65 protein-coding genes (2 of these 65 cut by a window edge) are annotated in these 56,322 nt (G+C 69.9%); 52 read left to right on the top strand and 13 right to left on the bottom strand.

What is annotated here, in order from left to right:
- A protein-coding gene (locus tag LOK44_RS12450; RefSeq protein ID WP_237570268.1) for a DUF2505 domain-containing protein crosses the window boundary here: on the bottom strand, window positions 1-9 show its 5' end (the start). The gene continues 498 nt to the left of window position 1, outside the view; the window shows 9 of its 507 coding nt (coding positions 1-9); its start codon is at window positions 7-9; its stop codon lies off the left edge, out of view.
- A gap of 26 nt (window positions 10-35) precedes the next feature.
- Between LOK44_RS12450 and LOK44_RS12445 the strand changes: the two genes are divergently transcribed.
- Window positions 36-1,085: a UDP-N-acetylmuramate dehydrogenase gene (locus tag LOK44_RS12445; RefSeq protein ID WP_237570267.1), complete on the top strand. Its 1,050-nt coding sequence runs from the start codon at window positions 36-38 to the stop codon at window positions 1,083-1,085.
- 15 nt (window positions 1,086-1,100) lie between these two features.
- Window positions 1,101-2,390 (top strand): L,D-transpeptidase, encoded by a 1,290-nt coding sequence (locus LOK44_RS12440; RefSeq protein ID WP_372481227.1) that lies wholly within the window; start codon window positions 1,101-1,103, stop codon window positions 2,388-2,390.
- Between the two features lie 6 nt (window positions 2,391-2,396).
- Here the strand turns inward: LOK44_RS12440 and LOK44_RS12435 are convergent, their stop codons facing one another.
- Window positions 2,397-3,146: an SDR family NAD(P)-dependent oxidoreductase gene (locus LOK44_RS12435; RefSeq protein ID WP_237570266.1), complete on the bottom strand. Its 750-nt coding sequence runs from the start codon at window positions 3,144-3,146 to the stop codon at window positions 2,397-2,399.
- A gap of 192 nt (window positions 3,147-3,338) precedes the next feature.
- Between LOK44_RS12435 and LOK44_RS12430 the strand changes: the two genes are divergently transcribed.
- From LOK44_RS12430 to LOK44_RS12385, 10 genes are all read left to right on the top strand, one after another.
- Window positions 3,339-4,664, top strand: coding sequence for an ROK family transcriptional regulator (locus tag LOK44_RS12430; RefSeq protein ID WP_372481226.1), 1,326 nt, complete (start codon window positions 3,339-3,341; stop codon window positions 4,662-4,664).
- A gap of 49 nt (window positions 4,665-4,713) precedes the next feature.
- Window positions 4,714-6,021 (top strand): D-inositol-3-phosphate glycosyltransferase, encoded by a 1,308-nt coding sequence (mshA, locus tag LOK44_RS12425; protein ID WP_237570265.1) that lies wholly within the window; start codon window positions 4,714-4,716, stop codon window positions 6,019-6,021.
- Complete coding sequence (locus tag LOK44_RS12420; protein ID WP_237570264.1) at window positions 6,018-6,536, top strand: type III secretion system chaperone family protein; 519 nt, start codon at window positions 6,018-6,020, stop codon at window positions 6,534-6,536. Before mshA ends, LOK44_RS12420 begins: the two co-directional genes overlap by 4 nt.
- A gap of 34 nt (window positions 6,537-6,570) precedes the next feature.
- Window positions 6,571-7,320, top strand: coding sequence for a phosphoglyceromutase (locus LOK44_RS12415; protein WP_237570263.1), 750 nt, complete (start codon window positions 6,571-6,573; stop codon window positions 7,318-7,320).
- Window positions 7,321-7,464: 144 nt separating this feature from the next.
- Window positions 7,465-8,661 carry a sensor histidine kinase gene (locus LOK44_RS12410; protein WP_237570262.1) on the top strand — a complete coding sequence of 399 codons (1,197 nt, stop codon included), beginning with the start codon at window positions 7,465-7,467 and terminating at the stop codon, window positions 8,659-8,661.
- A complete protein-coding gene (regX, locus tag LOK44_RS12405) occupies window positions 8,658-9,344 on the top strand; it encodes a two-component sensory transduction protein RegX (protein ID WP_237570261.1) in 687 nt (228 codons plus the stop codon). The genes LOK44_RS12410 and regX overlap by 4 nt, the downstream gene beginning before the upstream one ends.
- Window positions 9,345-9,541: 197 nt before the next feature.
- Window positions 9,542-10,786 carry a class I SAM-dependent methyltransferase gene (locus LOK44_RS12400; RefSeq protein WP_237570260.1) on the top strand — a complete coding sequence of 415 codons (1,245 nt, stop codon included), beginning with the start codon at window positions 9,542-9,544 and terminating at the stop codon, window positions 10,784-10,786.
- Window positions 10,783-11,589, top strand: coding sequence for a glycosyltransferase family protein (locus LOK44_RS12395; RefSeq protein WP_237570259.1), 807 nt, complete (start codon window positions 10,783-10,785; stop codon window positions 11,587-11,589). Before LOK44_RS12400 ends, LOK44_RS12395 begins: the two co-directional genes overlap by 4 nt.
- Window positions 11,586-12,239, top strand: a complete 654-nt coding sequence (locus LOK44_RS12390; protein ID WP_237570258.1) for a PIG-L deacetylase family protein — start codon at window positions 11,586-11,588, stop codon at window positions 12,237-12,239. The genes LOK44_RS12395 and LOK44_RS12390 overlap by 4 nt, the downstream gene beginning before the upstream one ends.
- Entirely contained in the window at window positions 12,236-13,270 is a 1,035-nt protein-coding gene (locus LOK44_RS12385) for an NAD-dependent epimerase/dehydratase family protein (RefSeq protein ID WP_237570257.1), read from the top strand. Before LOK44_RS12390 ends, LOK44_RS12385 begins: the two co-directional genes overlap by 4 nt.
- Here LOK44_RS12385 and rfbC read toward each other — a convergent pair.
- Complete coding sequence (gene rfbC, locus LOK44_RS12380) at window positions 13,254-13,808, bottom strand: dTDP-4-dehydrorhamnose 3,5-epimerase (protein WP_237570256.1); 555 nt, start codon at window positions 13,806-13,808, stop codon at window positions 13,254-13,256. The genes LOK44_RS12385 and rfbC overlap by 17 nt on opposite strands.
- Before the next feature lie 14 nt (window positions 13,809-13,822).
- Here rfbC and LOK44_RS12375 point away from each other — a divergent pair, with 14 nt between their 5' ends.
- On the top strand, window positions 13,823-14,938 hold the full coding sequence (locus LOK44_RS12375; protein WP_237570255.1) for a methyltransferase domain-containing protein: 1,116 nt from the start codon (window positions 13,823-13,825) through the stop codon (window positions 14,936-14,938).
- On the top strand, window positions 14,935-16,290 hold the full coding sequence (locus LOK44_RS12370; RefSeq protein ID WP_237570254.1) for a glutamate-1-semialdehyde 2,1-aminomutase: 1,356 nt from the start codon (window positions 14,935-14,937) through the stop codon (window positions 16,288-16,290). The genes LOK44_RS12375 and LOK44_RS12370 overlap by 4 nt, the downstream gene beginning before the upstream one ends.
- Before the next feature lie 27 nt (window positions 16,291-16,317).
- On the opposite strand, the gene LOK44_RS12365 is transcribed toward LOK44_RS12370, so the two are convergent.
- Window positions 16,318-17,094, bottom strand: a complete 777-nt coding sequence (locus LOK44_RS12365) for a DUF3109 family protein (RefSeq protein WP_237570253.1) — start codon at window positions 17,092-17,094, stop codon at window positions 16,318-16,320.
- A 34-nt stretch (window positions 17,095-17,128) separates the two neighbouring features.
- On the opposite strand from LOK44_RS12365, the gene LOK44_RS12360 reads away from it, so the two are divergent.
- The 9 genes from LOK44_RS12360 (at window position 17,129) to LOK44_RS12320 (ending at window position 24,832) form a co-directional block, all read left to right on the top strand.
- Complete coding sequence (locus LOK44_RS12360) at window positions 17,129-18,142, top strand: Ppx/GppA family phosphatase (protein ID WP_237570252.1); 1,014 nt, start codon at window positions 17,129-17,131, stop codon at window positions 18,140-18,142.
- Window positions 18,139-19,275 carry an Rv0497 family membrane protein gene (locus tag LOK44_RS12355; RefSeq protein ID WP_237570251.1) on the top strand — a complete coding sequence of 379 codons (1,137 nt, stop codon included), beginning with the start codon at window positions 18,139-18,141 and terminating at the stop codon, window positions 19,273-19,275. Before LOK44_RS12360 ends, LOK44_RS12355 begins: the two co-directional genes overlap by 4 nt.
- Window positions 19,276-19,303: 28 nt before the next feature.
- A complete protein-coding gene (locus tag LOK44_RS12350) occupies window positions 19,304-20,161 on the top strand; it encodes a sugar phosphate isomerase/epimerase family protein (RefSeq protein WP_237570250.1) in 858 nt (285 codons plus the stop codon).
- A 42-nt stretch (window positions 20,162-20,203) separates the two neighbouring features.
- A complete protein-coding gene (locus tag LOK44_RS12345; protein WP_237570604.1) occupies window positions 20,204-21,031 on the top strand; it encodes a thioesterase family protein in 828 nt (275 codons plus the stop codon).
- 27 nt (window positions 21,032-21,058) lie between these two features.
- Entirely contained in the window at window positions 21,059-21,919 is an 861-nt protein-coding gene (proC, locus tag LOK44_RS12340; protein ID WP_237570249.1) for a pyrroline-5-carboxylate reductase, read from the top strand.
- Window positions 21,920-22,057: 138 nt separating this feature from the next.
- Entirely contained in the window at window positions 22,058-22,333 is a 276-nt protein-coding gene (locus LOK44_RS12335) for a helix-turn-helix domain-containing protein (protein ID WP_237570248.1), read from the top strand.
- 140 nt (window positions 22,334-22,473) lie between these two features.
- Window positions 22,474-22,575, top strand: coding sequence for a 30S ribosomal protein bS22 (locus LOK44_RS12330; protein ID WP_003402602.1), 102 nt, complete (start codon window positions 22,474-22,476; stop codon window positions 22,573-22,575).
- Between the two features lie 29 nt (window positions 22,576-22,604).
- Entirely contained in the window at window positions 22,605-23,726 is a 1,122-nt protein-coding gene (locus LOK44_RS12325; protein WP_237570247.1) for an SDR family oxidoreductase, read from the top strand.
- Window positions 23,727-23,764: 38 nt separating this feature from the next.
- Window positions 23,765-24,832, top strand: coding sequence for a lysophospholipid acyltransferase family protein (locus LOK44_RS12320; protein ID WP_237570246.1), 1,068 nt, complete (start codon window positions 23,765-23,767; stop codon window positions 24,830-24,832).
- Between the two features lie 6 nt (window positions 24,833-24,838).
- On the opposite strand, the gene LOK44_RS12315 is transcribed toward LOK44_RS12320, so the two are convergent.
- Both LOK44_RS12315 and LOK44_RS12310 read right to left on the bottom strand, forming a co-directional pair.
- Window positions 24,839-25,390 carry an FAS1-like dehydratase domain-containing protein gene (locus tag LOK44_RS12315; protein WP_237570245.1) on the bottom strand — a complete coding sequence of 184 codons (552 nt, stop codon included), beginning with the start codon at window positions 25,388-25,390 and terminating at the stop codon, window positions 24,839-24,841.
- A gap of 79 nt (window positions 25,391-25,469) precedes the next feature.
- A complete protein-coding gene (locus LOK44_RS12310) occupies window positions 25,470-26,297 on the bottom strand; it encodes an HAD family hydrolase (protein ID WP_237570603.1) in 828 nt (275 codons plus the stop codon).
- A gap of 84 nt (window positions 26,298-26,381) precedes the next feature.
- On the opposite strand from LOK44_RS12310, the gene LOK44_RS12305 reads away from it, so the two are divergent.
- The 21 genes from LOK44_RS12305 to LOK44_RS12205 all read left to right on the top strand — a co-directional run bounded on the left by LOK44_RS12305 (window position 26,382) and on the right by LOK44_RS12205 (window position 44,035).
- Window positions 26,382-26,636 carry a glutaredoxin family protein gene (locus tag LOK44_RS12305; RefSeq protein ID WP_237570244.1) on the top strand — a complete coding sequence of 85 codons (255 nt, stop codon included), beginning with the start codon at window positions 26,382-26,384 and terminating at the stop codon, window positions 26,634-26,636.
- A gap of 105 nt (window positions 26,637-26,741) precedes the next feature.
- The gene (locus tag LOK44_RS12300; RefSeq protein WP_237570243.1) at window positions 26,742-28,118 is read left to right on the top strand and encodes a glutamyl-tRNA reductase; all 1,377 of its coding nucleotides are present in this window, start codon (window positions 26,742-26,744) and stop codon (window positions 28,116-28,118) included.
- Window positions 28,119-28,151: 33 nt separating this feature from the next.
- Window positions 28,152-29,096: a hydroxymethylbilane synthase gene (gene hemC / locus LOK44_RS12295; RefSeq protein ID WP_237570602.1), complete on the top strand. Its 945-nt coding sequence runs from the start codon at window positions 28,152-28,154 to the stop codon at window positions 29,094-29,096.
- Window positions 29,093-30,739 carry a bifunctional uroporphyrinogen-III C-methyltransferase/uroporphyrinogen-III synthase gene (locus tag LOK44_RS12290; RefSeq protein WP_237570242.1) on the top strand — a complete coding sequence of 549 codons (1,647 nt, stop codon included), beginning with the start codon at window positions 29,093-29,095 and terminating at the stop codon, window positions 30,737-30,739. Before hemC ends, LOK44_RS12290 begins: the two co-directional genes overlap by 4 nt.
- A 32-nt stretch (window positions 30,740-30,771) precedes the next feature.
- Entirely contained in the window at window positions 30,772-31,752 is a 981-nt protein-coding gene (hemB, locus tag LOK44_RS12285) for a porphobilinogen synthase (RefSeq protein WP_237570241.1), read from the top strand.
- Entirely contained in the window at window positions 31,740-32,177 is a 438-nt protein-coding gene (locus LOK44_RS12280) for a hypothetical protein (RefSeq protein WP_249783464.1), read from the top strand. The genes hemB and LOK44_RS12280 overlap by 13 nt, the downstream gene beginning before the upstream one ends.
- 12 nt (window positions 32,178-32,189) lie before the next feature.
- Window positions 32,190-32,576: a hypothetical protein gene (locus tag LOK44_RS12275; protein ID WP_237570239.1), complete on the top strand. Its 387-nt coding sequence runs from the start codon at window positions 32,190-32,192 to the stop codon at window positions 32,574-32,576.
- Window positions 32,573-33,037 (top strand): transport-regulating membrane protein Mce1N, encoded by a 465-nt coding sequence (mce1N, locus tag LOK44_RS12270; protein WP_504928325.1) that lies wholly within the window; start codon window positions 32,573-32,575, stop codon window positions 33,035-33,037. The genes LOK44_RS12275 and mce1N overlap by 4 nt, the downstream gene beginning before the upstream one ends.
- Window positions 33,034-33,264, top strand: coding sequence for a hypothetical protein (locus LOK44_RS12265; RefSeq protein WP_237570238.1), 231 nt, complete (start codon window positions 33,034-33,036; stop codon window positions 33,262-33,264). The genes mce1N and LOK44_RS12265 overlap by 4 nt, the downstream gene beginning before the upstream one ends.
- 52 nt (window positions 33,265-33,316) lie before the next feature.
- On the top strand, window positions 33,317-34,195 hold the full coding sequence (locus LOK44_RS12260; protein ID WP_237570237.1) for an oxygenase MpaB family protein: 879 nt from the start codon (window positions 33,317-33,319) through the stop codon (window positions 34,193-34,195).
- The gene (locus LOK44_RS12255; protein WP_237570236.1) at window positions 34,182-34,772 is read left to right on the top strand and encodes a TetR/AcrR family transcriptional regulator; all 591 of its coding nucleotides are present in this window, start codon (window positions 34,182-34,184) and stop codon (window positions 34,770-34,772) included. The genes LOK44_RS12260 and LOK44_RS12255 overlap by 14 nt, the downstream gene beginning before the upstream one ends.
- Window positions 34,773-34,817: 45 nt before the next feature.
- A complete protein-coding gene (locus tag LOK44_RS12250) occupies window positions 34,818-35,126 on the top strand; it encodes a hypothetical protein (protein ID WP_237570235.1) in 309 nt (102 codons plus the stop codon).
- An 18-nt stretch (window positions 35,127-35,144) separates the two neighbouring features.
- A complete protein-coding gene (locus tag LOK44_RS12245) occupies window positions 35,145-35,639 on the top strand; it encodes a pyridoxamine 5'-phosphate oxidase family protein (protein WP_237570234.1) in 495 nt (164 codons plus the stop codon).
- A complete protein-coding gene (locus tag LOK44_RS12240) occupies window positions 35,636-37,003 on the top strand; it encodes a cytochrome P450 (protein WP_237570233.1) in 1,368 nt (455 codons plus the stop codon). Before LOK44_RS12245 ends, LOK44_RS12240 begins: the two co-directional genes overlap by 4 nt.
- Before the next feature lie 65 nt (window positions 37,004-37,068).
- Window positions 37,069-38,397: a glutamate-1-semialdehyde 2,1-aminomutase gene (gene hemL, locus LOK44_RS12235; protein WP_237570232.1), complete on the top strand. Its 1,329-nt coding sequence runs from the start codon at window positions 37,069-37,071 to the stop codon at window positions 38,395-38,397.
- Window positions 38,394-39,008 (top strand): histidine phosphatase family protein, encoded by a 615-nt coding sequence (locus LOK44_RS12230; RefSeq protein WP_237570231.1) that lies wholly within the window; start codon window positions 38,394-38,396, stop codon window positions 39,006-39,008. The genes hemL and LOK44_RS12230 overlap by 4 nt, the downstream gene beginning before the upstream one ends.
- Window positions 39,008-39,595 (top strand): TlpA disulfide reductase family protein, encoded by a 588-nt coding sequence (locus LOK44_RS12225; RefSeq protein ID WP_237570230.1) that lies wholly within the window; start codon window positions 39,008-39,010, stop codon window positions 39,593-39,595. The genes LOK44_RS12230 and LOK44_RS12225 overlap by 1 nt, the downstream gene beginning before the upstream one ends.
- 55 nt (window positions 39,596-39,650) lie before the next feature.
- Window positions 39,651-40,403 (top strand): cytochrome c biogenesis CcdA family protein, encoded by a 753-nt coding sequence (locus LOK44_RS12220; protein WP_237570600.1) that lies wholly within the window; start codon window positions 39,651-39,653, stop codon window positions 40,401-40,403.
- A 47-nt stretch (window positions 40,404-40,450) separates the two neighbouring features.
- Complete coding sequence (locus LOK44_RS12215) at window positions 40,451-41,965, top strand: cytochrome c biogenesis protein ResB (RefSeq protein WP_237570599.1); 1,515 nt, start codon at window positions 40,451-40,453, stop codon at window positions 41,963-41,965.
- The gene (gene ccsB / locus LOK44_RS12210) at window positions 41,962-42,945 is read left to right on the top strand and encodes a c-type cytochrome biogenesis protein CcsB (RefSeq protein WP_237570229.1); all 984 of its coding nucleotides are present in this window, start codon (window positions 41,962-41,964) and stop codon (window positions 42,943-42,945) included. Before LOK44_RS12215 ends, ccsB begins: the two co-directional genes overlap by 4 nt.
- Window position 42,946: 1 nt before the next feature.
- Window positions 42,947-44,035: a MinD/ParA family ATP-binding protein gene (locus tag LOK44_RS12205; RefSeq protein ID WP_237570228.1), complete on the top strand. Its 1,089-nt coding sequence runs from the start codon at window positions 42,947-42,949 to the stop codon at window positions 44,033-44,035.
- A 6-nt stretch (window positions 44,036-44,041) separates the two neighbouring features.
- On the opposite strand, the gene LOK44_RS12200 is transcribed toward LOK44_RS12205, so the two are convergent.
- Window positions 44,042-44,206, bottom strand: a complete 165-nt coding sequence (locus tag LOK44_RS12200; protein WP_237570227.1) for a hypothetical protein — start codon at window positions 44,204-44,206, stop codon at window positions 44,042-44,044.
- A 75-nt stretch (window positions 44,207-44,281) separates the two neighbouring features.
- Here LOK44_RS12200 and LOK44_RS12195 point away from each other — a divergent pair, with 75 nt between their 5' ends.
- Window positions 44,282-44,560, top strand: a complete 279-nt coding sequence (locus LOK44_RS12195; protein ID WP_237570598.1) for a DUF4229 domain-containing protein — start codon at window positions 44,282-44,284, stop codon at window positions 44,558-44,560.
- Between the two features lie 7 nt (window positions 44,561-44,567).
- Window positions 44,568-45,644, top strand: coding sequence for an aminotransferase class V-fold PLP-dependent enzyme (locus tag LOK44_RS12190; protein ID WP_237570226.1), 1,077 nt, complete (start codon window positions 44,568-44,570; stop codon window positions 45,642-45,644).
- 41 nt (window positions 45,645-45,685) lie between these two features.
- Here the strand turns inward: LOK44_RS12190 and LOK44_RS12185 are convergent, their stop codons facing one another.
- Window positions 45,686-46,480: a class II aldolase/adducin family protein gene (locus LOK44_RS12185; RefSeq protein WP_237570225.1), complete on the bottom strand. Its 795-nt coding sequence runs from the start codon at window positions 46,478-46,480 to the stop codon at window positions 45,686-45,688.
- A gap of 100 nt (window positions 46,481-46,580) precedes the next feature.
- Window positions 46,581-47,450, bottom strand: a complete 870-nt coding sequence (locus LOK44_RS12180) for a 1,4-dihydroxy-2-naphthoate polyprenyltransferase (protein ID WP_237570224.1) — start codon at window positions 47,448-47,450, stop codon at window positions 46,581-46,583.
- A gap of 128 nt (window positions 47,451-47,578) precedes the next feature.
- Here LOK44_RS12180 and LOK44_RS12175 point away from each other — a divergent pair, with 128 nt between their 5' ends.
- Genes LOK44_RS12175 through LOK44_RS12165 form a run of 3 tightly spaced genes read left to right on the top strand, consistent with a single transcriptional unit; the run spans window position 47,579 to window position 50,538 of the window.
- Window positions 47,579-48,355, top strand: coding sequence for an S-methyl-5'-thioadenosine phosphorylase (locus LOK44_RS12175; protein WP_237570223.1), 777 nt, complete (start codon window positions 47,579-47,581; stop codon window positions 48,353-48,355).
- The gene (locus LOK44_RS12170) at window positions 48,352-49,383 is read left to right on the top strand and encodes an NAD-dependent epimerase/dehydratase family protein (RefSeq protein ID WP_237570222.1); all 1,032 of its coding nucleotides are present in this window, start codon (window positions 48,352-48,354) and stop codon (window positions 49,381-49,383) included. The genes LOK44_RS12175 and LOK44_RS12170 overlap by 4 nt, the downstream gene beginning before the upstream one ends.
- Before the next feature lie 27 nt (window positions 49,384-49,410).
- On the top strand, window positions 49,411-50,538 hold the full coding sequence (locus tag LOK44_RS12165) for an NAD(P)H-dependent flavin oxidoreductase (protein WP_237570221.1): 1,128 nt from the start codon (window positions 49,411-49,413) through the stop codon (window positions 50,536-50,538).
- A 13-nt stretch (window positions 50,539-50,551) separates the two neighbouring features.
- Here LOK44_RS12165 and LOK44_RS12160 read toward each other — a convergent pair whose 3' ends face one another.
- On the bottom strand, window positions 50,552-51,580 hold the full coding sequence (locus LOK44_RS12160; protein WP_237570220.1) for a sensor histidine kinase: 1,029 nt from the start codon (window positions 51,578-51,580) through the stop codon (window positions 50,552-50,554).
- Window positions 51,567-52,256, bottom strand: a complete 690-nt coding sequence (locus tag LOK44_RS12155) for a response regulator transcription factor (protein ID WP_163919228.1) — start codon at window positions 52,254-52,256, stop codon at window positions 51,567-51,569. Before LOK44_RS12155 ends, LOK44_RS12160 begins: the two co-directional genes overlap by 14 nt.
- A gap of 103 nt (window positions 52,257-52,359) precedes the next feature.
- Between LOK44_RS12155 and LOK44_RS12150 the strand changes: the two genes are divergently transcribed.
- The 3 genes from LOK44_RS12150 to LOK44_RS12140 are packed head-to-tail and all read left to right on the top strand — an operon-like array spanning window position 52,360 to window position 54,312.
- On the top strand, window positions 52,360-53,016 hold the full coding sequence (locus LOK44_RS12150; RefSeq protein WP_237570219.1) for a glycosyltransferase: 657 nt from the start codon (window positions 52,360-52,362) through the stop codon (window positions 53,014-53,016).
- On the top strand, window positions 53,013-53,681 hold the full coding sequence (locus tag LOK44_RS12145; RefSeq protein WP_237570218.1) for a TIGR04282 family arsenosugar biosynthesis glycosyltransferase: 669 nt from the start codon (window positions 53,013-53,015) through the stop codon (window positions 53,679-53,681). Before LOK44_RS12150 ends, LOK44_RS12145 begins: the two co-directional genes overlap by 4 nt.
- Before the next feature lies 1 nt (window position 53,682).
- Window positions 53,683-54,312, top strand: coding sequence for a methyltransferase domain-containing protein (locus LOK44_RS12140; protein WP_237570217.1), 630 nt, complete (start codon window positions 53,683-53,685; stop codon window positions 54,310-54,312).
- 9 nt (window positions 54,313-54,321) lie between these two features.
- Here LOK44_RS12140 and LOK44_RS12135 read toward each other — a convergent pair whose 3' ends face one another.
- The gene (locus tag LOK44_RS12135) at window positions 54,322-55,701 is read right to left on the bottom strand and encodes a hypothetical protein (protein WP_237570216.1); all 1,380 of its coding nucleotides are present in this window, start codon (window positions 55,699-55,701) and stop codon (window positions 54,322-54,324) included.
- 55 nt (window positions 55,702-55,756) lie between these two features.
- On the bottom strand, window positions 55,757-56,322 hold the 3' portion of the coding sequence (locus LOK44_RS12130; protein ID WP_237570215.1) for a nucleotidyltransferase family protein. The gene runs 19 nt beyond the window's last position; the window shows 566 of its 585 coding nt (coding positions 20-585); the start codon falls outside the window, past its right edge; the stop codon is at window positions 55,757-55,759.

The following is a 56,322-nucleotide window of genomic DNA, read 5'->3' as shown; positions in this document are numbered from 1 at the left end:
CCGCGACATAGCCGCCCACGCTACCGTTGGCTCCCGTGGTCACTTCGCACATCGGAGGCGTGGCGGTCGAGGAGGCCGTTCCCCTCGCGCCACTGACCACCCTGCGCATCGGTCCGGTCGCCCGACGGTTGCTGACGTGCACCACGACCGACCAGCTGATCGCGGTGCTGCGCGAACTCGCCGATGCCGAACGGGTGCTGGTGCTCGCCGGCGGCTCCAACGTCGTGCTGGCCGACGACCTCGACGACCTCACCGTCGTGCGCATCGCCAACACCGCAGTGACGGTCGATGGCAACGTGTTGCGCGCCGAGGCGGGCGCGGGGTGGGACGACGTGGTCGCGGCCTCCCTGCGGCACGGGCTCGGCGGCCTGGAGTGCCTGTCCGGGATTCCCGGTTCAACCGGCGCCACCCCCGTGCAGAACGTCGGCGCGTACGGCGCCGAAGTCGCCGACACGATCAGCCGGGTGCGGTTGCTCGACCGCCGATCCGGCCGCGACGAGTGGGTGACACCGGACACGCTGGAGTTCGGGTACCGGCACAGCGTGCTGAAGAACTCCGACCACGCCGTGGTGCTCGAGGTGGAGTTCACCCTGGACGCCGAGGGGCGCAGCGCGCCGGTGCGCTACGGCGAGTTGGCCAGGACGCTCGGCGTCGAACCGGGCACCCGCACCGACCCCGCCCGCGTGCGCGCCGCAGTCCTCGAACTGCGCGGCAGCAAGGGCATGGTGCTCGACGACGACGACCGCGACACCTGGAGCGTCGGCTCCTTCTTCACCAATCCCGTCGTCGGCCAAGCGGACTTCGAGCGGCTGCGCGCCGACGGTCCGCTGCCCAACTACCCGGCGCCCGACGGGGTGAAGCTGGCCGCCGGATGGCTCGTCGAACACGCGGGCTTCGACAAGGGCTTCCCCGGGAACGGGGCCGCCGCCACCCTGTCGACCAAGCACGCGCTCGCGCTGACCAACCGCGGAACGGCCACCACGGCCGACGTCCTCGTGCTGGCCAGAACCGTCCGCGACGGGGTCAGGGAGCGATTCGGGATCGATCTCACACCCGAGCCGCGCCTGATTGGCTGCTCCCTCTAGGTACTCTTGGTCCACGTGACCATCAACCGCCGCCAGGCACTCACTGCGCTCGCGGTCGGTACGTCCGGATTCCTCGCCGCATGCTCGGGCAGATCGATCACCGGATCGGGTGGAACGCCCGAATCCGAGGCGCCCGCAGCCGCCAAGGTGACGTTCTCCCCGGCCGCAGCCAGTACCGACGTCGTCCCCACGAAGCCGGTCGCCGCCGAGGTCGAGAACGGGTGGTTCCAGCGCGTCACGCTCACCAACCCCGAGGGCAGGGTCGTCGCGGGCGTGGTCAACCGCGATCGCACGTCCTTCACGGTCACCGAGCCGCTCGGCTACGGCGTCGAGTACACCTGGGGAGGCTCGGCGGTCGGCAACGACGGCAAGGCGATTCCGGTGCAGGGCAGCTTCACGACCGTCAACCCGCAGGTGCAGGTCAGCGGCCAGTTCCAGCTCGCCGACGGGCAGACGGTAGGCGTGGCGGCGCCCATCATCATCCAATTCGACGCCGACATCGCCGACGAGGACAGGGCGACCGTCGAGAAGGCGCTCAACGTCACCACCGAACCCCCGGTCGAGGGCAGCTGGGCATGGCTGCCGAACGAGGCCGGTGGCTCCCGCGCGCACTGGCGCACCCGCGAGTACTTCCCGTCCGGCACGCAGGTGCACGTGAAGGCCAACCTGTACGGCCTGCCGTTCGGCAACGGCGCGTACGGCGCCCAGGACGTCACATTGGACTTCGGCATCGGTAGACGCCAGCTGGTCAGGGCCGAGGCGTCGAGCCACCGCATCCAGGTGCTCGACGAGCAGGGCGCGGTGATCATGGACTTCCCGTGCAGCTACGGCGAGGGCGACCTCGATCGCAACGTCACGCGCAGCGGCGTCCACGTGGTCACCGAGAAGTACGAGGACTTCTACATGACCAACCCGGCCGCCGGCTACGCCAACGTGCGCGAGCGGTTCGCGGTGCGGATCTCCAACAACGGTGAGTTCATCCACGCCAACCCGGCCAGCCTTGGCGCCCAAGGCAGCAGCAACGTCACCAACGGGTGCATCAACTTGTCGGAATCCGACGCGCAGCAGTACTTCAACACCGCCATCTACGGCGACCCGGTCGAGGTCACCGGCACCCGGATCGACCTGTCGTACGCCGACGGCGACATCTGGGACTGGGCCGTGCCGTGGGAGGAGTGGAAGTCGATGTCGGCGTTATCCGATCAGGCTCCGCCGTCGAACATCCCGGTCAACGCCCCGATCACGCCGAGCGGTGCGCCGACGCCGTCGGGCACCAGCACGCCGGTGCCCGCTCCCGGCGGCTAGCGACACTCAGTTCGTCCGGTTGAACCTGCCGTTGGGCGCCTGATCCCGCGGCCGGATGACGATCTGGTCGAGGTTGACGTGCGACGGCCGCGACGCCACGAACCCGATGACCTCGGCGACGTCCTCGGCCACCAGCGGCGTGATGCCGCGGTACACGTTGTCGGCCCGGTCCTGGTCGCCGTCGAAGCGCACCAGCGAGAACTCCGTCTCGACGGCGCCGGGCGCTAGTTCGGTGAGCCGCACCGGCTTTCCGAGCAGCTCGCCGCGCAGCGTGCGGTGCAGAGCGCCCTGCGCGTGCTTGGCCGCGGTGTAGCCCGAGCCGCCGTCGTAGGTCTCGAACGCGGCGATCGAGGTGATCGTGACGACCAGACCGTCACCCGAGTCGATCAACTTGGGCAGCAGCGCCCGCGTCACGCGGAGCGTGCCCAGCACGTTGGTCTCCCACATCCAGCGCCAGTTCTCCTCGTCCGCGTCGAGCACCGGCTCGAGACCCTTGGCGCCGCCGGCGTTGTTGACGAGCACGTCGACGCGGTCCAGACCAGCCGCCAGCGCGTCGATCGCAGCCTGGTCGGTGACGTCCGCCACAGCCGCCGTGCCGCCCACCTCGTCGGCGACCGCCTGCACGCGGTCCTTGCGCCTACCGACGCAGACCACGTGGAAGCCAAGCGCGGCAAGGTTTTTGGCAGTAGCAGCACCAATGCCGGAACTGGCGCCGGTGACCACTGCGACACGTTGTCGAGTTTCAGAAGCCGTCATTCCCACGACTCTAGCCAGCGTGCTAAATTCTGGTCGTGTCCCTTAGTCAGGCTTCGCGTATCGCCTTCCGGCGTGCGTGTTGTTGTCGTCGCACAACACGCTGCGCCTGACTGAACCCGGACTCCTTCGTCCTGCTGAGTCGCCAGGTGTGGCCCGAAAACCCACCAGCCGACTTCCCTCAAGGACGACAACGTGTCTACTCCCACCTCGCTTTCCACCACCGCCCTCCTCACTACATCGGCCGGTAGCCGCCAGACCGCGGCATCGCACGCCAAGCGCGCACTGCTGGCCCGCCACCACATCGTGGCTCCCTCGCTGCGGGTCGCCGACGCCGCCGCGGCCGCCGTCTTCGGCGCCGCCCGGGCGCGCGGACCGATCGCCCGCGACGTCATCGCCAAGGTCACGGGCCTGAGCATCGCGACCGTGAACCGCCAGGTCACAGCCCTGCTCGACGCGGGAATCCTGCGTGAGCGCGCCGACCTCGCCGTCTCCGGAGCGATCGGCAGGCCGCGGGTGCCCGTCGAGGTCAACCACGAGCCGTTCCTGACGCTCGCCGTCCACATCGGCGCCAAGACCACCAGCATCGCCGCGACCGATCTGCTCGGGCGGACGCTCGACGTCGTCGAGACGCCGACGCCGGTCGGCAACCAGAGCGCGGCGCTCGCATCGCTGGCCGGTAGCGCGAGCCGCTACCTCAGCCGTTGGCACCGGCGCAGGCCGCTCTGGGTCGGCGTCACCGCAGGCGGCGCCGTCGACAGCGTCACCGGACTGGTCGACCACCCGCGGCTCGGCTGGACGGGGGCGCCCGTCGGCGCCGTGCTCGCCGAGACACTCGCGCTGCCGGTCTCCCTCGCGTCGCACGTGGATGCGATGGCCGGGGCGGAACTGCTGCTCGGCGCACGCAGGCGCGACGGTCGCGCTGCGGACGGCTCGGCGCGCGACACGGGCACCAGCCTCTACGTCTACGCCCGTGAGACGGTCGGCTACGCGCTGTCGATCGGTGGCCGCGTGCACTCGCCGGCCAGCGGGCCCGGCACGATCGCCGCGCTGCCCGCACACTCCGAATTGCTCAGCGGCAGCGGACAATTGGAGTCCACGGTCAGCGACGAGGCAGTGCTCTCGGCAGCGCGACGGCTCCGCATCGTGCCCGCGAGCGGGCCGGCGTCGACCATCGCCGCCGTGTTCCGTGCCGCCCGCCAGGGCGACGAACGCGCAGCTGGACTGCTCGCCGAACGCGCCCGGGTTCTGGGCGAGGCCGTCGCGCTGCTGCGCGACATGCTCAACCCCGACGACCTCGTGGTCGGCGGTCAGGCGTTCACCGAGTACCCCGAGGGCTTCCCGCTCGTCGAGTCCGCGTTCGCGCAGCGGTCGGTGCTCGGTGCCCGCGACATCCGCCTGACGTCGTTCGGCAACCGCATCCAGGAGGCAGGGGCGGGCGTCGTCTCGCTCGGCGGGCTGTACGCCGATCCGATCGGTGCCATGCGGCGCGCTAGGGGCCGGAGGCCCGAGTCGGCCTGAGACGCGACCGGGCGACGAGGCCGGATCCGCACCGGTGTAAGGATGAGGTGTGCGCGTCGCCGTCCTGTCGGTCCATACCTCGCCCCTGGCGCAGCCGGGAACCGGTGATGCAGGCGGCATGAACGTCTACGTGCTGCAGAGCGCGTTGGAACTCGCCCGCCGCGGCGTCGACGTCGAGATCTTCACCAGGGCCACCGCCTCGACCGACCCGCCGATCGTGCGGGTCGCACCCGGCGTGCTGGTGCGCAACGTCGTCGCCGGACCGTTCGAGGGGCTCGACAAGAACGACCTGCCCACCCAGCTGTGTGCGTTCACGGCGGGGGTGCTGCGCGCCGAGGCGACCCACGAACCCGGGTACTACGACGTCGTCCACTCCCACTACTGGCTCTCCGGTCAGGTGGGCTGGCTGGCCCGCGACCGCTGGGCCGTGCCGCTGGTCCACACCGCGCACACCCTGGCCGCGGTGAAGAACGCGTCGCTTGCCGAGGGGGACAGGCCCGAGCCGCCGCTGCGGTCGGTCGGTGAGCAGCAGGTGGTCGACGAGGCCGACCGCCTGATCGTGAACACCGAATACGAAGCGCGAGAACTGGTTTCATTGCATCGCGCCGATCCCGGGCGCATCGACGTGGTGCACCCGGGCGTCGACCTCGCGATGTTCACCCCCGGCGACGAGCGCGCGGCCCGTGCGGGTCTCGGCATCCCCGGCGAGGAGCCGATCGTCGCGTTCGTGGGCCGCATCCAGCCGCTCAAGGCGCCCGACGTCCTGCTGCGTGCCGCCGCCAAGGTCCCGGGAGTGCGCGTCGTGATCGCAGGCGGTGCGTCCGGATCGGGTGTCGTCACGCGCGCCGACACCGGTAGCGCCGCCAATCCCGAGGGATTGGTTCGGCTTGCCGAAGAGCTGGGTATCACCGACCGGGTGACCTTCCTCCCCCCGCAGAGCCGTGACCGCCTGGTCGACGTCTATCGCGCCGCCGACGTGGTGGCCATCCCCAGCCATGCCGAATCCTTCGGGCTGGTGGCCGTCGAGGCGCAGGCGTGCGGCACCCCCGTGGTCGCCGCTGCCGTCGGCGGCCTGCCCGTCGCGGTGCGCGACGGCGTCACGGGCACGTTGGTCGCCACCCACGACGCCGACGACTGGGCCGCCGCGATCGACGGCGTGCTCGCCGGCGACCGCCAGGCGATGTCGTCGGCCGCCCAGGCGCACGCCGCGACCTTCTCCTGGGGCCACACCGTCGACGGGCTGCTGGCCAGCTACGGCCGCGCCATCACCGACTACCGGGCGCGGCATCAGCGCGTCGAACCGCCGCCGCGGCGAGACCGGCGCCGGCTCTCGATCCGACGCGGGGTGCGCGCGTGAGCGTCACCGAGGACGTCCGCCAGACCATCGAGAACACGCTCTCCGAGCACGATCTCGAGTACACGTTCCACGAGAGCGCAAGCAACGGACAACCCGGCGTCGTGGTGGCGCTGCCCGGGGAGCGCAAGCTCAAGACGAACACCCTGTTGCGCATCGGCGAGCACTCGGTGCGGGTCGAGGCGTTCGTCTGCCGCAGGCCCGACGAGAACAACGAGGGCGTCTACGGCTTCATGCTGCGCCGCAATCGCAAGCTGTACGGCGTGGCCTACACGCTCGACAAGGTCGGCGACATCTACCTGGTGGGGCACATGGCGCTGCACGCCGTAACGCCCGACGAGGTGGACCGGGTCCTCGGCCAGGTGCTCGAGGCCGTCGACTCCGACTTCAACACCCTGCTGGAACTGGGCTTTCGCACCTCGATCCAGAAGGAATGGGAGTGGCGCGTCGCCCGCGGCGAGTCGCTCAAGAACCTCAAGGCGTTCGAGCACCTCATCGAGGACCACGACGACGACTGACATCGCGGGGACCGAGCGCTGACTCCGTGACAGGATGGTCGCCATGGCCACGCTGGTGCTGCTCCGCCATGGCGAGAGCGAATGGAACGCGCTGAACCTGTTCACCGGTTGGGTGGACGTCGACCTCACGGACAAGGGCAGGGCCGAGGCCGCGCGCGGCGGCACGCTGCTCGCCGCCGAGGGCGTTCTGCCCGACGTGCTGTACACCTCGCTGCTGCGCAGGGCCATCACCACCGCCAACCTCGCGCTGGACAAGGCCGACCGGCACTGGATCCCGGTGCACCGCAACTGGCGGCTCAACGAGCGGCACTACGGCGCGCTGCAGGGCCTCGACAAGGCGGCGACCAAGGAGAAGTACGGGGAAGAGCAGTTCATGGCGTGGCGACGCAGCTATGACACGCCGCCACCGCCGATCGAGAAGGGCAGTGAGTTCAGCCAGGACGCCGAGGCGCGGTACGCCGACATCGATGGCGGCCCGCTCACCGAGTGCCTCGCCGACGTGGTGGCTCGCTTCGTGCCGTACTACGAGCAGACGATCGTGCCGGATCTGCGTGCCGACCGGACCGTGATGATCGCCGCGCACGGCAACTCGCTGCGCGCACTGGTCAAGTACCTCGACGGGATGTCCGACGCCGACGTCGTCGGGCTCAACATCCCGACCGGCATCCCGCTGGTCTACGAACTCGACGCGGATCTCAAGCCCACCGTGCCCGGTGGCCGGTACCTCGATCCGGACGCCGCCGCGGCGGGTGCGGCCGCGGTGGCCGCCCAGGGCGCCAAGTAACCCGGCGCCAACGGACACCTCCGTGGCGAACAGCGGGTGAACTCGGGTGAACGGCGACCGAACTCCTGTGTTTGGGTTTGTGACTTGTCCCGAATTGGCCGCACGCTGCTGGGATGACGTTCACCCGGTGCGTACGATTTGCCCGTGAGTGTGGCGTCCGCACTGCTGTTGACGGCAGTCGTGGCACTGCTCGCGCTGGCGCTCGGCGCAGCGATCGGAGCGGTGCTGGTACCGCGTATTCGCGACCGCCGGCAGCGCCGCACCGCCGATCAGGCGGGCATCACGATCTCGGAGATGCTGCAGCACGTCGTGGCGCTCTCCCCGGTGGGAATCGTGGTGGTCGACGTCTACCGTGACGTGGTCTTCATCAACGACCAGGCCAAGGAACTCGGTCTGGTCCGTGACCGGCTGCTCGACGACCGTGCCTGGGCCGCCGCGCAGCGCACGCTCGCCACCGGCGAAGACGTCGAGGTCGACCTCTCGCCCGCGCGCAGGCAGAACCCCGGCAGGTCGGGGCTGCACGTGCGCGGTCACGTCCGGCTGCTGACCGAGGACGATCGCCGCTTCGCGGTGGTCTACGTCGACGATCAGTCGGAGCATGCGCGGATGGAGGCCACCCGCAGGGACTTCGTCGCCAACGTCAGCCACGAACTGAAGACGCCGGTGGGTGCGATGGGGCTGCTGGCCGAGGCGCTGCAGGCGTCGGCCGACGACCCGGAGACCGTGACCCGGTTCGCCGACCGGATGGTCATCGAGTCCAACCGACTGGCGAACATGGTCGGCGAACTCATCGAGCTGTCCCGCCTGCAGGGCGCCGAGCCGTTGCCCGAACTCGACGCGGTCGACGTCGACACGGTGGTCAACGAGGCACTGTCGCGCTACAAAGTGGCCGCGGACAACGCCGACATCGAGATCACCACGGACGCTCCCACCGGCTATCGGGTCTACGGCGACCAGGCGCTGCTGGTCACCGCGCTGGCGAACCTGGTCTCCAACGCGATCAACTACTCGCCGAAGGGATCTCCGGTGTCGATCTCGCGCAGGCGCAGAGGCGACGACGTCGAGATCGCCGTGACCGACCGCGGCATCGGCATCGCCCGCGCCGACCAGGAGCGGGTGTTCGAGCGGTTCTTCCGCGCCGACAAGGCGCGGTCCCGGGCCACCGGCGGCACGGGGTTGGGGCTCGCGATCGTGAAGCACGTCGCGGCCAACCACAACGGATCCATCCGGCTGTGGAGTCAGCCGGGCACCGGGTCGACGTTCACGCTGTCGATACCGGCCTATCCCTACCACCACGACCCAGACGAGCATGACGAACGAGAGGGCCTAGAGCTCAAATGACCAGTGTGTTGATCGTGGAAGACGAAGAGTCGCTGGCGGACCCGCTGGCGTTCCTGCTGCGCAAGGAGGGCTTCGAGGCGACGGTCGTCACCGACGGCCCGTCCGCGCTTGCCGAGTTCGAGCGGTCCGGTGCCGACATCGTGCTGCTCGACCTGATGCTGCCCGGTATGAGCGGAACGGACGTCTGCAAACAACTGCGTTCGCGCTCCAGCGTGCCTGTGATCATGGTCACCGCGCGCGACAGCGAGATCGACAAGGTGGTGGGCCTCGAGCTCGGCGCCGACGACTACGTCACCAAGCCGTACTCGGCACGCGAACTGATCGCCCGCATCCGCGCGGTGCTGCGCAGGGGGGCGGACCCCGACGAATCCGGCATCGCCGATGGCGTGCTCGAGGCCGGCCCCGTCCGGATGGACGTCGAGCGGCACATCGTGTCGGTCGACGGTGACCCGATCACGTTGCCGCTCAAGGAATTCGACCTCCTCGAATACCTCATGCGCAACAGCGGACGGGTACTCACCCGCGGCCAGTTGATCGACCGGGTGTGGGGTGCCGACTACGTCGGCGACACGAAGACCCTCGACGTCCACGTCAAGCGCCTGCGCAGCAAGATCGAGTCCGACCCCGCCAACCCCGTCCACCTCGTCACCGTGCGGGGCCTCGGCTACAAGCTCGAGGGTTGACCCCCGACATCCGTTCTCTGAAAAAGTCGCGAGCGTGCATTTCTAGCAACGTTCGCCAACTTAGCTAGACCTTGCTACTCTCACTCTCGTAGCCACGCGCTGCGGGGGGCTCTTCGGCCATCGCGGACGCACGGCACCGCGCGGACCCGACCGGGGACACGCGCCCTGGACGTCGAGTCGGAAGCAAAGGTCCGCCCGTGCCGTGCCGAGTGTGTGAATCAGACCAACTGCTCAGTGTGCTCGACCTCGGTGCGACGCCGCCGTGCGAGAAGCTGCTCGACGATCAGGCGCTTGAACAGGCCGAAGTCACCTACCCACTGCACCTGAGGGTCTGCGCCGATTGCCTGCTGCTGCAGATCCCCGCGCTCATCACCCCTGAGGACACCTTCACCGAGTACGCCTACTTCTCGTCGTTCTCCGACAGCTGGGTGGAGCACGCGCGCGGGTTCGTCACCGACGCCGTCGACCGCTTGAATCTCAACGGTGAATCATTTGTCGTCGAGGTCGCCAGCAACGACGGCTACCTCCTGCGCCACGTGCTGGACGCCGGAATACGGTGCCTCGGCATCGAGCCGTCGGTCAACGTGGGCGCCGCTGCCGTCGAACGCGGCGTCCCGACGGTCACGGCGTTCCTCGACGAGGCAGCCGGTCAGCGGGTGCGCGACGAGCACGGCCCTGCCGATCTGGTGGTGGCCAACAACGTCTACGCGCACATCCCGGACGTGCTCGGGTTCACCCGCGGCCTGCGGGCCCTGGTCGCCGACGACGGCTGGGTCTCGATCGAGGTGCACCACGCGCTCGCCCTGATCACGCAGGCCCAGTACGACACGATCTACCACGAACACTTCCAGTACTACACCGTGGCGTCGGCGACCAATGCGCTCGCCACCGCGGGCCTGACCGTGGTCGACGTCGAACTCATCGAGACCCACGGCGGCTCTATCCGGTTGTGGGCGCGGCCATACGCGGCCGCGGGTTCGCCCAGCGCGCGGGTCGCCGACGCACTGGCGATCGAGGCCGACGCAGGCCTGCACGACGTCGCGGGCTACGTCGGTCTGCAGCAGCGGGTGGAGCGCCAGCGTCAGCAGCTGCTGGGCTTCCTGCTCGACTGCCGCGCGGCGGGCAAGCGAGTGGTGGGTTACGGCGCACCCGGCAAGGGCAACACGCTGCTGAACTACTGCGGCATCCGGTCCGACCTCGTCGAGTACCTCGTCGACCGAAATCCATACAAGCACGGCAAGTTCACCCCCGGCGCGCGCATCCCGGTCCACCCGGTCGAGGTGCTCGACAAGGACCGGCCCGACGTCATCGTCGTGCTGCCGTGGAACCTCGAGGCGGAGATCACCGCCCAGTTGGCCTACACCGCGGAGTGGGGCGCTCAGCTCGTCTACCCGCTACCAAACCTCCACGTCGTGGAGCCAAACAAGGGGGCACACTCGTGAAGGTCGTTCTGTTCTGCGGCGGTTACGGAATGCGGATGCGCAACGGGGATGACGACACGATCCCCAAGCCCATGCAGATGATCGGGCCGCGGCCATTGATCTGGCACGTCATGCGCTACTACGCGCACTTCGGACACAAGGACTTCATCCTGTGCCTCGGCTACGGCGCCGCGCACATCAAGAACTACTTCCTCTCGTACCAGGAGTCGGTGTCCAACGACTTCGTCATCCGCGGCGGCCAGGTGGAACTGCTGCAGTCCGACATCAGCGACTGGTCGATCACGTTCGTCGACACCGGCCCGGAGTCGCCGATCGGCGAGCGGCTGCGCCGCGTCAAGCCGTTCGTGGAGGACGAGGAGTACTTCCTGGCGAACTACTCCGACGTGCTGACCGACGCCCCAATGAACGAGATCATCGACGAGGTGCGCGAATCCGGCGCCGCGGCCTCCATGCTCGTCGTTCCGCCGCAGTCGTCGTTCCACTGCGTCGACATCGAGAGTTCCGGCGCGGTCACCGGGATCACGCCGGTGTCGCGGCTGCCCATCTGGGAGAACGGCGGCTTCTTCGTCCTGTCGAACGAGGTCCTGAACATGCTCACCGAGGACTGCGACCTCGTGGAGGACGTCTGCGGCGCGCTGGCCGCCCAGGGCAGGCTGCACGGGTACAAGCACCTCGGCTTCTGGAAGCCGGCCGACACCTTCAAGGAGCGGGCCGAACTCGACGCGGGATACGCGCGCGGCGACCGGCCGTGGATGCTCTGGGAGCACGCCAAGGATGCCGTCCCGGAGTTCGCGGTCACGTGATCTCCCTGCAGGCAGGCGATCTCACCGAGATCGCGGTGCTCGGTGCGCACTGCGACGACATCGCCATCGGGATGGGCGGCACGCTGCTGACCCTGGCGCGGTCGCGTCCCGGCCTGCGGGTGCACGCGCTGGTGCTCAGCGGCGGTGGCACCGAACGCGAGGCCGAGGAACGCGCGGCGCTCGAGGCGTTCTGCCCCGGCGCCACGGTCGCGCTGACCGTGCTCGACCTGCCCGACGGCCGCGCCCCGCACCACTGGGATCGGATCAAGCAGGCGCTGGCGGACTTTCGGCGCACCTGCGAACCCGACGTGGTGTTCGCCACCCAGCGCAATGACGCCCACCAGGACCACCGGCTGCTCGCCGAACTGGTGCCGACGGAGTTCCGCGATCACCTGACGCTGGGCTACGAGATCCTCAAGTGGGAGACGGACACCCCGACCCCCAACGTGTTTCATCCACTCGGCACGCAGATCGCCGAGGAGAAGGTGAAGCTGCTGCACGAGCACTACCCGTCCCAGGTGGGCCGGGACTGGTTCGACGACCTGTCGTTCCTCGGCCTGTCCCGGTTGCGCGGCGTGCAGTGCCGCAGCCCGCACGCCGAGGCGTTCGTGGTGGACAAGACGATCATGACCCTTGGAGCGAACACATGAGCCAGCGCGTCCTCGTCACCGGCCACCAGGGCTACCTGGGCACCGTCATGGTGCCCGCCCTGCGGGACGCCGGCCACGACGTCACGGGCCTCGACAACGGCTACTTCGCCGACTGCGTGCTTGGCCCCGATCCCGTCGACCCGCCCAACCTGCCGGTCGACCTGCGCGACGTCACCGCCGAGCACCTTCGGGGCTTCGACGCCGTGATCCACCTCGCGGCGCTGTCCAACGACCCACTGGGCGCGCTCGCCCCGGAGATCACCTTCGACATCAACCACCACGCGTCAGTGCGACTGGCCCACGCGGCCAAGGAAGCCGGCGTCTCGCGGTTCCTCTACGCCTCGACGTGCTCGGTGTACGGGGCGGCCGGTCGTGACCTCGTCGGCGAGGACGCCGAACTGAACCCCATCACGCCATACGCGATCAGCAAGGTCCGGGTCGAAGACGACGTCGCCGCGCTCGTCGACGCACGCTTCACCCCGGTGTTCCTGCGCAACGCAACGGCGTTCGGGTTCTCACCCCGGTTGCGTGCCGACATCGTGCTGAACAACCTGATGGGTCACGCCGTACTGTCCGGTGTCGTGCGGGTGCTCTCCGACGGCACCCCGTGGCGCCCACTGGTTCACGCCGCCGACATCGCACGGGCGTTCGCGGTGTGCCTCGACGCCCCTGCCGACGTGGTGTCGTGCCGCGCCTACAACGTTGGCACCGAGGTCAACAACGTCACGGTCGCCCAGATCGCGGACGCGGTGTGCTACACCGTGCCTGCCGCGATGCTGTCGATCACCGGGGAGAGCGGCGCCGATCCGCGCTCCTACCGGGTCGACTTCAGCAGGGCGCGAACCGAACTCGGCTTCGAGGCCCGGTGGTCGATCGCCGACGGTGCGCGCGAGCTGTACGAGGCGTACACCGCGTACGGGTTGACCACCGACGACTTCCAACGGAACTTCACCCGGCTGGCACGACTGCAGTCGCTGCAGGCGAGTGGTTCGATCGACGGGGCGATGCGCGGTGTCAGCGCAGCAGTGTGAGCAGGTCTCCCCAGCTACCCGCCGCGGCGTCGCGCGCGGACACGACGCTCACCGGCAGGGGCCAGTCCAGCGCGAGGTCGGGGTCGTCGTGAGCGACGGCGACGTCCTCACTCGGGTCGTGCGGCGTGTCGATGCGATAGCAGACGTCTGCCGTCTCGGTCAGCGCCTGAAACCCGTGCAGCATCCCCGGCGGCACGTACAGATGACGAAACTCCTTGTCATCCAACGTGAACGCCTCATGGCGGCCGAACGTGGGGGAGTCGGGTCTGGCATCGACCAGCACGTCGTGCACCGCGCCGTTGGCGCACCGCACCAACTTCGCCTCACCCCGCCCGCGTCTGCCGTGCATTCCCCGGATCACGCCGCGCCGCGACCGCGACTGCGAGTCCTGTACGAACCGCGCCGCGGTGCCGGGCGCACCCGCCCAGTCGTCGAACACGTCGGCGTCGAACGTGCGGGTGAACAGTCCCCGGTCGTCGTGGAACGGCTGCGGGACCAGGACGACGACGCCCGCCAGGGACGTCCGATCGATGCGCACCGGGCCATGGTCGCATGAGCGCCTGCCGGGCCTGCGCTGCGCCGCAGCCGAATCGCGTGCTCGACCTCGGTGCGGTGCCCGCCGCCGACCACTTCCCGGCGGCCGGTCTGCCCGTGCAGCCCGGCGAGACCGACCATCCGCTGGCGATGGACCTGTGCACCGCGTGCGGGCTCGCGCAGTTGGCCGACGACGACACCGTCACCGCCGAACCGCGCGGCGTCGAACCGCAGGCGCTCGTGGACCAGGCTGCCGACGCGGTACGCCGGGTGAGCGCGCACGGCTGGCTGACCGGAGCCACGGTGCGCGAGTTCGGCAGCCCGCACGGCGGCAGCTGGCTGCCACTGCTGGCCGAGCGCGGCATGGCGCCCACCGACGGCCGGGCCGACGTCGTCCTCGACTGCTTCGGCATCATGCACGAACCCGACCAGCGGGCGGCGTTCGCCGAGCGAGCTGCCGCCACCGCACCGGACGGCGTCCTGCTGCTGCAGTACCACGAACTCTCGGCCATCGTGGGCGGTGGGCAGTGGAACGCGTTGCGGCACGGCCACTTTGCCTACTACTCGATGGTGGCGTTGCGGAACCTGCTCGCCGGCGCCGGGCTGCGTCCCATGGCGGTTTGGCGGTTCCCGCTCTACGGCGGCACCGTCCTCGTGGGTGCGGTGCACCGCGGTTCATCGCGCGACGGGACGCCGGACCCGGAGATCGGCAGGCTCGCCGCTGCAGATGCCGCGCTGGCGCGACCCGATGGCCTCACCCCGCTGCAGGCCGCCGCCGACCGGCACGCCAACGCGCTGCGGTCCTATCTGCAGTGGCAACGCGACAAGGGTCGGCGGGTGTTCGCCTACGGCGCGGCCTCACGTGCCGTGGCGCTGTTCGCATCGGCCGGGCTCGACTCCGGTCTCCTGCGCGCGGTCGCCGACGCGTCACCCGCCAAGCAGGGCCGCCGCATGCCCGGGACCGACATCCCGATCATCTCGCCCGACGCGCTCGTCGCCGCCGCGCCCGACGTGGTGCTGCTGACCGTGGCCGACCTGCTGCCCGAGGTGTCTGCGCGCCTCCCGGAACTCGCCGGGCGCTGGGTGACCGACGAATCGGTCGCCATGGCTTCGACAGGAGGAGGCCGGCCATGACCGACCCAGGAATCCCGCCGCGCACGTTCGCGCGGTCGCGCGCGATGCAGGACCGGTTGCACGACCTCGTTCCCGGCGGCGCGCACACCTACGCCCGCGGCTCCGACCAGTTCCCCGAGTTCATGGCGCCGGTGCTGGTGCGCGGGCAGGGCTGCCGGGTGTGGGACGTCGACGGCAACTCCTACGTCGAGTACGGCATGGGCCTGCGCTCGGTGACGCTCGGGCACGGCTACCAACCCGTCGTCGACGCCGTCACCCGAACGATCGCGCACGGCGTGAACTTCAGCAGGCCGACGGAGCTGGAACTCGCTGCCGCCGAGGACTTCCTGAGCCTGGTTCCCGCCGCGGACATGGTGAAGTTCGCCAAGAACGGTTCCGACACCACGACCGCGGCCGTGCGACTGGCACGCGCGGTCACCGGGCGGACCAAGGTCGCCGTCTGCAGGCAGCCGTTCTTCTCCACCGACGACTGGTTCATCGGCACCACCGCGATGAACGGCGGCATTCCCGCCGCCGCGGTGGAGACGACCGTCCGGTTCGACTACAACGACCTGACCTCGGTCGCCGCGGCGCTGGCGGGTGACGACGTGGCCTGCGTGATACTCGAGGCGGCCACCGCGCTGGCCGAACCGCACCCCGGGTTCCTCGAAGGACTTCGCGCGCAATGCGACTCGCACGGCACCCTGCTGGTGTTCGACGAGATGATCACCGGCTTCCGGTGGTCGGCCGGCGGCGCCCAGGCCGTCTACGGCGTCGCACCGGACCTGTCGTGCTGGGGCAAGGCGATGGCCAACGGCTTCCCGCTGTCCGCCTTGGCTGGCAAGCGGGAGTACATGGAACTCGGTGGGCTGCGGACCGAGGAGGACCGCGTGTTCCTGCTGTCCACTACCCACGGCGCCGAGACGTCGGCGCTCGCGGCGTTCCGCGCGGTCGTGCACGCCTACCGCACGCAGAACCCGATCGGCCTCATGGAGGCCGCGGGCAGGCAGCTGTCCACCGAGATCACCGCGGCCGTGCGTGACGCCGGGCTGGACTACTACGTCGAGGTCCTTGGCAGGCCGTCGTGCCTGCTGTTCGCCACCCGCGGTCCGGACGGGCAGCCGTCGCAGGCCTACCGCACCCTGTTCCTGCAGGAGCTGCTGCGCCGGGGCGTGCTCGGCCAGTCGTTCGTCACCTCCGCCGCGCACGCGGCAGCCGACGTCGACCAGACGGTGGCCGCAGTCACCGAGGCGCTGGTGGTCTACCGCCGCGCGATCGAGCAGAAGACCGTCGAGGGGCTGCTGGAGGGCCGCCCGGTGGCACCGGCGATCCGGCGCACCGCCGAGCCTCGGCACATCACGCGGCCCGCGTAGCGATACATCGCCCGGCAGGCGTGACCGTCAGTGCGCTGCGCGCGTAGCGGGGTGCACGGCGATCAGGCCGAGGCCGCCGCGCCGCCTGCACAGCGCCGCGAGTTCCGCGTACGCCTTCGCACCGAGCAAGACGGTCAGCTCGGGGGCGTAGGACTCCCACACCGGGCGTGAGCCGACGTGTGCGGCGGGGTCACCCGTGCAATACCAGTGCAGGTCCGCACCACCCTCGCCCCACCCGCGGCGGTCGTACTCGGTGATCGTGGTCTTGAGCACCTGTGAGCCGTCGGGCCGCTCGACCCACTCCTCGGTCCGGCGGATCGGCAACTGCCAGCAGACCTCGGGCTTCATCGTGAGCGGCTCCACGCCCAGCTTCAGCGCCTTGGAGTGCAGTGCGCACCCGATGCCGCCGGGGAAGCCGGGACGGTTGAGGAAGATGCACGCGCCCTTGTACTTCCGCGTCCGCAGATTGGGGGTGCCGTCGATCTCGTCCATCTCGAGGTACCCCTTGCGGCCCAGACCCTTGTCCCGGAACTGCCAGTCCTCGTCGGTCAGTTGCGCTGCCGCGTCGTCCAGGCTCGCCCGATCGTCGTCGTCGGACAGGAAGGCGCCGTGCGAGCAGCAACCGTCGTCGGGCCTGCCCTCGACCGTGCCCTGGCAGGCGGGTGTGCCGAACACGCACGTCCACCGCGACAGCAGCCACGTCATGTCTGCTGAGATCAGACGTTCCGGGTCGTCGGGATCGAAGAACTCCACCCATTCGCGCGCGAAGTCGAGTTCGACCTCTCCCGCGTGCACACCGCTCACGGAAAGCCACGGTAGACCCGATAACGTGGGCTCCGTGCGATTGGGCGTGCTCGACGTGGGCAGCAACACAGTTCATCTGCTCGTCGTCGATGCGCGACGGGGCGGTCACCCGACGCCGATGAGTTCCACCAAGGCGTCGCTGCGGTTGGCCGAGTCCATCGACGGCTCCGGCAAGCTGGTGCGCAAGGGCGCCGACAAGTTGGTCGATACCATCGACGAGTTCGCGAAGATCGCCGCGAGTTCGGGGTGCTCGGAGCTGATGGCCTTCGCCACCTCCGCCGTGCGGGACGCGACGAACTCCGACGACGTGCTGGCCCGCGTGCGCAACGAGGCGGGCGTGAACCTCAAGGTGCTCAGTGGCGTCGACGAATCACGGCTGACCTTCCTGGCCGTGCGGCGTTGGTACGGCTGGAGCGCCGGTCGCATCATCAACATCGACATCGGCGGCGGATCGCTGGAACTCTCCAGCGGCGTCGACGAGGAGCCCGACGTCGCGCTGTCGCTGCCGCTGGGCGCGGGCAGGCTCACCCGCGAGTGGCTGCCCGACGATCCGCCGGGCCGCCGCCGCGTCGCGATGCTGCAGGACTGGCTCGCCAACGAGCTGGCCGAGGCGGGCGCGAAGGTGCTCGACGCCGGTACCCCCGACCTGACCGTGGCGACGTCGAAGACGTTCCGGTCGCTGGCGCGACTCACCGGTGCCGCGCCTTCCGGCGCGGGACCCAGGGTGAAGAGGACACTGACAGCAGCGGGCCTGCGGCAGCTCATCGCCTTCATCTCTAGGATGACCGCCGCAGACCGAGCGGAACTGGAAGGGGTGAGCGCTGAGCGCGCGCCGCAGATCGTGGCAGGCGCACTGGTAGCCGAGGCGAGTATGCGGGCACTGTCGATCGACACGGTCGACATCTGTCCCTGGGCGTTGCGAGAGGGGTTGATTTTGCGGAAACTCGACAGTGAAGCCGACGGGGCCGCTTTCGCCGACGGGGTGGGCATCTCAGCCGTGGTGAAGACATCCGCCGACTCAGCCAAGGCCAGAGGCGACAAACGATGACAGATCCAGACGACAGCGCCACCCGGCCGATCTCCGTTGCCGAGCTGCTGGCGCGCAACGGCACCATCGGCGCGCCGCCTGCAGGTGGTCGACGCCGTCGTAGGCGGGGCAACTCCGACTCGGTGACCGTCGCCGAACTCACCGGCGAGATTCCGATCGTGAGCGCCGCACCCGAGCAGCTCGTCGAGGAACGTCGTGAGCCGGCTCCCGAGCCGGTCGTCGAGGAGCCCGCCGCAGAGGCAGAGGCCGAGCCCGAGGCCGGCGTCGAAGCAGAAGCAGAGCCACAGGTCGAGCCCGAGCCCGAGCCCGAGGTCGTCGCCGAGTCCGAGGAGTTCGGCGTGCTGGCGCCCGCCGAGGTGGACGCCGACGAGGCCCAGGCAGACGAAGCAGCCGACGAGGCGCTGGCCGACGAAGCACTGGCCGACGAGGCGCAGGCCGAGGACGACCTCGAAGCCCAGTACGCCAGCCACCTCCAAGAGCGCGACGCCGATCCGCTGCCGCTGGAGTTCACCCCGCTGCCCCGCCGGTCGCGGACCGCCACTGCCTACGACGCCACCTCGGGTGCCGAGCAGATGAGCCCCGACCCGGTCGCCGATGACGATGACGATGCAGCCGACGACCTCGAGCTGGACTTCGCCGGGATCGCCAGCAGCGCTTCCGAGACGATGGACGACACCGACGAGACGAAGGACACCAAGCCGTCCTATCTGCGCTCGGGTGCAGACACCCTGTTCGGGGGCGGTCAGTCCGTCGCCGACGACATCGCGCGCCGTGGCAGGCAGCCGGGACCCGAGGAGATCGACCTCGGCGACGAGGCGCGCGACGACGGCACCGTCGACGTCACCCCGGACGAGAAGGTCGAGGCACGCGGGTCGACGTTCCTGAGCGGCCTGTGGATCGTCGCGCAGTGCGTCCTGGCCGTCGCGTTCGGCGCCGGTCTGTTCGTCGCGTTCGATCAGCTGTGGAAGTGGAACAACATCGTCGCGCTGGTGCTGTCGGTGCTCGTGATCCTCGGGCTCGTGGTCGGGGTCCGCGTCGTGCGCAAGACCGAGGACATCGGAAGCACCCTGATCGCGGTGGCGGTGGGGGCACTGGTCACGCTGGGCCCGCTGGCGCTCCTGCAGTCCCACTGACGCGACGAGACGAACCGGTCCGGATTCAGTGCGCCCCGCCATCAAGGTTGGTCTCTCGACCGCCTCGGTCTATCCCCTGCGGACCGAGGCGGCGTTCGAGTACGCGGCGCGACTCGGGTACGACGGCGTCGAACTCATGGTGTGGGCCGAGACGGCCAGCCAGGACGTCGACGCGATCGCCAAGATGTCGGCGCAGTACGACGTGCCCGTGCTGTCCGTGCATGCGCCATGCCTGTTGATCTCGCAGCGGGTGTGGGGCGCCAACCCGATCCCGAAACTCGACCGCAGCGTGCGCGCCGCCGAGGAACTCGGCGCTCAGACCGTGGTCGTGCACCCGCCGTTCCGGTGGCAGCGCCGCTACGCCGAGGGCTTCGCCGACCAGGTTGCCGAACTCGAGTCGTCGAGTCACGTGATGGTGGCGGTGGAGAACATGTTCCCGTTCCGCACCGACCGCTTCTTCGGCGCGGGGCAGTCGTCCATCGAGCGGATGCGCAAACGCGGCGGCACGCCGGGGGTCGCCGTCTCCGCGTTCGCGCCGTCGTACGACCCGCTCGACGGCGACTACGCGCACTACACGCTGGACCTCTCGCACGCCGCCACGGCAGGTAGCGACGCCATCGAGATGGCAGGCCGCATGGGCGTCGACGGACCGGACGGGCTGGTGCACCTGCACCTGTGCGACGGCAGCGGCGCCGCCACCGACGAGCACCTGGTGCCCGGCTACGGTTCCCAGCCCGCCGCCGAGATCTGCCAGATGCTCGCGGCGAGTTCGTTCGCCGGGCACGTCATCCTCGAGGTCACCACGTCGCGGGCGCGCACCGGCGCCGAACGCGAGCAGTTGCTGACCGAGTCACTCGAGTTCGCGCGAGAACACCTGCTGCGCTGACGGATTGGAATGCCCTTGACCACCGATTCGAGTTCCACCGGCGTGTCCGCGTCGACGTCGTTCACCGATGCCATGCGGCTGACGCCCGTGTCCAGCGACGGGACCGTCAGCCGCTTCGACGGTGAGCTGAACGAGAATTGGACCATCGGGCCCAAGGTGCACGGCGGCGTGATGCTCGCCCTGTGCGCGAATGCGGCGCGCCAGGCGCTCGGCACGAATGGCGTCGAGCCCATCGCGGTCTCGGGCAGCTTCCTGTGGGCGCCGGATCCCGGGCCGCAGCGGGTGACCGCGACCATCCGCAAGCGCGGCAGGCGGGTCAACCTCGTCGACGTCGAGCTGAGCCAGGGCGACCGGGTGGCCGTGCACGCGGTGATCACGCTCGCCGCACTCGAGACCGACGACGCACCGCTGCTGTCGGACAATCCCGTCATCCCGCTGATGACGCCGGACCCGCCGCCGGGGCTCGATCCGATCGGTCCGGGGCACCCGATGGCCGACATCGTGCACCTGGCGCGTGGGTGCGACATCCGCCCGTCGCTGACCACGATGCAGCCGCGTTCCGACGGTGGACCGCCCGTCATCGAGTACTGGGTCCGCCCGCGGGACTGCGCGCCCGACGTGCTGTTCGCGCTGGTGTGCGGCGACGTGTCGGCACCGGTCACCTTCGGGGTGAACAGGTTCGGCTGGGCGCCCACGGTGCAGCTGACGGCCTACCTGCGCGCCGTGCCCGCCGACGGCTGGTTGCGCGTGCTGTGCACGACGATGCAGATCGGCCACGAGTGGTTCGACGAGGACCACGTCGTGGTGGACGCCAAGGGCCACGTCATCGTGCAGTCACGCCAGCTGGCGATGGTGCCTGCCGAGGCGTGAGCCCGCGGGCGTGGGATGCTTCACCCCGTGTCGAGAATCGCGATTATTGGCGGCGGAAGCATCGGTGAAGCGTTGCTGGCCGGGTTGATCCGGGCCGGGCGGCAGGCGAAGGACCTCGCCGTCGCCGAGAAGAGCCCCGAACGCGCCAAGCACCTGTCCGAGACGTATTCGGTGCTGCTGACGTCGGTGGCCGACGCGGCGGAGAACGCCACCTACGTCATCCTGGCCGTGAAGCCCGCCGACGTCACGGGCGTCGTCAGCGAGATCGCCGACGCCGTGGCCCGTGCGGAGGACGACAGCGCCGAGCAGGTGATCGTGTCGGTGGCCGCAGGCGTGGGCACGGCGTACTTCGAGTCGAAGCTCCCCGCCGGGTCGCCGGTGATCCGCGTGATGCCCAATGCGCCCATGGTGGTCGGCGGGGGCGTGAGCGCGCTGGCACGCGGCCGCTACGCCACCGACGAGCAGCTCAAGGACGTCGCAGCGATCTTCGACGCCGTCGGCGGGGTGGTCGTGGTGCCGGAGTCCCAGATGGATGCCGTGACGGCGGTGTCGGGCTCGGGGCCGGCGTACTTCTTCCTGATGGCCGAGGCGCTCGTCGACGCCGCCGTGGACGCCGGGCTGCCGCGTCAGGTGGCCACCGATCTGGTGGCGCAGACGATGGCGGGTTCGGCCGCGATGCTCCTCGAGCGGCTCGACACCCAGCCGTCCGAGGGGGGCGCAGCAATGGACACCAGCCCGGCCCAGCTGCGGGCCACCGTGACGTCTCCGGGGGGTACCACTGCCGCTGGGCTGCGGGAACTCGAACGGGGTGGTTTGCGCGCTGCGGTCGGCAACGCCGTATCGGCGGCAAAAACCCGCTCTGAGCAGCTAAGAATTACATCTGAGTAGTTCATGAATTTCGGACGGATTACCCCACACCCGTCGCAATAACATCACCCGCCACGCTATTCTCCTCGTTGTATGCACGTACCTGCGCCAGCGGTGGGGAAGCCGCTGGCAAGGACGTGCCTGATTGATTGGGTTGCGATGACGTCTATGAACGGACCATCGGCGCGCGATTCTGCTGGCGGCAAGGCTGCGCGTGACGCTGCCGCCGGCAGCGGCGACGGCGGCCAACCGGCACGTGCTCAGCAGTTCCTCACCGTCGCCGAGGTGGCCAGCCTGATGCGGGTCAGCAAGATGACGGTCTACCGACTGGTCCACAACGGCGAACTTCCCGCCGTCCGGGTCGGCCGGTCCTTCCGTGTGCACGCCAAGGCGGTGCACGACCTCCTGGAGACGTCGTACTTCGACGCGGGCTAGCCAGGTCGCACCGAGGTGGCCACCGACGGGCGTTTTCGCTCCGCCGGTGCCTGCCGGGTAAGGTGATCAGGTCAGTTCACGGGGCGTATTCGAGATCGTCGGCCCCGGTTGTCTTCGGTTTTGCATAGGTAGCGGAGTAAATGGGTTCAGTCATCAAGAAGCGGCGCAAGCGCATGTCGAAGAAGAAGCACCGCAAGCTGCTTCGTCGCACCCGGGTGCAGCGCAGAAAACTCGGTAAGTAGTCCTTATTCGCGGCCGTTAGGCTGACGCGATGGATGCTGACGGGCGCTCGGGCGGGCGGCCCCCACAGGGGCCGGGCCAGGGCGGAGCTGCCGAGCCACGGGATCCGGTGCACCACCCGAAGGTGGTTCTGGTCACCGGCGCATGCCGGTTCCTCGGTGGCTATCTCGTCGCGCGTCTCGCGCAGAATCCTCTGATCGATCACGTCATCGCGGTCGACGCGGTGACGCCGAGCAAGGATCTGCAGCGGCGGATGGGCCGGGCGGAGTTCGTCCGGGCCGACATCCGAAACCCGTTCATCGCGAAGGTCATTCGCAACGGCGACGTCGACACCGTGGTGCACGCGGCTGCGGCCTCCTACGCACCGCGGTCGGGTGGCCGGGCAGCGCTCAAGGAACAGAACGTGATGGGCGCGATGCAGTTGTTCGCCGCGTGCCAGAAGGCGCCGTCGGTGCGCCGGGTGGTGCTGAAGTCCACGTCGGAGGTCTACGGCTCGAGCGCGCACGACCCGGTGATGTTCACCGAGGACGGCAGTTCGCGCAGGCCACCCGGCGAGGGCTTCGCCCGCGACAGCATCGACATCGAGGGCTATGCCCGCGGCCTGGCGCGGCGCAGGCCGGACATCGCGGTGACGATCCTGCGGCTGGCCAACATGATCGGCCCCGGCATGGACACGGCGCTGTCGCGCTACCTGGCAGGGCCGGTCGTGCCGTTCGTCCTCGGCCGCGACGCCCGCCTGCAGTTGCTGCACGAGCAGGATGCGCTCGGCGCCATGGAGCGCGCAACGATTGCCGGCTGCCCGGGCACCTTCAACATCGGCGCCTCGGGCATCATCATGATGTCGCAGGCCATCCGGCGTTCGGGCCGCGTACGGCTGCCGGTGCCGAAATCGGCATTGTCTGCCGTTGATTCGCTGAGACGCGCGACCCGTTACACTGAGGTCGATCGCGAACAGTTGAACTACTTGAGCTACGGACGTGTCATGGACACCTCGCGGATGCGCAAGGACCTGGGTTATATCCCAAAGTGGAGCACGGCGGAGGCTTTTGACGATTACGTGCGCGGGCGCGCTTTGACACCGATCATCGACCCGCGCTGGGTACGCTCGGTGGAGAATCGCGCAGTAGCAGTGGCGCAGCGTTGGGGCCGGTAGGGCCAGGGGTCTGAACCGGGGTGGAAGAGGGAAACGACGTGGCGGGTGACTCGAAGGCGAAAGTAATTCCGCTGCACGGCAATTCAGGGCGGGCGTCGGCTGCGCGCCGGTCCGCGGCGAGGGCGGAGAGTTCGCGCAGACATCCGTCCCTGATGGCCGATGCCGGCACGCGCGCGTCCGCCGAGCAGATCGCCGCGGTGGTCCGCGAGATCGACGAGCGGCGCAGTTCGGTAAGTGGCTCACCCGAATCCGACGAGACGCCCAACGAGCTGGCCCAGCGCATCTCCGCGGTGGCCGAATTCGTGCACAAGCGCATGAGCGGTGACTACGAGGTCGACGAGTTCGGCTTCGACCCGCACCTCAACAACGCGATCTTCCTGCCTTTGCTGCGTGGGCTGTTCAAGTCGTGGTTCCGCGTCGAGGTGAGCGGCATCGAGAACCTGCCGCTCGACGGTGCGGCGCTCATCGTCGCCAACCACGCGGGAGTGCTCCCACTCGACGGGCTGATGGCCTCGGTGGCGGTCCACGACAACCATCCCGGTCACCGGGATCTGCGACTGCTGGCCGCCGACATGGTCTTCGACATGCCCGTGATGGGGCAGGCGGCGCGCAAGGCCGGGCACACCATGGCGTGCACTGCCGACGCGCACCGCCTCCTCGCCGCCGGCGAGCTGACGGCCGTGTTCCCCGAGGGCTACAAGGGTCTGGGCAAGCCGTTCCGCGACCGCTACAAGCTGCAGCGATTCGGTCGTGGCGGGTTCGTATCGGCCGCGCTGCGCGCCCGCGCGCCGATCGTGCCGTGCTCGATCGTCGGGTCCGAGGAGATCTACCCGATGCTCGCGGACGTGAAGCTGCTGGCCCGCCTGTTCGGGCTGCCGTACTTCCCGGTGACCCCGCTGTTCCCGCTCGCGGGTCCGCTGGGCCTGGTGCCGCTGCCGTCCAAGTGGCACATCCAGTTCGGCGAGCCGATCGTCACCGAGGACTTCGACGAGTCGATGGCCGAGGACCCGATGGTCACGTTCGAACTGACCGATCAGGTGCGCGAGACCATCCAGCAGACGCTGTACCAGTTGCTCGCCAACCGCGGCAACACGTTCCTCGGCTAGTCGGAGCTACTCGGCTGCGCTCGCGGGCGTCTCGGACCTCTGCCCGGCGACCATTCTGGCCAGGGCCGCATCGCGGCCAGCTGCGATCTTGGCGCTGACCTCGTCGGACTCGTGACGGCTCGCCTCGCCGAACATCGTGACGATCGAGGTGAGCACCGGCTTGCCCTCGTCGTCGGTCACCTCGGCACGGACCTCGGTGATCACGGCGCCGTGCGACTCGATGACCGAGTCCAGGTACGAGTCGAACCACAGCTTGTCGCCCACCACGATGGGGCGGTGGAAGATCAGCTTCTGGTCGCGGTGCAGGACGCGCTCGAGGTTGATCGGCACGTCGAACTGCTTGAAGATCTCGAGTTGCACGCGCCGCCCGGCCACCGCGACGAACGTCAGCGACGCGATCAGCGTGTCGTAGCCGCACTCCTGGGCAGCGGCCTCGGTGTAGTGCGCGGGATGGTCGTCCTTGACGGCCCTGGCGAACTCGCGGACTTTCTCGCGGTCCACCTCGAAGTAGTCCGGATACCGGTAGTGGGTTCCGATGATGTCGGCGGCGATGCTCATGGTTGGTGGTGCTCCCCGGGCAGTCGGTCTTGGCAGTCCAAGCGGCGCGAGCCTATCAGCGCCGGTCGGGGCGGCCTGCTCAGTTGCCGTCGCGGCGGGAGACCACCGCGGCCAGCGCTCCGCCCACGGCACCGAGTGCCAGGGCCGACGGCACGCCGATCCTGGCGGCCTTGCGGGCCGTGCGGAAGTCCCGGATCTCCCAACCACGCTTGCGCGCGACGTCACGCAGCGCGGCGTCGGGATTGATCGCGACCGCGGTCCCGACCAGCGACAGCATCGGCACGTCGTTGTAGCTGTCGGAGTAGGCGGTACAGCGCTTGAGGTTGAGCCCTTCCCGGATGGCCAGCGACCGCACCGCGTGGGCCTTGCCAGCTCCGTGCAGGATCTCGCCGACGAGCCGCCCGGTGAACACGCCGTCGACCGACTCGGCGACCGTGCCGAGCGCACCGGTCAGACCGAGCTTGTTGGCGATGGTCGCGGCGAGTTCGTAGGGCGTCGCGGTCACCAACCACACCTGCTGGCCCGCGTCGAGGTGCATCTGGGCGAGCGCACGGGTGCCGGACCACAGCTTGTCGGCGATGATCTCGTCGAAGATCTCTTCGCCCAGCTCGGCGAGTTCGGACGTCGGGCGGCCCTCGATGAACGCCAGCGCCTTGCGTCTGCCCTCGGCGACGTCGTCGCTGTTCTCCTTGCCGGTCAGCTGGAACTTGGCCTGGGCGTAGCCGAAGCGGGCGAGGTCGCCGTAGGTGAAGTACTTGCGCGCCGCCAGGCCCCTGGCGAAGTGCACCAGCGAGGAGCCCTGCACGAGGGTGTTGTCGACGTCGAAGAACGCGGCCGCGGTCAGGTCGGGAGGCGGTGCCTGCGGGGTGGTGGCCTGCGCCAGCACGCCGTTCTGGTCGACCAGCACCTCCGCGTCGGCGCGCGCGGCGGGATCGGCGTCAGCCCTGGAGTCGGACACGGTTCAACAGTAGGGGACGCGATACTGGCAGTCATGAGGCATCAGGTGGAGTTGCTCACGCGTGCCGGCTGCAGCCTGTGCGAGCGGGCGGGCGCCCAGCTCGCCGGGCTGGCGACCGAGCTGGGCTTCGAGATGACCACCACCGACGTCGACGCGGCCGCCGCGGCCGGGGACGCCGCGCTGCGCGCCGAGTACGGCGACCGGCTGCCGGTGGTGTTGCTCGACGGGCGCGAGCACAGCTACTGGGAGGTCGACGAGGCGCGGCTGCGCTCGGACCTGTTGGGCTGAAGGCGCAGAACGACGGGTGTGACGTACGACGGGCTGTGACGTTGCTCAGCAATTTGGTTTCGTGACTAACCAACGACTACCTTTGGAAATCGTGGTGACGAGGCCATGAGCGTTCTCCTATTCGGTGTTTCGCACCGCAGCGCGCCCGTGACCGTGCTCGAACGTCTGAGCACCGACGAGTCCGATCAGGCCAAGATCGTCGAAGAACTGCTCCGATCCTCCCTGGTCACCGAGGCGATGATCCTTTCGACCTGCAACCGGGTCGAGGTCTACGCCGTGGTCGAGGCATTCCACGGCGGCCTGTCGGTCGTCGGTCAGGTGCTCTCCGACCATTCCGGGATGTCACTGGGCGATCTCACCAAGTACGCCTACGTTCGCTACGCCGAGGCCGCCGTCGAGCATCTGTTCGCCGTCACCAGCGGGCTGGACTCGGCCGTGATCGGCGAGCAGCAGGTGCTCGGCCAGGTCCGCCGCTCCTACGCTGCCGCCGAGTCCAACCACGCCGTCGGCCGCATCCTGCACGAGCTGTCCCAGCGCGCACTGTCGGTCGGCAAGCGCGTGCACTCCGAGACGGGCATCGACGCCGCGGGCGCTTCGGTGGTGTCGGTGGCGTTGGACATGGCAGACGCCAAATTGTCCGGCGGGCAGGAGCGCAGCGACCAGGGAGGTGTGTCAGGCCTGGCCGGGCGCAGCGCCGTCGTGGTCGGCGCGGGCTCGATGGGCGCTCTGGCGGCCGCACATCTGGTGCGGGCCGGCATCGGTCGGGTGCACGTGGTGAACCGCTCGCTGCCGCGTGCCGAGCGCGTGGTGGCGAACCTGCGCAGCCAGGGCGTCGACGCCCATGCCTTCCCGTTCGACCATCTGCCGCCGCTGCTCACCGACGCCGACGTGGTGGTGAGCTGTACCGGCGCAGTGCGCCCCGTCGTGTCTCTGGCCGACGTGCACCGCGGCCTGGCGCACGGCCAGGAACCCAAGCAACTGGTGATCTGCGACCTCGGCATGCCGCGCGACGTCGATCCGGCCGTGGCAGGGCTGCCCGGCGTGTACGTCATCGACATGGACCGCATCCAGCGCGAGCCGTCGGCGCGGGCGGCCTCGGCCGACGCCGAGGCGGCGAAGGCGATCGTCGCCGCAGAGGTCGCCAACTATCTCGCAGGCCAGCGGATGGCCGAGGTGACGCCCACCGTCACGGCGCTGCGCCAGCGGGCGGCCGACGTGGTCGAGGCCGAACTGCTGCGGCTCGACAACCGGCTGCCCGGGCTCGACTCGGCGCACCGCGACGAGGTCGCCCGTACCGTGCGACGCGTCGTCGACAAGCTGCTGCACGCTCCGACGGTGCGGGTTAAGCAGCTCGCGGGAGCGCCGGGTGGCGACAGCTACGCCGAGGCGTTGCGCGAACTCTTCGAACTCGACCCGCAGGCCGTCGATGCCGTCGCCGGTGGCGAATTGCCCCTGCCCTCCGACGTGGACAAGACCGAGTAGCGCTTGCCCACTTCCGCATCGAGCAATGACACGATCATCCGGATCGGCACCCGAGGCAGCCTGCTCGCCACCACTCAGGCCGGGACCATCCGGGACGCTCTGATCGCCAGGGGGCACGCCGCCGAACTGGTCATCGTCTCCACCGACGGAGACCGCTCCAGCGCGCCCATCGCCGACATCGGCGTCGGCGTGTTCACCCAGGCTCTGCGCGAGGCGATCGCCGACGGCCGGGTCGACATGGCGGTGCACTCGTACAAGGATTTGCCGACGGCCAACGACGAGCGCTTCGTGATCGCCGCGATACCCCCACGCGAGGACGCCCGCGACGCCCTCGTGGCCCGCGACGGAATGGTGCTGGGGGAGTTGCCGTCCGGCTCCGTGATCGGCACGTCGAGCCCGCGGCGGACGGCGCAGCTTAGAGCACTGGGTCTCGGTTTGGAAATTCGCCCCCTACGAGGCAACCTAGACACCAGGTTGAACAGGGTTACTAGCGGTGATCTCGACGGCGTCGTCGTCGCCCGTGCGGGTCTCGCCCGCATCGGTCGGCTCGACGCAGTCACCGAGACGATTGAGCCGGTGCAGATGTTGCCGGCGCCGGCTCAAGGTGCGCTCGCAGTGGAGTGTCGTGCGGGCGACGTCGAGTTGGTTGCGCTGCTCGGGCAGTTGGACGATCCCGACACGCGCGCCGCGGTCACCGCCGAGCGTGTCCTGCTCGCCGAACTGGAGGCGGGGTGCTCCGCGCCGGTGGGTGCGATCGCGGAAGTGGTCGAGTCCATCGACGAGGAGGGCAATGTCTTCGATGAGTTGTCGTTGCGCGGCTGCGTGGCGACGCTGGACGGATCCGACGTGATCCGTGCGTCCGGCATCGGGGCTCCCGATCGGGCACGAGAGCTAGGGCTCTCGGTGGCCACGGAGTTGTTCGAGCTGGGTGCGCGAGATCTGTTGGCGGAGCGGACTGAAAGCGGGAGCGAAGGATGACCATCCGAGGGCGCAAGCTGAAGCCCGGCCGCATCACCTTCGTCGGTTCAGGCCCGGGTGACCCCGGCCTGCTGACGACGCGGGCACGCACAGTGCTCACCAATGCTGCGCTGGCCTTCACCGACCCAGACGTGCCCGAGGCGGTGCTGGCCCTGATCGGGTCGGACCTGCCTCCGGCATCGGGCCCCGAAGCGCCGGTGGACGACCCGACGGGCGACGCCGACGCCGTACCGACGGGTGCCGGCCTGCCGAGTGGCGTGGACGTGCGTCCCGCGCTCGGGGACCCGGCCGAGGTCGCCAAGACCCTGGTCAACGAGGCTCGCACGGGCGTCGACGTGGTGCGACTGGTCGCGGGCGATCCGCTGTCGGTGGACGCCGTGCTGGCCGAGGTGACCGCGGTCGCGCGGACGCAGGCCAACTTCGAGATCGTGCCCGGGCTGCCCGCCACGACGGCTGTGCCGACGTATGCCGGTCTGCCGCTGGGCTCTTCGCACACCGTCGCCGACGTGCGCGGTGACGTGGACTGGGCTGCGCTGGCCGCTGCCCCCGGCCCGCTGATCCTGCACGCCACGGCGTCGCACCTGCCGGAGGCCGCCCGCACGCTGATCGAGTACGGCCTGACCGACACCACGCCCTGCGTGGTGACCGCGAACGGCACCACGTGCCAGCAGCGTTCGGTCGAGACGTCGCTGTCGGGTCTGCTCGACAAGGCCACGCTCGCGGGCAGCGAGCCCAGCGGTCCGCTCGCCGGCCCGCTGGTGGCGACCATCGGCAAGACCGTCGTCAACCGCGCGAAGCTGAACTGGTGGGAGAGCCGGGCGCTGTACGGCTGGACCGTGCTCGTCCCGCGCACCAAGGACCAGGCTGGCGAGATGAGCGATCGCCTCGTCGGTCACGGCGCGCTGCCGATCGAGGTGCCGACCATCGCCGTCGAGCCGCCGCGCAGCCCCGCCCAGATGGAGCGTGCGGTCAAGGGTCTGGTCGACGGCCGGTTCCAGTGGGTCGTGTTCACCTCCACCAATGCCGTTCGCGCGGTTTGGGAGAAGTTCAACGAGTTCGGTCTGGACGCGCGGGCGTTCTCCGGCGTCAAGATCGCGTGCGTCGGACAGGCCACCGCCGACCGGGTGCGCGCGTTCGGGATCAACCCCGAGCTGGTGCCATCGGGTGAGCAGTCCTCGCTGGGCCTGCTCGACGAGTTCCCGCCGTACGACGACATCTTCGATCCGGTGAACCGGGTGCTGCTGCCGCGTGCCGACATCGCGACCGAGACACTGGCCGAGGGTCTGCGCGACCGCGGCTGGGAGATCGAGGACGTCACGGCCTACCGCACGGTGCGTGCCGCACCGCCGCCGGCCCAGACCCGCGAGATGATCAAGACCGGTGGCTTCGACGCGGTGTGCTTCACGTCGAGCTCGACTGTGCGCAATCTCGTCGGCATCGCGGGCAAGCCGCACGCCAGGACGATCGTGGCGTGCATCGGACCCAAGACTGCCGAGACCGCAGCGGAATTCGGCCTCCGCGTCGACGTGCAGCCCGAGACGGCGGCCGTGGGCCCGCTGGTCGAGGCGCTCGCCGAGCACGCAGCCCGGCTGCGGGCCGAGGGTGCACTGCCGCCGCCGCGCAAGAAGAGCCGTCGCCGCTAGGCGTGGCGACCTCCACGCTTCGGTAATCCCCAGTGGCCTTTCCCCGTCACCGCCCCCGGCGGCTGCGCAGCACCCCGGCCATGCGCCGGCTGGTGGCTCAGACGTCGCTGGAGCCAAGGCATCTCGTGCTGCCGATGTTCGTCGCCGACGGCATCGACGAACCGCGCCCCATCGCGTCGATGCCCGGCGTCGTGCAGCACACCCGCGAGTCGCTGCGTCGCGCCGCCGCCGATGCGGTGGCGGCAGGCGTCGGTGGACTGATGCTCTTCGGCGTCCCGCGTGACGAGGACAAGGACGCGCTCGGCTCGGTCGGCACCGCCGAGGGCGGGATCCTCAACGTTGCGCTGCGGGACCTGGCGGCCGAGGTCGGTGATGCCACCGTGCTGATGGCCGACACCTGCCTCGACGAGTTCACCGACCACGGGCACTGCGGCGTCCTCGACGTCGAGGGCCGGGTGGACAACGACGCCACCAACGATCGGTACGTCGCTCTCGCTGTGGCACAAGCCAATTCGGGTGCGCACGTGGTCGGCCCCAGCGGCATGATGGACGGCCAGGTGGCGGCGATCCGTGACGGACTCGATGCGGCGGGCCACACCGACGTCGTCATCCTGGCCTATGCCGCGAAGTTCGCGTCCGGCTTCTACGGTCCGTTCCGCGAGGCGGTGGCGTCGAGCCTGGCCGGGGACCGGCGCACCTATCAGCAGAACCCCGGCAATGCGCGCGAGGCCCTGCACGAGGTCGAACTCGACATCGACGAGGGCGCCGACATCATCATGGTGAAGCCGGCAATGGCGTACCTCGACGTGCTCCGCGCGGCCGCCGACATATCGCCGGTTCCCGTTGCCGCGTACCAGGTGTCGGGCGAGTACTCGATGATCAGCGCGGCCGCCGCGAACGGCTGGATCGACCTGCCCACCGTGGCGCTGGAGACGTTGATCAGCATCAGGCGCGCGGGCGCGGACATCGTGCTGACCTACTGGGCGGCCGAGGCCGCGACCTGGCTGGCGTGAACCCCACCGAACCCACCGACCAGACACCGGACGGCCCTCCGGAGGACGTGGTGACCGGGTTCTGGCTGTGGGCCGTGGCGCTGCCCCTGATGACGGCGGGCTACGTCGTCGACCAGGTCACCGCACCCACCCGCGCGATGAACGGGATCGTCGATGCCTTCGCGGGCTTCGTCGCCGTCGTGGTGCTGGTGCTGGTGTCCACGCTGCTGCTGCTGATGCGCGCGGGGTACCGCTGGGCGCGCACCGTGCTCACAGGTGGCGCTGCCGCATCGGTGGTCTACGTGGTCGGCAACCTGTTCGGCAGCGAACGGTCCGCGGTCGCCGCGTCGGCGTATGCGGTGTGCGTGATCGTCGGCGCCGTGCTGATCGCAGGGGGCATCTACCTGCTCCACCGCAAGGACGCTCACGAGTTCTTCACCCGATAGGCTGGCCCGACCATGCCCGACACCCCTGCGCAGCGCCCGCGCATCGTGGACACCGCGTTCTGGTGCTGGGTGACCGCAGCGGTGTTGATCGCCGCGCTGGGCATGCTGACGCTGAGCCAGGGCGGTGCGCCACTAGTGGTCGTCACCGGCGTCCTCCTGATCGCCGCAGGCCTTGCGCAGGGTTATCTCGCGGGCCGGGCCCGTCGGGGTGAGGCCCGGTTCGCCAGTGCGGGCGTCGGTCTGGCCATGGCGTCGGTCGCGTTCATGGCGCTTTTGCTGCTGCTCGGCGCTGGCATCGCCGTGATCGCGATCGTCGGCGTCTCGATGATCCTGCTGATCACCGGTGCCCTGCTGTTGCGCCGCGAGCCGGTCCGCGAGTGGTTGGGGGCGACGTCGTGACCGCCGCCGACCAGCAGGTGCTGTTCCGCGAGCCCGGGGCCACGTGGTGGTGGGCCGCGGCCGGGCCTGCATCGGGCGGCGCCATGCTGCTGATCCAGGTGTGGGCCGGGTACGGCATCGACCTGCTGGTGCCGTTCGTGTTCTTCGTCCTGGTCACCGGCTTCCTGGCGATCCAGGTGAAGGCGGCGCGCATCCACACCTCGGTCGAGCTGACGCCGGAGTACCTGCGCCAAGGCGCCGAGACCATCCGGATTGCGGAGATCGTCAGGATCTACCCGGAGGCGTCCGGGTCGGAGGTCGAGAAGTGGCAGTCGGCGCGCGCGATCGGCGAGCTGACCGGCGTGCCCCGGGGTCGCACGGGCATCGGGTTGAAGTTGTCGAACGCCAGGACCGCGCAGGCGTGGGCGCGCAAGCACCGTCAACTCCGGGCCGCACTCGAGTCGCTGGTGGACGAGCCGTGAGGGTCCGCGCGATCGTCGAACTCGTCGTCGCGGTGCTCGCGGCGGCGGGATGCGTGGCGTGCTGGATCGCCGCCCGGTCGAGTCAGTTGGCGCCGCCGGTCGCGGCCAACGAGCCGCTGCGGACCATCGACGCCTATGACCCCTCGCTGATCACCCTGTCACTGGTGCTGGCCACGGTCGCCGGCGTGCTTGCCGTGGTCGGCGTGGCTCGCGCGCGGGGCCGGTGACACTGCTCACACCGCTCTTGGTACAAAGTACGGATTCTGTAACACTGTTCCCATGACCGAACTCGCCGAGAATGGACGCCGCGCCGATGCGTCGCCCGCCGCGCACGACGACGCACTGCCGCTGGGTCCGGATTCGCTGGTGTGGAAGTACTTCGGCGACAACCGGATGTACCTGATCGGGCCCCGGCCCGCCGTGCTGCAGAACATGCTCGCCGAACTGGGCCAGGGCGTCCTGGACCACTCGGTGTTCTTCGACGACACCGCCGCGCGGGTCAAGCGGTCCATTCCGCCGATCATGACGACCGTCTACGGCAGCGACGACGACCATCCCGGCACCCAGGTGCGCGACTTCCACCGGGACATCAAGGGCGACATGCCGAGCGGCGACAGGTACCACGCTCTCGACCCCGAGACGTACTTCTGGGCGCATGCCACGTTCGTCGAGCAGGTGCTGTACTTCGCCGACACGTTCGTCAAGCGTCTGACCGACGCCGAGAAGGACCGGATCTACCTCGAGTCGAAGACGTGGTACCGCCGCTATGGCGTCAGCGACCGGCCCATGCCCGCCGACTACGCCGGCTTCGTCGAGTATTGGGACCGGATGATGAACGAGATCGTCGTCGCGCACCAGACGGCCCGGTACGGCGTCGGCTACGTCACCAAGGGATTCCCCAGGCCCAAGGGCGTCTCACCGCTGGCGTGGCGCGTCATCTCACCGCTGTTCAACCCGGTCGCGGCGTTCCTCACCACCGGCGGGCTGCCGCCACGGGCCCGTGACCTGCTCGAGTTGCCGTGGACCGACCGGCAGGAGAAGGCGTACCAGGCCTTCGCCGCGCTGTGGCGGTCCGCACCGGTGAACTGGGTGTGGAACCGGCTGCCGATGACGGTGCGCTACAACTCCTACGCGCAGACCGGCTATGGCCGGGTCTGACGCGACGGAGTTGATCCTCGACGCGGCCCTCGTCGAGTTCGAGCGGCACGGCTTCCGGCGGGTGGCCCTCGACGACGTGGCGCGTCGCGCCGGGGTCAGCAGAACCACGATCTACCGCCGGTTCGCCAACCGCGACGAACTCGTCGGCGCCGTCATCGAGCGCGAGAACGTGGCGCTGTTCGCCGACATCGCGCACGAGCTGAGTCAGGCCGGACCGCAGTCGAACTACTACGTCGAGGCCTTCACGAGCGCGATCCTGCGGTTCCGCGGTCACCGGGTGCTCAACCGGATGATGACCGAGGAACCCGCGCTCGTGGTCGACCTGGCGCGCCAGCACTGGGCTGCGGCGATCGAGCGGATGGCCGAGGCACTGCGGGTCATCTTTCCGCCCGGCTTTGCCGAGCGGGTGGGCGCCGACGTGGTCGACGACCTCGCCGACACGATCCTGCGGTACGCGGCCATGGTGCTGGTGCTGCCGACCGCCGAGCGCCTCGACACCCCCGACCAGATTCGCGAGTTCGCTGCGCGGCACTTCCTGCCCAGTCTGCCGCTGGCACTGAGAGGCGCCCGGGTCTGACCGGCGCACTGTTTCGTAAATCACACAATTGGGCAGCCAGTGGTCATGACGGACCAGGACACGACCGACAAGAGCGAGCAGGCCGCCGACGAACAGGAGCAGCAGCTCACCGAGAAGCCCGAGGTGACCGAGGAGCATCGCGAGGCTGCCAAGGAGATGGCGAGGAGCCAGGACGACAGCCGGGAGACGGTCGTGATGCCTGGCACCAGCAACACCGTCACGGGTACCGCCGTGTCCGAGTGGCTCGATGACGACGGCAAGCCGAAGTACGGCGAGGTTGCCGAGGGTGGGATCAAGCGCGAGGACGTGATGGGCGGCGATCAGGACGCCAGGGGGCACGAAACCGACGAGTAGCACCCTAGGCTCGGGGACGTGAACTCGCTTGACCGCATTGCGCCTGCGTTCCGCGACATGGCACATGCCATCGTGTGGGCGTCGGTCGCGACCGTCGACCCCGACGGCAGCCCGCGCACCCGCATCCTGCATCCCATGTGGGAGTGGGACGGAACCGACCTGACGGGCTGGATAGCCACCGTGCCGACGCCGATCAAGCGGGCGCACCTCGATGCCCACCCCGAGATGTCGGTCAGCTACTGGACGCCGACGCACGACACCTGCAGCGCCGACTGCACCGTGCAGTGGCACACCGACGACGAGACCCGAAAGGCCGTGTGGGACAAGTTCCTTCACGGCCCCGAGCCCGTCGGCTACGACCCGCGGATCATCCCCATGTGGGCGGACGGGCCCACGGCCGAACAGTTCGCCGTCCTGCGCCTGCGGCCGTATCGTCTGCGGGTGATGGCGGGCACCGTGATGACCAAGGGCGAGGGCGAACCGCTGACGTGGCGCGAGAGGGAGGCCTCGTGACGAGTCCTGCTGCGCTGCCGCTGGTGCCGCGCAACCCGCTGCCCTACCGCGAGCTGATCAAGGCCGTCCGCAACCTCGACTCCGGCCAGGAGGTGATCCGCGCCGCTGGTGGGCGCATCACGCGCGTGGCGATCGGACCCAAGTGGCTGGTGCCGCCGCTGGTGTCGGTGATGTCGCCGAGCGCGGTGCGCGACGTCCTCGGCCGCAGTGACGCCTTCTCCGAACGCTGCATCGTGCACGAGGAAGTACGTCAGATGGCGGGCGACAGTCTGTTCGTGCTGCCCAACGAACAGTGGCGACCCAGGCGTCGCGCTCTGCAGCCGGTGTTCACCAGGCCGCACGTGAAGGCCTTCGGTGGCCAAATGTCGCGTGCCGCGCAGGTCTTCGTCGACGAGTGGCGATCCCGCGGCGCGGGCACCAGTGCCGGCGCCGACGTCGACCTCGATCTGGCCTGCCGCAGGATCACCATGCAGTCGCTCGGCCGATCGGTGCTGGGGATCGACCTCAACGAACGCGCCGACGAGATCGCGGCGCACATGCACGTCGCGTCGTCCTACACCGCCGACCGCGCGCTGCGGCCGTTCCGCGCGCCGCGCTGGTTGCCCACCCCGGCACGCAGGCGCGCCCGCACCGCGGTGGCCGCGATGCGCAAGGTCACCGACGACATCCTGGCAGCGTGCCGCGCCGACCCCGGCCGCGACGCCCCGCTGGTGCACGCCCTGATCGCCGCGACCGACCCGGAGACCGGGCGCCCGATCTCCGATGACGACATCTCCAACGACCTGCTGATCTTCATGCTCGCAGGCCACGACACCACGGCGACGGCACTGACGTATGCGTTGTGGTCGCTGGGCCACCACCAGGACGTGCAGGACCGCGTCGCCGCCGAGGCCGCCGCGATCGGCGACCGCGAGATCACGTCGGCCGACGTGGGCAGCCTCGGCTACACCGTGCAGGTGCTACGTGAAGCGCTGCGGCTGTGTCCGCCCGCGGCGGGTGTCGGACGGCTGGCCACGCGCGACATCGAGGTCGACGGTTACCGGGTGGAGAAGGGCACGCTCGTCGCCGTCGGGATCTACGCCCTGCACCGCGACCCCGAACTCTGGGAGGACCCGCTGACCTTCGACCCCGACCGCTTCACTCCCGAGCGGATGAAGAAGCGCAACCGCTGGCAGTTCATCCCGTTCGCGGGCGGTGCGAGGTCCTGCATCGGCGAGCATTTCGCGATGCTCGAGACCACGCTCGCCCTGGCGACCATCGTCCGCGCTGTCCGGGTGCACTCGATCGACGTCGAGTTCCCCGTCGACGTGCCGTTCACCACGGTGGCGAAGGGCCCGATCCGGGCGCGCGTGCAGCCCCGCTAGGCGACGTGTGCAGGCCCACTACACCCTGTAGTTGACGCTGGGGGGCCGACTGGGAGACTGGAGTCATGCCTGTTAGTAGCCGGACGGCCGAGCGATCCACCGAGGTATCGGCGCGCCTGTTCGCCGAGGCCGCCGCCGTCATCCCGGGCGGGGTCAACTCGCCGGTGCGGGCGTTCAACTCCGTCGGCGGCACCCCGCGCTTCATCACCTCTGCCAAGGGCTACCGGCTCACCGACGCCGACGGCAACGAGTACGTCGATCTGGTCAACTCCTGGGGTCCCGCGCTGCTCGGGCACGCGCACCCCTACGTCGTCGAGGCGGTCCGGCGCGTGGCGTTGGACGGCCTGTCCTTCGGCGCGCCGACACCGGCCGAGACCGAACTCGCCACCGAGATCATCGAGCGGGTGGCGCCGGTCGAGCGCATCCGCCTGGTGAACTCGGGCACCGAGGCGACCATGAGCGCGATCCGGCTGGCGCGCGGGTTCACGGGCAGGCCGAAGATCGTCAAGTTCTCCGGCTGCTACCACGGGCACAGCGACGCCCTGCTGGCCGACGCGGGATCGGGTGTGGCAACGCTCGGCCTGCCGTCCTCGCCGGGTGTCACCGGCGCTGCGACCGTCGACACCATCGTGTTGCCCTACAACGACGTCGCCGCCGTCGAAGCCGCGTTCGCCGAGTTCGGCGACCAGATCGCATGCGTCATCAGCGAGGCCGCGGCAGGCAACATGGGCACCGTCGCGCCGCTGCCCGGCTACAACGCCGAACTGCGCCGCATCACGGACGCCCACGGTGCCCTGCTGATCCTCGATGAGGTCATGACCGGTTTCCGCGTCAGCCGCGCGGGCTGGTTCGGCATCGACGGCGTCGCCGCGGACCTGCTGACGTTCGGCAAGGTGATGAGCGGCGGGTTGCCCGCCGCGGCGTTCGGTGGCCGCGCCGACGTGATGGAGCGGCTCGCGCCGATCGGCCCGGTGTACCAGGCGGGCACGTTGTCGGGTAACCCGGTCGCGATGGCCGCCGGGCTCGCCACGCTGCGCGCCGCCGACGACGCCGTCTACGCCAAGGTCGACGCCAACGCCGACCGGTTGTCGGGCATGGTGAGCGACGCGCTGACCGAAGCGTCGGTGGCACACCACATCTCGCGCGCGGCCAACATGTTCAGCGTCTTCTTCTCCGACGCTCCGGTCACGGACTTCGCGTCGGCCAAGGCGACCGACACGTGGCGGTTCCCTGCGTTCTTCCACGCGCTGCTCGACGCGGGCGTGTACCCGCCGTGCAGCGCGTTCGAGACGTGGTTCTGCTCGGCTGCGCTCGACGACGAGGCGTTCGAGCGGATCGGTGCGGCCCTGCCTGCCGCGGCGCGGGCCGCAGCAGAAGCAGAGCGGCCCGCATGACCGAGATCACTACGGTGCACGTGATGCGCCACGGCGAGGTGCACAACCCCGAGCAGGTGCTCTACGGCCGCCTGCCCGACTACCACCTGTCCGACCGGGGCCGGCTGCAGGCGCAGTCCGCGGCAGACTGGTTGGCGCGCAACGACGTCGTCTACGTGGTGGCCTCGCCGCTGGAGCGCGCGCAGGAGACCGCCGGGCCGATCGCGGCCGTGCATGGTCTGCCCATCGACACCGACGCCGACCTCATCGAGTCGTGGAACCAGTTCGAGGGCGAGAAGGTGGCGCCCGGCGACGGCGCGCTGCGCGACCCGCGGAATTGGCCCAAGCTGCGCAACCCGCGCAGGCCGTCGTGGGGCGAACCGTACGAGGAGATCGCGCCCCGCATGATGGCCGCGCTGCACCGCGCCAGGGCGCGCGCCGTCGGCCACGAGGCCGTGTGCGTCAGCCACCAGTTGCCGGTCGAGACGCTGCGCCGGGCGATGACGGGCCGCAAGCTGCCGCATCTTCCGTTGCCGCACAGCAGGTTGTGCAACCTCGCGTCGATCACGTCGTTCACGTTCGCCGGTGACGAATTGGTCCGCTGGGGCTACACGGAGCCCTGGGGACTGTAGTGAGACGTCTACTCGCGTGTGTGGTGGCGCTGTCGGCGGTGCTGCTCAGCGGATGCTCCACCGGGGACGACGCCGTCGCACAGGGCGGGACGTTCGAGTTCGTCGCGCCCGGCGGCAAGACCGACATCCTGTACGACCCGCCGCAAGCGCGCGGCAAGCCGGGGCCGATCAAGGGCCCCGAACTGCGGGACCCCGCGAAGACCCTGTCGCTGAACGACTTCGAGAACCGGGTCGTGGTGATCAACGTCTGGGGGCAGTGGTGTGGGCCGTGCCGGTCGGAGATGCCGGAGCTACAGAAGGTGTACGACGCGACCCGCGACCTGGGGGTCGCGTTCCTCGGCATCGACGTGCGCGACAACAACCGCGACGCCGCCGTCGACTTCGTCGTCGACCGCAAGATCACGTTTCCGTCCATCTACGACCCCGCGATGCGCACGATGATCGCGTTCGGCGGCAAGTACCCGACGACGGTGATCCCGTCGACGATCGTGCTGGACCGCCAGCACCGGGTGGCCGCGGTGTTCCTGCGCGAACTGCTCGCCGAGGACCTGCGGCCCGTCGTCGAGCGGCTGGCGGCCGAGAAGTGAAGTCCCAGCAGCAGTGACCGTTCTCGCCGCCACCTTCGACCAGGTCGACCAGTTGATGGCGACCGGGCCGTTGGCGTTGGCGCTGACGGTCAGTGCGCTCGCCGGGCTGGTGTCGTTCGCGTCGCCGTGCGTGGTGCCGCTGGTGCCCGGATATCTGTCCTATCTCGCGGCGATCGTCGGCGTGGAGGAAGACGAGCCGGGTGGCGTCGCGGTGCGCACGGCGCGGCTGCGGGTCGCCGGCGCGACGGCTCTGTTCGTGGCGGGCTTCACCGTGGTGTTCGTGATGGGCACGGTGGCCGTACTCGGCATGACGACCACGCTGATCGCGAACGAGGTTCTGCTGCAACGCATCGGCGGCGTGGTGACCATCGTGATGGGCCTAGTGTTCATCGGCTTCGTCCCCGCGCTGCAGCGTGACACCCGGTTCACACCCAAGCGGGTGTCGACGCTGGCCGGGGCGCCGCTGCTCGGCGCGGTGTTCGGGCTGGGCTGGACCCCGTGTCTGGGGCCGACGCTGGCCGCGGTGATCGCGATGGCCTCGGCGACCGAGGGGTCCAACGTCGCCCGCGGCGTGACGCTGGTGATCGCCTACTGCCTCGGGCTCGGGATCCCGTTCGTGGCGTTGGCCTTCGGCTCGGCGCGGGCGATGCGCGGGCTCGGCTGGCTGCGCAGGCACACCCGGACCATTCAGCTGTTCGGCGGCGCGCTGCTGATCCTCGTCGGCCTCGCGCTGGTGACGGGGCTGTGGGCCGAGTTCGTGTCCTGGGTGCGCGACGCGTTCGTCAGCGACGTCAGGTTGCCGCTGTGAGAGGCGTACTCGCGCTGATCCGCAACACGTGGCGGACGCTCACGTCGATGGGCACCGCGCTGGTGCTGCTGTTCCTGCTGGCGCTGGCCGCGATCCCTGGCGCGCTGCTGCCGCAACGCTCGCTGAACCAGGGCAAGGTCGACGAGTACCTCGCCGAACACCCGACGATCGGACCGTGGCTGGACCGGCTGCAGGCGTTCGACGTGTTCGCCAGCTTCTGGTTCACCTCGATCTACGTGCTGCTGTTCGTGTCGCTGGTCGGCTGCCTGACGCCGCGACTGGCCGAGCACGTCCGCAGCCTGCGGGCCACCCCCGTGGCGGCGCCGCGCAACCTGGGCAGGCTGCCCAAGCACCACCGGGCCGACGTGCCCGGTGAGCCCGCAGCCGTCGTCGCCGAGGTGGAACGCAACCTGAAGGGTTGGCGGCGCACGACCCGCACCGACGGTGACTTCACCGAGATCTCCGCGGAGAAGGGCTATCTGCGCGAGTTCGGCAACATCGTCTTCCACTTCTCGCTGCTCGGACTGCTCGTCGCGATCGCCGTCGGCAAGCTCTTCGGCTACGAGGGCAACGTGATCGTCATCGCCAACGGCGGGCCCGGATTCTGTTCGGCGTCGCCCGCGGCGTTCGACTCGTTCCGCGCCGGTAATACCGTGGACGGCACGTCGCTGAACCCGATCTGCCTGCGCGTCAACGACTTCGACGCCGACTACCTGCCCAGCGGTCAGGCCCTGTCGTTCGCCGCGAACGTCGAGTACCAGGCGGGTGCGGACCTCAACTCCGACACCTGGCGGCAGTATCGGCTGGAGGTCAACCACCCGCTGCGCCTCGGCGGCGACCGCATCTACCTGCAGGGCCACGGTTACGCGCCGACGTTCACCGTCACGTTCCCGGACGGCCAGACCCGCACCCAAACCGTGCAGTGGCGGCCCGACGAGGCACTGACGCTGCTGTCGTCGGGTGTCATGCGGTTCGACCCGCCGGGCGGCACCTACCCCGACGACCGCGAGCGGCGCCGCAACCAGATCGCCATCCAGGGCCTGTTCGCGCCCACCCAGCAGCTGGACGGGACGCTGCTGTCGTCGAGCTTCCCCGCGCTCAACGACCCCGCGGTGGCCATCGACGTGTACCGCGGTGACACCGGCCTCGACACCGGCAGGCCGCAGTCGATCTTCTCGCTCGACCCGCGCCTGATCGGCCAGGAGCGCCTGAAGAAGGAAGCGCGCGTCAACCTCGCGGAGGGGGAGTCGACCCGGCTCGCCGACGGCACGGTGATCCGCTTCGACAGCGCCGAGCCGTTCATCAACCTGCAGGTCTCCCACGATCCAGCGCAGGTGTGGGTGCTGGTGTGGTCGATGACGATGATGGCCGGTCTGCTGGTGTCACTGGTCGTGCGACGACGGCGCGTGTGGGTTCGGATCACGCCTACCGGGGCGGGTACCGTTGGCGTCGAGCTGGGCGGCCTTGCACGCACCGACAACTCCGGCTGGGGCGACGAGTTCGAGAAGCTGACCGAACGGCTGCTGCCGGGGTCGCAAGACAATCGAGGCGGGATCGCGTGAACACATACGACATCGACATAGGTCTGGCCCGCTACTCGGACTGGGCGTTCACGACGTCCGTCGTCGTGCTGGTCGCCGCGCTGGTGCTGCTGGCCGTCGAACTGGCCTACAGCCGGAGCCGCAAGGTCGAGGCCCGCGAGCTGGTGACCTCCGGCGGCGGCTCCGTGACCGCCGACAGCGCCCGGCCCGGCGTCGTGACCGACGCGCCCCGGCGTCCGGTCGACGAGCGGATCGGCCGCGCCGGTCTCGCGCTGGCCTACGTCGGCATCGCGATGCTGTTCGTCTGCATCGTGCTGCGCGGCTTCGCCACCTCGCGCGTGCCGTGGGGCAACATGTACGAGTTCATCAACCTGACCTGCTTCTGCGGGCTGGTGGCGGCCGCGGTCGTGCTGCGCCGCCCGCAGTTCCGCGCGCTGTGGGTGTTCGTGCTCGCGCCGGTGCTGATCCTGCTGACGGTGTCGGGCAAGTGGCTCTACACCCACGCCGCGCCGGTGATGCCCGCGCTGCAGTCGTACTGGCTGCCGATCCACGTGTCGGTGGTCAGCCTGGGTTCCGGGGTGTTCCTGGTCGCAGGCGTGGCCAGCATCCTGTTCCTGGTCAAGATGTCGAAGCTGAACGAACCGGGCCGCGACGGCGTCGTCGCGACCATCGTCTCGCGGCTGCCCGACGCCCAGACCCTGGACCGCATCGCCTACCGCACGACGATCTTCGCGTTCCCGATCTTCGGTTTCGGCGTGATCTTCGGTGCGATCTGGGCCGAGGAGGCGTGGGGCCGCTACTGGGGCTGGGATCCCAAGGAGACGGTCTCGTTCATCGCCTGGGTCGTCTACGCCGCGTACCTCCACGCCCGGTCGACAGCCGGCTGGCGCGACAAGAAGGCCGCGTGGATCAACGTGGTCGGCTTCGTGGCCATGGTGTTCAACCTGTTCTTCATCAACCTGGTGACGGTCGGGTTGCACTCGTACGCAGGGGTCGGCTGACTTGAGCTTTCGGGCCCAGGGCCGGTTCGTCGACCCGTCGGAGACCGTGCCACCGGAGTGGACCGCACTGACGCCGCCGCACGGGATACCCGTCGCCCCGCTGCGGGCCGCGGCCGCCCAAGCCGCGCCGCCGGCCACCGAGCCTTCGCTGCCCGCGCCGTACCTCGACCCGACGACGGTCGCGCTGCTCGGCCAGCCCAAGCGCAAGCCGGCCCACGGCTGGCGCCGCTTCGTGTACCTGGGCACGGGCACGCTCGTCAACGCCGGGGAGGGGCCCGAGGACCTGCGGCGCAGGACGCTCACCGCGCAGGTCGACCGGCCGCTGCGTGGGTGCTACCGCATCGCGCTGCTGTCGCTCAAGGGCGGCGTCGGCAAGACCACCGTCACCGCGACGCTCGGTGCGACGTTCGCCTCGATCCGTGGCGACCGGGTCATCGCCGTCGACGCCAACCCCGACCGCGGCACGCTGAGCCAAAAGGTCCCGCTGGAGACGCCGTCGACGGTGCGCCACCTGCTGCGCGATGCCGAGGGCATCACCAGCTATAGCGACGTCCGCCGCTACACCTCCCGGGGACCGAGCCGCCTCGAGGTGCTGGCGTCGGAGAGTGACCCCGCGGTGTCGGAGGCCTACAGCTCGGCGGACTACCAGCGCACTCTCGAGCTGCTGGAGCGCTACTACAGCCTGGTGCTGACCGACTGCGGTACCGGCATGCTGCACTCGGCGATGTCGGCGGTGCTGGACACGGCCGACGTGCTCATCATCGTCAGCTCGGGCGCGGTCGACGGTGCCCGCAGCGCGTCGGCGACGCTCGACTGGCTCGATGCCCACGGCTACCAGGAACTGGTGCGCAACTCCATCGTCGTGGTCAACGCGGTGCGTGGACGCCGGGGCAGGGGCGGTACGCGCGTCGACATGGAGAAGGTGGTGGACCACTTCGCGCGGCGTTGCCGGTCGGTCCAGACGCTGCCGTTCGACCCGCATCTGGAAGAGGGCGCGGAGATCGACCTGGATCGGCTGCGGCCCCAGACTCGCGATGCGCTGGTCGAGTTGGCGGCCACGGTCGCGGGCGGGTTCCCCGGCTCGCGCTGACGCCGCTCAGGTGCGGCTGTCGGGGTCCGGATGGTTGAGCCTGCGAAGGAAGTCCGGGTCGTCGTCCGGGCCCACGATCTTCGGCCTCGGGGCACTGGCGGATGCGCGCATCAGCCGCCAAGCGCCGTACGCCAAACCCGCCAGAATGAGGACGAGGAGTAAATACTGCACGAAAACCTCCTTGCCATCAGCATACGCGTCGTCGGTAGTGTCAGACCCGTGTCTGACGGTCGGCCCGGATCCCGAATGCTGCTCGACGTGGTGGCTTACGCCGCCGCGCGCCTCCTGCTCGTGGCGGTGCTCACGGGGGTGATCTACGCGGTCGGCGGCCTGGTGGTCGACCAGTTCCCGCTCGTCGTGGCGCTGCTGTTCGCGATCGTCGTCGCACTGCCCCTTGGCATCTGGGCCTTCGCGCCGCTGCGCCGCCGCGCCACGGCCAGCATCGCGGCGTTCGACGAACGCCGTCGCACCGAACGGGAACAGCTGCGCGCCCGGCTGCGCGGCGACGACTCCACCTCCGGGTGACGAGTTGGTGACGTCCGGCGCCTCGGCCGCCCGGCACGCCTTCGGGGCCGAGTTCCCCGGTGCGGTCGGCTTTCTCAATTCACCGACCTACGGACTGCCGCCCACCTTCCTGACCGACGAGCTGTCCGAGCACCTGAGGCAGTGGCAGGCCGGCACCATGGCGCCGCCGTCGTTCGACGAGTACGTGCTGCGCGGGCGGACGGCGTACGCGGCGCTCACTGGAACCCGAACCGATTCGGTGGCGATGGGCGGTAGCGTCTCGGCACTGCTCGCGCTGGTCGCCGCGGCGGTCCCGGACGGCAGTCGGGTGGCGACGCTGGCGGGCGAATTCACCAGCACCACCTTCCCGTTCGCCGCCCACGTGGGCCGCGGTGTCACCGTCACCGAACTCCCGGCGGAGGAGTTGCTGGAGAGGGGCGACGCCTACGACGTCGTGACGGTCAGCCTGGTGCAGTCCGCGAGCGGCGCCGTCCTCGACGCCGAGGCGCTGCGCTCGCGACTGGCGGGCACCGAGGTGCTTTCGGTGGTCGACGTGACCCAGGCCGTCGGCTGGAAGCGGCTGGATCTGGGTTGGGCCGACGTCACGGTCGGAGCGGTCTACAAGTGGCTGCTGGCGCCGCGCGGTACCGCGTGGATGTCGCTGAGCGACAGGGTCGCCGACGCGATGACGCCGCTCGCGGCCAACTGGTACGCCGGCGAGCACCCATGGTCGACGATCTACGGGCTGCCGCTGCGGTTGGCGGGCGACGCGCGCCGGTTCGACACGTCACCGGCATGGTTCGGGGCGCTCGGATCGGGGTTGACGTTGCCGTGGCTCGCCTCTCTGGACGCCGCCGCGGTCGAGGCGCACTGCGTCGGGCTGGCCAACCGGTTGCGGGCCGAGCTGTCCCTGCCGCCGGCGGCGCCGGGCTGCGAGTCGGCCATCGTGTCGATCCCCGCAGGCGTCACGGCCGACGCGGCAGATCGACTGACCCGCGCAGGCATTCGCGCCGCGGTGCGGGCGGGTGCGGTGCGGGTGGGCTTCCACCTCTACAACACCGACGACGACCTGGACCGGTTGCTTTCCGTGATTTCGGCGCGCTGACCCGCGCTGACCGCGGAAAAGCGCGCACAAATCGCTGGGCGTCAGTCGAAGAGGTCGGGCTGCTCGCGGGTGATGCGGTCGAACAGCGGCTGGTAGCTGAACCAGCCTGCGAAGTGGGTGCCGACCTGGCCGGAGGTGAGCTTGGCCATGTCCGGGTCGATCAGGATGGGCTTGCCGACGGCCTCGGCCATCAGCTGCGCCTGACAGGACCGCTCCATGGTGATGAACCACCACGCCGCCTCCTCCACCGACTGCCCGACGGTGAGCAGGCCGTGGTTGCGCAGGATCGCGGCCTTGCGGTCACCGAGTGCATGCGCGATGCGCTTGCCCTCCTCGAGGTCGAGCACGACGCCGGAGTACTGGTCGAACAGCGCGTGGTCGTCGTAGAACGCGCACGCGTCCTGGGTGATCGGGTCCAGCAGCCGCCCGAGCGTCGACCACGTCTTGCCGTACACCGAGTGCGAGTGGGCGGCGCCGACGACGTCGGGCCGTGCCGCGTGCACCTGTGAGTGGATGGCGAACGCCGCCTGGTTCAGCGGCCGGTCGCCCTCGACGATGGTGCCGTCGTGGCGCACCAGCAGCAGGTCGCTGACGCGGATGTGCCCGAAGTGCATGCCGAACGGGTTCACCCAGAAGTGGTCGGCCAGCTCCGGGTCGCGGGCGGTGATGTGGCCCGCTACGCCCTCGTCGAAGCCGAACTTGCTGAACAGCCGGAACGACGCGGCGAGCCGCTGCTTGCGGTGCAGGCGTTCCTCCTCGACCGTGCGGTCCTGGGGGAGTAGCGCCGCGGTGTTGCCACCGGCGAGTCGGGCGGCCTGTTCTGCGTCAGCGGACATGACGCCAGGGTAGGCCCCGACGCCAACCGCCGAATGTCGATTACCGCCACGCCGCAGCGAAAAAAGCGTGGCGGTAATGAACGTTCGGCGTCGGAGAGGATCAGGTGAGTGCCAGGGCGAGCGCGACGGTCACCGACCACACCAGCATGGTGAGCCCGGTATCGCGCAGCACGGGGATCAGGTCGCGGCCGCCGAGGCCCTTGCGCACCGGCGCGGAGGCGCGCACGGCCAGCGGCAGCGCCAGCAGCCCGGCCGCGCACCACGGCGTTGCGAGCACCAGTACCAGTGCCAAGACGAAGGGCACTGCCAGCAGCACGTGGAACAGCACGCGGGTGCGGTCGTCGCCGAGTCGCACGGCCAGGGTGATCTTCCCGGACTCCCGGTCGGTCGGGATGTCGCGCAGGTTGTTGGCGACGAGCACGGCCGACGACAGCGAGCCGACGGCGACGGCCGCCGCGGCGCCCACCCAGTCGACCCGTAGCGCCTGGGTGTACTGGGTGCCGAGCACCGCGACCAGGCCGAAGAACACGAACACCGCGACCTCGCCGAGCCCGAGGTATCCGTACGGCTTGGAGCCGCCGGTGTAGAGCCAGGCGCCCGCGATGCAGGCGGCGCCAACGGCGATCAGCCACGGCTGGCTGATGATGGCCAGCGCGAGGCCCGCGGCGGCGCCGATGCCGAGGCTGACCAGCGCGGCCGTCAGCACCGCGCGGGGTGACGCCACCTTCGACCCGACCAGGCGCAGCGGGCCCGATCGCACGTCGTCGGTGCCGCGGATGCCGTCGGAGTAGTCGTTGGCGTAGTTGACCCCCACGATCAGCGCCAGTGACACGACCAGCGCCAGCAGCGCCTTCCACCACACGGCCTCGCCGAGCCAGGCCGCCGCGCCCGTGCCCGCGATCACCGGGGCCACCGCATTCGGCAGCGTCCTGGGGCGGGCGCCTTCGATCCACTGCCCGACGGTCGCCATGCGCGACATCGTGCCACGCGGGCCCGTCACACCCACGTCATGGTTCGTTCGGCGCCCCCATGGGAAAGAATGAGGTCGGGCGCATGCACGCACGCGTGCGCCGGTGCGACGGCGAGGAGCGGAACTAGGTGCTGGGTGTCATCGGAGGTAGCGGCTTCTACACGTTCTTCGGAGCCGATGCTCGAAGCGTCAGCCTCGACACCCCCTACGGCCCGCCGAGCGCACCGCTCACGGTGGGCACGGTCGGCGAGCACGAGGTGGCGTTCCTGCCCCGCCACGGCGTCAACCACGAGTTCTCACCGCACACCGTGCCGTACCGAGCCAACATGTGGGCGTTGCGCGCACTGGGCGTGCGGCGCGTGTTCGGTCCGTGCGCCGTGGGCAGCCTGACGCCCGACCTCGGCCCCGGCTCGATGGTGGTGCCCGATCAGCTGGTCGACCGCACCAGCGCCCGCGCCGACACGTACTTCGACTCCGGCGGCATCCACGTCGGCTTCGCCGACCCGTACTGTCCGTCGCTGCGATCGGCGGTCACCGACCTGCCCGGGGTGGTCGACGGCGGCACGATGGTCGTGATCCAGGGGCCGCGCTTCTCCACCCGGGCGGAGAGCAAGTGGTTCGCCTCCCAGGGGTTCACGCTGGTCAACATGACCGGGCACCCGGAGGCGGTACTGGCCAGGGAACTCGAGATGTGTTACGCCGCAGTCGCATTGGTCACCGACCTGGATGCGGGAATCGAATCAGGGGCCGGCGTGCGCGCCGTCGACGTGTTCGCGGAGTTCGAGAGGAACATGGTGCCGTTCAAGCAGCTCCTGCACGAGGCGATCGATCAGGTGGCGCTCGAGCGCACCTGCACGCACTGCCTCGCTCACGAGGGCGTCCAGCTTCCGTTCGATCTGCCATGAGGGTGTTGCTCACCGGCGCAGCCGGTTTCATCGGATCGCGGGTCCGCGCGGCGTTGACCGACAAGGGGCACGAGGTCGTCGCCGTCGACGTCATGCTGGACGCCGCCCACGGTGCCGGGGCGAGCGCACCCGAAGGCGTGCTCGACGTCGACGTGCGCGACGGCGCGGCGTTGGCGGCGGTGCTGCCCGGCGTCGACGTCGTCTGCCACCAGGCGGCGGTGGTCGGCGCGGGCGTCGACGCGTCCGACGCGCCGTCGTACGGCAGCCACAACGACTATGGCACCACGGTGCTGCTGGCCGAGATGTTCGCCGCGGGCTGTCGCAAACTGGTGCTCGCGTCGTCGATGGTCGTGTACGGCCAGGGCCGCTACGAGTGTGCCGAGCACGGCACCGTCGACCCGCTGCCACGGGAGCGCGCAGCGCTCGACGCCGGTGACTTCGAGCACCGCTGCCCGGTCGGCGGGGAGTCGCTGCAGTGGCGGCTGGTCGACGAGTCCGCCGCGATGCGGCCGCGCAGCCTGTATGCGGCGAGCAAGGTCGCTCAGGAGCACTACGCGCTGGCGTGGGCCGAGGCGACCGGTGGCTCGGTGGTGGCGCTGCGCTACCACAACGTCTACGGCCCGCACATGCCGCGCGACACGCCGTACTCGGGGGTGGCGGCGATCTTCCGCTCGGCCATCGAACGGGGCGAGCCGCCAAGGGTTTTCGAGGACGGCGGACAGATGCGCGACTTCGTCCACGTCGACGACGTGGCGGGTGCGAACGTCGCCGCGGTCTCCGACGGTGCAGGCGGGTTCGCGGCGTTCAACGTGTGCTCGGGCAAGCCGATCGCCATCCGCGACGTTGCGGCGCGGCTGTGCGAGGTCCGGGACGGGGAGCCGCCGGTGGTCACGGGGCAGTACCGCAGCGGCGACGTCCGGCACATCGTCGCCGACCCGGCGCGGGCGGCCGAGGTGCTCGGCTTCCGTGCGGCGGTCGATCCGCGCGACGGCCTCGCGGACTTCGCATTTGCGCCTTTGCGCGGCTGAGCCGAACGGGATGTTCATACTGACGGTGTGAAACTCGACATCTGTCAACAATTCGGCATCGACTTTCCGCTGTTCGCGTTCAGCCATTGCCGCGACGTCGTCGCCGCGGTCACCAACGCCGGTGGTTTCGGCGTCCTCGGCGCGACGGCGTACACGCCCGAGCAGCTCGACCGGGAACTGTCCTGGATCGACGATCACGTGCACGGCAAGCCCTACGGCGCGGACATCATCGTGCCCGCGAAGTTCGAGGGCAAGGGTGAGAAGCTGTCGAAGGGCGACCTGGCCGGCCGCATCCCGGTCGAACACAAGGAGTTCGTCGCCGGGCTGCTCGCCGAGCACGGCATCGAGCCGGAGGCCTCGCCGCGGATCGGCGGCACGATGCTCTCGGGTGACACCGGCCCGGAGCTGCTCGAGGTCGCGATGAGCCACCCGATCAAGCTGATCGCCAACGCGCTCGGCGTCCCTCCCGACTACATGCTGCAGGCGGGCCGGGAGCGCGGCGTCCCGGTGGCCGCGCTGGTGGGCGCCAAGGAGCACGCGCTCAAGCAGGCCGCCGCCGGGGTCGACCTGATCGTGGCCCAGGGCACCGAGGCAGGCGGGCACTGCGGCGAGGTCAGCACGCTGGTGCTGATCCCCGAGGTGCTGGACGCACTCGAGGCCAACGGCAGCGACATCCCGGTGCTCGCCGCGGGTGGCATCGTCACGGGACGGCAGATGGCCGCCGCCGTGGCGATGGGCGCCTCCGGTGCGTGGACGGGCTCGGTGTGGCTCACCACCGAGGAGGCCGAGACCGCGCCGCACACCGTTCGGAAGATGCTCGCCGCGACCTCCCGCGACACCATCCGGTCGGCGGGCCGGACGGGGAAGCCGTCGCGGCAGCTGGTCTCGGACTGGACCGATGCGTGGCTGCCCAACGACGACGGCCGCAAGCCCCTGCCGTTGCCGCTGCAGTCGATGCTCAGCGAGCCGGTGCTGCGCCGCGTCGACGCGCTCGCCGAGCAGGGCCATGAGGGAGCCCAAGCGCTCGCGACGTACTTCGTCGGGCAGGGCGTCGGGATGATGAACAAGGTCAAGCCGGCACGCGAGGTGGTCGCCGACTTCATCGAGGACTACCTCGCGGCCGCCGAGCGGCTGGGGCGCTCACTACCCGAGTGACCTCGGGGCGGCGCTATTCCTCGCCTGCGAGTGGTAGGCGCACTTCGAAGCGTGCGCCGGTGCCGAGGTTGTACGCCGACACGGTGCCGTGGTGGGCCTGGACGAGCCCGGCCGCGATCGCCAGGCCAAGGCCCGAACCGCTCGGCAGCGACGAATCCGACCGCGGCACGCGGCCGTTGGACCCCCGGTAGGCGATGTCGAACACCCTGGCCAGGTCGGCCTCGTCGATGCCGACGCCGGTGTCGTCCACGCGGGCCCATGCGCCCCGCTCGTCGGCGCCGATCGCCAGTTCGACCGTCCCGCCAGACGGGGTGTGCGCGATCGCGTTGGCCACGAAGTTCGACAGCACCCGCACCAGGGCGCGGTCGCTGCCGATGACGCGCACCGGCTCGACGGGCAGGTCGGCGCGCAGCACGACACCTGCGCGTTCGGCCGCGATCCGGTGGGCGGCCAGCACGTCGTCGACGACCTCGTCGAGCGCTATGCGGTCGTAGTTCATCTGCACCGCACCGGCATTGATCTTCGACATCTCGAACAGGTCGTCGACCATCTCGGCCAGCCGGATCGTCTCGTGCTCGATGTGCTTGGCGTGGTCGCGCACCTCGTCGGAGGCCACCACCCCGTCGGCGATCGCCTCGGCGACGGCGCGAATCCCGGCCAGGGGCGTCCGCAGGTCGTGGCTGACGAACGCGACGAGGCGGCGCCGGGACTGTTCGGCGGCCTGCTCCGATTCGCGGATCTCCTGCTCCCACACCATTCTTCGGGCCTGGTAGCGCGCCAGCATGATCGCGGCGGGGATCGTCACCACCGAGACGATGACGAGCACCACCGCGACGCGCTCGAACCATTCCGACGCCATGAAGACGCCCGCTCCGAGGAACCCGGTGAACGTCGCCACGGTCGGGATCAGGATCAGCACGACCATGCTCAGCGTCAGCGACCACGACCGCGCAACCCGGATGACGATGGCGCCGAGCACCACGATGGGGACCGAGCACGCGAGAGCGATGCCGACGATCTCCCAGAGATCAGTCGACGGCATCCTGCGTCCCACTCCACATGTAGCCGCGGCCCCACACCGTCTGCACGCGATGTTCGTCGCCGAGTTTCGACCGCAACCGCTTGACGTGCACGGTGACCGTGGAGAGGTCACCGAAGTCCCACTGCCACACGCGCTTCAAGAGTTCTTCGCGGGTGAAGACGACGCCGGTGTGGGTCAGGAAGAACACCAGCAGGTCGAATTCGCGGTTGGTCAGGCTGATCGGCCGGTTCCGGATGGACACGGTGCGCGACGCGGCGGACACCGTCATGTCCCCGACGGTCAGGACGACCGGGGGTGCCCCGACGGCCGAGGGGGCGCGGCGCAGCACCGAGCGCACGCGCAGGGCGAGTTCCCTCGGACTGAACGGCTTGGTGAGGTAATCGTCGGCGCCGGCCTCGAGTCCGGCGATGCGGTCGTCCTCCTCGCCGAGGGCCGTCAGCAGGATCACCGGAACCGTGTAGCCGCCGCGCTCGCGCAGCGTCTCGCACAGCGCCAGTCCGCTGGGCCCTGGCATCATGACGTCGAGCACGGCAACGTCGATACGTTCGGAGCCGAGGAGCCGAAGAGCTTCGTGCCCGTCCCTCGCGACGGCGACGTCGAGACCGTCCCGTTCGAGGTATCTGCGCACGACATCGCGCACGACATTGTCGTCGTCGGCGATCAGTACGCGGGTCACGACATCCCACAGTAGCCCCGAAGACCGGATTACCTGCATCAACGTCATTAATTCGTCAGCTAACCGAGGGTTGGATGCCAGGGTGCGCGGCTAACCTCGCGTGGTGCACGGATCCCACGTCACGGTCGTGTTGCCGTGTCTCGACGAGGCGCTGCCCCTGCCCGGTGTATTGGCCGCCGTGCCCGATGATTACGTGGCCCTGGTGGTGGACAACAACAGCACCGACGGCACCGCCGAGGTGGCCCGTCGCTGCGGCGCAAGCGTGGTCACCGAGTCGCAACCCGGATACGGCGCCGCCGTGCACGCGGGCGTGGTTGCTGCGACGACACCACTGGTCGCCGTGATCGACGGCGACGGATCCCTAGACCCCCGTGACCTCACCAAGCTGGTCGAGGCCGTCGACGCGGGCGCCGACATGGCGATCGGCCGCCGGCGGCCACGACCCGGTGTGGGCTGGCCGTGGCACGCGCGGCTCGGGACGGCTGCGGTGTGCTGGCGGCTGCGGCAGCGCCACGGCATGCCGGTGCACGACATCGCCCCCATGCGCGTCGCGCGTCGGGAGGCGCTGCTGGCGCTCGACGTGGCCGACCGGCGGTCGGGCTACCCGCTGGAGCTGCTGGTCAAGGCTGCCGCCGCGAACTGGAAGGTCGTCGAACTCGACGTCCCCTACGGCGTGCGCACCGGCGGTAAGTCCAAGGTCAGCGGATCGCTGCGCGGCAGCATCACGGCCTCCTACGACTTCCTGCGGACGATCTCGTGACCACCCCGGTCACCCTGCTGGTCGTCGCGAAGGCGCCGATCCCGGGCCTGGCCAAGACGCGGCTGGCCGCCACGCTCGGCGACGTCGCGGCCGCCGACATCGCCGCGGCCGCACTGCTGGACACCCTCGACGCCGTCTCCGCCACGCCGGTGGCGCAGCGGGTCGTAGCCATGACGGGTGATCTGGCGCTGGCATGCCGCAGCGCGGAGATCGCCGAACGCCTTGGCGACTTCACGGTGGTGGAGCAGCGCGGCGACGGCTTCGCCGACCGCCTCGCGAACGCCCACGCCGATGCCTCGAGCGCCGCCGGCGGTCTGCCCGTGCTGCAGATAGGCATGGACACCCCGCAGGTCAGCGCCGATCTGCTGGGACGGTGCGCGGCAGACCTGGTCGGCACCGACGCCGTGCTGGGGATGGCCCGCGACGGCGGGTGGTGGGTGCTCGGCGTGACGTCGCCCGGCAGCGCGCAGTGCCTGCGCGACGTGCCCATGTCGACGCCGGAGACGGGCGCCGTAACGCTCGCGGCCCTGCGCGACACAGGACTGTCGGTGACGATGGTGCAGGAGTTGGCCGACGTCGACACGATCGACGACCTACCCGACGTCCGGCGGGCCTGCCGCCCGGACAGCCGGTTCTACGCAGCGACCCAGACCGCGGAGGTATGACGTGTTCGGCAATCTGTACGACGAGGCGCTCACGGGCGAACGATGTTGGCTGCGGCACGAGGACGGCAGCGTCCACGGGCTGGCCGTGCACAGCTGGCTGGGCAACCGTCGCGCCGATCGGGAGTTCGACCGCGCCGTGCTGGGTCGGTGCAACGGTCCCACCATCGACCTCGGTTGCGGCCCAGGGCGTTTCGTCGCGCATCTGATCAAGCGCGGGGTGCCCGCGCTGGGCGTCGACCAGTCCGCGACCGCCGTCGAACTCGCCCGCCGCCGCGGGGCGCCTGCCCTGCGCCGCGACGTGTTCGACCCCCTTCCCGGTACCGGCCGCTGGTCGACGGTGCTGCTGGCCGACGGCAACGTGGGACTGTCCGGCGATCCGCGTCGCGTCCTGCAGCGCGCCGCGGAACTGCTGCGGGCCGGCGGCCACTGCATTACCGAGTTCGACGGCAACACCGAAGGCGTGGTGGTGCGCTGGGTGCGGCTGGAGTCGTCGCGCACCATCGGGCCCTGGTTCAAGTGGGCCACCGTCGGACTCGACGGTGCCCGCAAGCTGGCCGACGAGGTCGGCCTGACGATCTCCGCCGTGCAACCGATCGGCACTCGGGTCTTGGCGACCCTCGCAGCGGCGTGAGGCCGGCTGCTACCAGTTGGTCAGGATGAGGTGGTTGAGCACCAGCGCCCCGATGACGTTGAGTGCCAACCACCACCGGTGTGAGCGCGGGGGCAGCAGGGCCGTCGCGGCCACCAGCCACACCGTGAACGGCAGCCAGATCCGTTCCACCTCGGCCTTGCTGAGCATGCTCAGGTCTGCGCATGCGATGGCCAGCAGCGCACCGATGACGACGAGGTGCAGGCCGGACCGCTGCTTGATCGCCGCGACGTCGAATACGCGCCCGATGCCGGCGACCGTGCCGAGGCCGACTGCGCAGACGACCGCCGCGAGGTTGCCCCACACCCAGTACTGGAACGGGCGGTCCAGCGCGATCCCCTGCCAATAGCGTTCCTGAACCAGGTGGTATCCGTCGAACCACCAGAACCCGGCCGCGGCGAACACCCCGACGACCACCAGCGCGGCGACGACGGCGGGTACGAGCGAGCGCATCGCCGAGCGTAGGTCGGGCGCTGCGATCAACACCGCGACGGCGACCAGTGCGATGAGGCCGAGACCGTAGTTGAGGAAGATCGCCCACCCGAGCAGGAGGCCCGCGGCGGTGGCGGCCACCACCGGAATCCGGGCCGTCCCGCGCGCGGCGAGTGCCAGTAGCGCGATGCCCCATGCGGCGACGCCTGCGAAGTAGCCGTCGGCGGAGACGGCGATCCAGATGGCGGTCGGGGCGACCGCGAGGAACGGCGCGGCCAGCCGTGCGGTCGACTCGTCGGCGAGCGCGCGCACGGCCACGACGATGGCAGCGGCGGCGCTCGATCCGACGAGCAGGCACAGCATGCCGGCCCACCCGCCGCCGCCGAGGCCGACGCGGTCGAGCCACACGAAGGTGAGCAGCGCGCCGGGCGGGTGGCCCGAGACATGGGTGATCCACGAGTCGGGCTGGTAGTCCAGGATGCGGCTCGCGAACGTCCGGACCGTCTCGGGGATGTCGTCGATCGTCGGTACCTGGCGCAGGTACTCGTGGCGGGCGGTGAGCCTGCCCGCGAACCCGCGCTCCCAGCCGTCGATCATGGCCAGCGAGAACGCCCATGCCGCCGCGGTCGCCCACGTTACCAACGGCACTGCGCGCCACGGCAGTCGCGTGGCGACGCCTTGGCCCGCCAGCACGACGGCGACGGCGATGACGATGGCGGGAACGGTGCCCCACCCGACGTGCGCGTCCCACCACCCGAAGATGGGTGCGGTGCCTGCGAAGTCGCGGAAGCGTTCCGGGGTCGCGTTGATCAGCGGCGTGACGCTGCCGAGGTTCAGGTGCGGGACGACGAACGCTGCGACCACCAGCACGACCGCCACCGTGACGGCGACTACCTCCCGGACGATCGACCCGTCGTTGCGCCCGCCTGGAGTTCCCACGCCTTCCCACCCTAGGTGCGTCGCTCGTGGGACCGGGCTGACGGTTCGGTGACGCTCAGGAGGCGCTGATGCCGAGCCGGTCGGTCAGGAACAGGAACGCGGCAGCGAAGTCGTTGTCGGCCGTCGCCTCGCGCACCATCGACCAGTCGACCTGTTCACGCACGGCACGGGCCGCGGGCAGCAGCGCCGCGAAGTTGCAGTGGTGCTCGTGCAGCGACCTGAGCTTCTGGGTGAACACCACGGTGGGCGCCAGCACGGGCATTGGGATCGCCAGCACGTCGCGGCGCGCGGCCGACGAGATCAGCTCGTGGGTCACCACCTCGCCGTTGACCCGGTGCAGGACGTCGACGAACACCGATCCCGACGTGCCCTTGAACAGCCAGTCCTCGGGCGTGCGCTCGACGTCGAACCCAGCGTCGGAAAGCGTCGACACCGCGGCCTCGACGTCGACCTCCGCGACCACCAGATCGACGTCGTGGACGGGCTCGGGTGCGCCGTGGACCCACAGTGCATAGCTGCCTGCCAGCGCGAACTCAGGTCCGTGGGCCTTCAGCGCGGACGCGGCGCGGCGCAGTGCATCGCGCAGTTCCTCGTGGTCGCCGGGTATCGCGCTGCACTCGG

This window comes from Mycolicibacterium lacusdiani (assembly GCF_021916785.1).
In the GTDB taxonomy this organism is placed as follows: Bacteria; Actinomycetota; Actinomycetes; order Mycobacteriales; family Mycobacteriaceae; genus Mycobacterium; species Mycobacterium lacusdiani.
The sequence above is the reverse complement of the archived record's forward strand: the minus strand, read 5'-3'. Positions and strand labels throughout refer to the sequence as shown.

Coding starts and splice junctions, on each gene's coding strand:
- LOK44_RS12375 (WP_237570255.1), top strand. CDS start 13,823: ATGAGCGCCTGCCGGGCCTGCGCTGCGCCGCAGCCGAATCGCGTGCTC.
- LOK44_RS12180 (WP_237570224.1), bottom strand. CDS start 47,450: ATGGCGACCGTCGGGCAGTGGATCGAAGGCGCCCGCCCCAGGACGCTG.
- LOK44_RS12290 (WP_237570242.1), top strand. CDS start 29,093: ATGACCATCCGAGGGCGCAAGCTGAAGCCCGGCCGCATCACCTTCGTC.
- LOK44_RS12260 (WP_237570237.1), top strand. CDS start 33,317: ATGACCGAACTCGCCGAGAATGGACGCCGCGCCGATGCGTCGCCCGCC.
- LOK44_RS12185 (WP_237570225.1), bottom strand. CDS start 46,480: ATGTCCGCTGACGCAGAACAGGCCGCCCGACTCGCCGGTGGCAACACC.
- LOK44_RS12435 (WP_237570266.1), bottom strand. CDS start 3,146: ATGACGGCTTCTGAAACTCGACAACGTGTCGCAGTGGTCACCGGCGCC.
- LOK44_RS12250 (WP_237570235.1), top strand. CDS start 34,818: ATGACGGACCAGGACACGACCGACAAGAGCGAGCAGGCCGCCGACGAA.
- LOK44_RS12325 (WP_237570247.1), top strand. CDS start 22,605: ATGGATGCTGACGGGCGCTCGGGCGGGCGGCCCCCACAGGGGCCGGGC.
- LOK44_RS12170 (WP_237570222.1), top strand. CDS start 48,352: ATGAGGGTGTTGCTCACCGGCGCAGCCGGTTTCATCGGATCGCGGGTC.
- LOK44_RS12355 (WP_237570251.1), top strand. CDS start 18,139: ATGACAGATCCAGACGACAGCGCCACCCGGCCGATCTCCGTTGCCGAG.
- LOK44_RS12305 (WP_237570244.1), top strand. CDS start 26,382: ATGAGGCATCAGGTGGAGTTGCTCACGCGTGCCGGCTGCAGCCTGTGC.
- LOK44_RS12160 (WP_237570220.1), bottom strand. CDS start 51,580: ATGCCGTCGACTGATCTCTGGGAGATCGTCGGCATCGCTCTCGCGTGC.
- LOK44_RS12220 (WP_237570600.1), top strand. CDS start 39,651: ATGGCGACCGGGCCGTTGGCGTTGGCGCTGACGGTCAGTGCGCTCGCC.
- LOK44_RS12315 (WP_237570245.1), bottom strand. CDS start 25,390: ATGAGCATCGCCGCCGACATCATCGGAACCCACTACCGGTATCCGGAC.
- LOK44_RS12335 (WP_237570248.1), top strand. CDS start 22,058: ATGACGTCTATGAACGGACCATCGGCGCGCGATTCTGCTGGCGGCAAG.
- LOK44_RS12215 (WP_237570599.1), top strand. CDS start 40,451: ATGGGCACCGCGCTGGTGCTGCTGTTCCTGCTGGCGCTGGCCGCGATC.
- LOK44_RS12385 (WP_237570257.1), top strand. CDS start 12,236: ATGAGCCAGCGCGTCCTCGTCACCGGCCACCAGGGCTACCTGGGCACC.
- LOK44_RS12300 (WP_237570243.1), top strand. CDS start 26,742: ATGAGCGTTCTCCTATTCGGTGTTTCGCACCGCAGCGCGCCCGTGACC.
- LOK44_RS12230 (WP_237570231.1), top strand. CDS start 38,394: ATGACCGAGATCACTACGGTGCACGTGATGCGCCACGGCGAGGTGCAC.
- LOK44_RS12195 (WP_237570598.1), top strand. CDS start 44,282: ATGCTGCTCGACGTGGTGGCTTACGCCGCCGCGCGCCTCCTGCTCGTG.
- LOK44_RS12275 (WP_237570239.1), top strand. CDS start 32,190: ATGCCCGACACCCCTGCGCAGCGCCCGCGCATCGTGGACACCGCGTTC.
- LOK44_RS12330 (WP_003402602.1), top strand. CDS start 22,474: ATGGGTTCAGTCATCAAGAAGCGGCGCAAGCGCATGTCGAAGAAGAAG.
- LOK44_RS12370 (WP_237570254.1), top strand. CDS start 14,935: ATGACCGACCCAGGAATCCCGCCGCGCACGTTCGCGCGGTCGCGCGCG.
- hemL (WP_237570232.1), top strand. CDS start 37,069: ATGCCTGTTAGTAGCCGGACGGCCGAGCGATCCACCGAGGTATCGGCG.
- LOK44_RS12415 (WP_237570263.1), top strand. CDS start 6,571: ATGGTCGCCATGGCCACGCTGGTGCTGCTCCGCCATGGCGAGAGCGAA.
- regX (WP_237570261.1), top strand. CDS start 8,658: ATGACCAGTGTGTTGATCGTGGAAGACGAAGAGTCGCTGGCGGACCCG.
- LOK44_RS12255 (WP_237570236.1), top strand. CDS start 34,182: ATGGCCGGGTCTGACGCGACGGAGTTGATCCTCGACGCGGCCCTCGTC.